The organism is Vulcanisaeta sp. EB80, from assembly GCF_002078205.2.
Genome location: NZ_LCWN02000002.1, coordinates 1 through 57,671, shown reverse-complemented (window position 1 = coordinate 57,671; position 57,671 = coordinate 1). Strand labels below are relative to the sequence as shown.

Annotated in this window: 55 protein-coding genes (1 of these 55 running past the window's edge); 21 read left to right on the top strand and 34 right to left on the bottom strand. The window is 46.1% G+C overall.

Annotated features, from left to right (window positions below; genetic code table 11):
- Positions 1–1,212, bottom strand: partial view of a threonine--tRNA ligase gene (locus B7L70_RS00810; protein WP_081226001.1) — the 5' portion only. The gene continues 651 nt to the left of window position 1, outside the view; only the first 1,212 of its 1,863 coding nucleotides appear in the window; the start codon lies at positions 1,210–1,212; the stop codon falls past the left edge of the window.
- Positions 1,213–1,253: 41 nt separating this feature from the next.
- Positions 1,254–2,420, bottom strand: a complete 1,167-nt coding sequence (agl3, locus tag B7L70_RS00805) for a UDP-sulfoquinovose synthase (protein ID WP_081226000.1) — start codon at positions 2,418–2,420, stop codon at positions 1,254–1,256.
- A gap of 112 nt (positions 2,421–2,532) precedes the next feature.
- Here agl3 and uppS point away from each other — a divergent pair, with 112 nt between their 5' ends.
- The gene (uppS, locus tag B7L70_RS00800) at positions 2,533–3,249 is read left to right on the top strand and encodes a polyprenyl diphosphate synthase (RefSeq protein WP_081225999.1); all 717 of its coding nucleotides are present in this window, start codon (positions 2,533–2,535) and stop codon (positions 3,247–3,249) included.
- A 3-nt stretch (positions 3,250–3,252) separates the two neighbouring features.
- Here uppS and map read toward each other — a convergent pair whose 3' ends face one another.
- Positions 3,253–4,164, bottom strand: coding sequence for a type II methionyl aminopeptidase (gene map, locus B7L70_RS00795; RefSeq protein ID WP_081225998.1), 912 nt, complete (start codon positions 4,162–4,164; stop codon positions 3,253–3,255).
- Between the two features lie 100 nt (positions 4,165–4,264).
- On the opposite strand from map, the gene dnaG reads away from it, so the two are divergent.
- Positions 4,265–5,602 carry a DNA primase DnaG gene (dnaG, locus tag B7L70_RS00790; protein ID WP_081225997.1) on the top strand — a complete coding sequence of 446 codons (1,338 nt, stop codon included), beginning with the start codon at positions 4,265–4,267 and terminating at the stop codon, positions 5,600–5,602.
- A 62-nt stretch (positions 5,603–5,664) separates the two neighbouring features.
- Here the strand turns inward: dnaG and B7L70_RS00785 are convergent, their stop codons facing one another.
- Both B7L70_RS00785 and B7L70_RS00780 read right to left on the bottom strand, forming a co-directional pair.
- A complete protein-coding gene (locus B7L70_RS00785; protein ID WP_081225996.1) occupies positions 5,665–8,019 on the bottom strand; it encodes a DNA-directed DNA polymerase in 2,355 nt (784 codons plus the stop codon).
- Positions 8,020–8,097: 78 nt separating this feature from the next.
- Positions 8,098–8,562 (bottom strand): Lrp/AsnC family transcriptional regulator, encoded by a 465-nt coding sequence (locus tag B7L70_RS00780; protein WP_081225995.1) that lies wholly within the window; start codon positions 8,560–8,562, stop codon positions 8,098–8,100.
- A gap of 275 nt (positions 8,563–8,837) precedes the next feature.
- Between B7L70_RS00780 and B7L70_RS00775 the strand changes: the two genes are divergently transcribed.
- The gene (locus B7L70_RS00775) at positions 8,838–9,134 is read left to right on the top strand and encodes a UPF0147 family protein (RefSeq protein WP_202908653.1); all 297 of its coding nucleotides are present in this window, start codon (positions 8,838–8,840) and stop codon (positions 9,132–9,134) included.
- Between the two features lie 2 nt (positions 9,135–9,136).
- On the opposite strand, the gene B7L70_RS00770 is transcribed toward B7L70_RS00775, so the two are convergent.
- From B7L70_RS00770 to B7L70_RS00750, 5 genes are all read right to left on the bottom strand, one after another.
- Positions 9,137–10,468 carry an NADP-dependent malic enzyme gene (locus tag B7L70_RS00770; protein ID WP_081225993.1) on the bottom strand — a complete coding sequence of 444 codons (1,332 nt, stop codon included), beginning with the start codon at positions 10,466–10,468 and terminating at the stop codon, positions 9,137–9,139.
- A gap of 107 nt (positions 10,469–10,575) precedes the next feature.
- A complete protein-coding gene (locus tag B7L70_RS00765) occupies positions 10,576–11,625 on the bottom strand; it encodes an ABC transporter ATP-binding protein (RefSeq protein WP_081225992.1) in 1,050 nt (349 codons plus the stop codon).
- Positions 11,612–12,442: an ABC transporter permease gene (locus B7L70_RS00760; RefSeq protein WP_238376016.1), complete on the bottom strand. Its 831-nt coding sequence runs from the start codon at positions 12,440–12,442 to the stop codon at positions 11,612–11,614. The genes B7L70_RS00765 and B7L70_RS00760 overlap by 14 nt, the downstream gene beginning before the upstream one ends.
- Positions 12,443–12,458: 16 nt before the next feature.
- Entirely contained in the window at positions 12,459–13,559 is a 1,101-nt protein-coding gene (locus B7L70_RS00755) for a substrate-binding domain-containing protein (protein ID WP_081225990.1), read from the bottom strand.
- 154 nt (positions 13,560–13,713) lie between these two features.
- A complete protein-coding gene (locus B7L70_RS00750) occupies positions 13,714–15,243 on the bottom strand; it encodes an APC family permease (protein ID WP_369907328.1) in 1,530 nt (509 codons plus the stop codon).
- A 120-nt stretch (positions 15,244–15,363) separates the two neighbouring features.
- On the opposite strand from B7L70_RS00750, the gene cyaB reads away from it, so the two are divergent.
- Together cyaB and B7L70_RS00740 are read left to right on the top strand one after the other, a co-directional pair.
- Complete coding sequence (gene cyaB, locus B7L70_RS00745; RefSeq protein WP_081225989.1) at positions 15,364–15,915, top strand: class IV adenylate cyclase; 552 nt, start codon at positions 15,364–15,366, stop codon at positions 15,913–15,915.
- Positions 15,916–15,939: 24 nt separating this feature from the next.
- Positions 15,940–17,106, top strand: coding sequence for a hypothetical protein (locus B7L70_RS00740; RefSeq protein WP_081225988.1), 1,167 nt, complete (start codon positions 15,940–15,942; stop codon positions 17,104–17,106).
- Here the strand turns inward: B7L70_RS00740 and B7L70_RS00735 are convergent.
- Complete coding sequence (locus B7L70_RS00735; RefSeq protein WP_081225987.1) at positions 17,083–20,010, bottom strand: DEAD/DEAH box helicase; 2,928 nt, start codon at positions 20,008–20,010, stop codon at positions 17,083–17,085. The genes B7L70_RS00740 and B7L70_RS00735 overlap by 24 nt on opposite strands.
- 174 nt (positions 20,011–20,184) lie before the next feature.
- On the opposite strand from B7L70_RS00735, the gene B7L70_RS00730 reads away from it, so the two are divergent.
- Entirely contained in the window at positions 20,185–20,364 is a 180-nt protein-coding gene (locus B7L70_RS00730) for a hypothetical protein (RefSeq protein WP_081225986.1), read from the top strand.
- Between the two features lie 42 nt (positions 20,365–20,406).
- Positions 20,407–21,150, top strand: a complete 744-nt coding sequence (locus B7L70_RS00725; RefSeq protein WP_081225985.1) for a hypothetical protein — start codon at positions 20,407–20,409, stop codon at positions 21,148–21,150.
- Here the strand turns inward: B7L70_RS00725 and B7L70_RS00720 are convergent.
- The 12 genes from B7L70_RS00720 to B7L70_RS00670 all read right to left on the bottom strand — a co-directional run bounded on the left by B7L70_RS00720 (position 21,136) and on the right by B7L70_RS00670 (position 30,043).
- Positions 21,136–21,699: an XTP/dITP diphosphatase gene (locus B7L70_RS00720; protein ID WP_081225984.1), complete on the bottom strand. Its 564-nt coding sequence runs from the start codon at positions 21,697–21,699 to the stop codon at positions 21,136–21,138. The two genes, B7L70_RS00725 and B7L70_RS00720, sit on opposite strands and share 15 nt — an antisense overlap.
- A 36-nt stretch (positions 21,700–21,735) precedes the next feature.
- On the bottom strand, positions 21,736–22,488 hold the full coding sequence (locus B7L70_RS00715) for a thioredoxin family protein (protein WP_081225983.1): 753 nt from the start codon (positions 22,486–22,488) through the stop codon (positions 21,736–21,738).
- An 89-nt stretch (positions 22,489–22,577) separates the two neighbouring features.
- Complete coding sequence (locus B7L70_RS00710) at positions 22,578–23,042, bottom strand: hypothetical protein (RefSeq protein ID WP_081225982.1); 465 nt, start codon at positions 23,040–23,042, stop codon at positions 22,578–22,580.
- A gap of 445 nt (positions 23,043–23,487) precedes the next feature.
- The gene (locus B7L70_RS00705) at positions 23,488–23,733 is read right to left on the bottom strand and encodes a 50S ribosomal protein L23 (protein WP_081226034.1); all 246 of its coding nucleotides are present in this window, start codon (positions 23,731–23,733) and stop codon (positions 23,488–23,490) included.
- A 5-nt stretch (positions 23,734–23,738) separates the two neighbouring features.
- A complete protein-coding gene (gene rpl4p / locus B7L70_RS00700) occupies positions 23,739–24,569 on the bottom strand; it encodes a 50S ribosomal protein L4 (RefSeq protein WP_202908652.1) in 831 nt (276 codons plus the stop codon).
- A gap of 2 nt (positions 24,570–24,571) precedes the next feature.
- The gene (locus tag B7L70_RS00695; protein ID WP_081225981.1) at positions 24,572–25,600 is read right to left on the bottom strand and encodes a 50S ribosomal protein L3; all 1,029 of its coding nucleotides are present in this window, start codon (positions 25,598–25,600) and stop codon (positions 24,572–24,574) included.
- A gap of 83 nt (positions 25,601–25,683) precedes the next feature.
- Complete coding sequence (locus B7L70_RS00690; RefSeq protein ID WP_081225980.1) at positions 25,684–26,541, bottom strand: putative RNA uridine N3 methyltransferase; 858 nt, start codon at positions 26,539–26,541, stop codon at positions 25,684–25,686.
- 29 nt (positions 26,542–26,570) lie between these two features.
- Positions 26,571–26,696, bottom strand: coding sequence for a hypothetical protein (locus tag B7L70_RS14055; RefSeq protein WP_255408817.1), 126 nt, complete (start codon positions 26,694–26,696; stop codon positions 26,571–26,573).
- A 44-nt stretch (positions 26,697–26,740) separates the two neighbouring features.
- The gene (gene secY / locus B7L70_RS00685; RefSeq protein WP_081225979.1) at positions 26,741–28,183 is read right to left on the bottom strand and encodes a preprotein translocase subunit SecY; all 1,443 of its coding nucleotides are present in this window, start codon (positions 28,181–28,183) and stop codon (positions 26,741–26,743) included.
- Positions 28,176–28,649: an uL15 family ribosomal protein gene (locus tag B7L70_RS00680; protein ID WP_081225978.1), complete on the bottom strand. Its 474-nt coding sequence runs from the start codon at positions 28,647–28,649 to the stop codon at positions 28,176–28,178. Before B7L70_RS00680 ends, secY begins: the two co-directional genes overlap by 8 nt.
- Positions 28,650–28,824: 175 nt before the next feature.
- Complete coding sequence (locus B7L70_RS00675; RefSeq protein ID WP_081225977.1) at positions 28,825–29,379, bottom strand: 50S ribosomal protein L30; 555 nt, start codon at positions 29,377–29,379, stop codon at positions 28,825–28,827.
- Between the two features lie 52 nt (positions 29,380–29,431).
- The gene (locus B7L70_RS00670) at positions 29,432–30,043 is read right to left on the bottom strand and encodes a 30S ribosomal protein S5 (protein ID WP_081225976.1); all 612 of its coding nucleotides are present in this window, start codon (positions 30,041–30,043) and stop codon (positions 29,432–29,434) included.
- 106 nt (positions 30,044–30,149) lie between these two features.
- On the opposite strand from B7L70_RS00670, the gene B7L70_RS00665 reads away from it, so the two are divergent.
- The 4 genes from B7L70_RS00665 (at position 30,150) to B7L70_RS00650 (ending at position 33,557) form a co-directional block, all read left to right on the top strand.
- Positions 30,150–30,590 carry a hypothetical protein gene (locus B7L70_RS00665; protein WP_081225975.1) on the top strand — a complete coding sequence of 147 codons (441 nt, stop codon included), beginning with the start codon at positions 30,150–30,152 and terminating at the stop codon, positions 30,588–30,590.
- Between the two features lie 44 nt (positions 30,591–30,634).
- A complete protein-coding gene (locus tag B7L70_RS00660; protein ID WP_081225974.1) occupies positions 30,635–31,084 on the top strand; it encodes a hypothetical protein in 450 nt (149 codons plus the stop codon).
- 75 nt (positions 31,085–31,159) lie between these two features.
- Complete coding sequence (locus tag B7L70_RS00655) at positions 31,160–32,479, top strand: type II/IV secretion system ATPase subunit (RefSeq protein ID WP_081226032.1); 1,320 nt, start codon at positions 31,160–31,162, stop codon at positions 32,477–32,479.
- A gap of 319 nt (positions 32,480–32,798) precedes the next feature.
- Positions 32,799–33,557: a hypothetical protein gene (locus tag B7L70_RS00650; RefSeq protein WP_081225973.1), complete on the top strand. Its 759-nt coding sequence runs from the start codon at positions 32,799–32,801 to the stop codon at positions 33,555–33,557.
- A gap of 447 nt (positions 33,558–34,004) precedes the next feature.
- Here B7L70_RS00650 and B7L70_RS00645 read toward each other — a convergent pair whose 3' ends face one another.
- The 4 genes from B7L70_RS00645 to B7L70_RS00640 form a co-directional block, all read right to left on the bottom strand.
- A complete protein-coding gene (locus B7L70_RS00645) occupies positions 34,005–34,907 on the bottom strand; it encodes an LAGLIDADG family homing endonuclease (protein ID WP_081225972.1) in 903 nt (300 codons plus the stop codon).
- A 621-nt stretch (positions 34,908–35,528) separates the two neighbouring features.
- A complete protein-coding gene (locus B7L70_RS13125; RefSeq protein ID WP_162009060.1) occupies positions 35,529–35,690 on the bottom strand; it encodes a hypothetical protein in 162 nt (53 codons plus the stop codon).
- A gap of 282 nt (positions 35,691–35,972) precedes the next feature.
- Positions 35,973–36,140 (bottom strand): hypothetical protein, encoded by a 168-nt coding sequence (locus tag B7L70_RS13120; RefSeq protein ID WP_162009059.1) that lies wholly within the window; start codon positions 36,138–36,140, stop codon positions 35,973–35,975.
- Positions 36,141–36,287: 147 nt separating this feature from the next.
- Positions 36,288–37,115: a hypothetical protein gene (locus B7L70_RS00640; protein ID WP_081225971.1), complete on the bottom strand. Its 828-nt coding sequence runs from the start codon at positions 37,113–37,115 to the stop codon at positions 36,288–36,290.
- A 102-nt stretch (positions 37,116–37,217) separates the two neighbouring features.
- Here B7L70_RS00640 and B7L70_RS00635 point away from each other — a divergent pair, with 102 nt between their 5' ends.
- Positions 37,218–38,909, top strand: a complete 1,692-nt coding sequence (locus B7L70_RS00635; protein ID WP_238376015.1) for a hypothetical protein — start codon at positions 37,218–37,220, stop codon at positions 38,907–38,909.
- A 56-nt stretch (positions 38,910–38,965) separates the two neighbouring features.
- On the opposite strand, the gene B7L70_RS00630 is transcribed toward B7L70_RS00635, so the two are convergent.
- The 3 genes from B7L70_RS00630 to B7L70_RS00620 form a co-directional block, all read right to left on the bottom strand.
- Complete coding sequence (locus B7L70_RS00630) at positions 38,966–40,705, bottom strand: hypothetical protein (protein WP_143701482.1); 1,740 nt, start codon at positions 40,703–40,705, stop codon at positions 38,966–38,968.
- A 335-nt stretch (positions 40,706–41,040) separates the two neighbouring features.
- Entirely contained in the window at positions 41,041–41,394 is a 354-nt protein-coding gene (locus B7L70_RS00625; protein ID WP_238376014.1) for a nucleotidyltransferase domain-containing protein, read from the bottom strand.
- Positions 41,357–41,776: a HEPN domain-containing protein gene (locus B7L70_RS00620; protein WP_162009058.1), complete on the bottom strand. Its 420-nt coding sequence runs from the start codon at positions 41,774–41,776 to the stop codon at positions 41,357–41,359. Before B7L70_RS00620 ends, B7L70_RS00625 begins: the two co-directional genes overlap by 38 nt.
- 48 nt (positions 41,777–41,824) lie before the next feature.
- Between B7L70_RS00620 and sixA the strand changes: the two genes are divergently transcribed.
- Complete coding sequence (gene sixA / locus B7L70_RS00615) at positions 41,825–42,289, top strand: phosphohistidine phosphatase SixA (protein WP_369907326.1); 465 nt, start codon at positions 41,825–41,827, stop codon at positions 42,287–42,289.
- On the opposite strand, the gene B7L70_RS00610 is transcribed toward sixA, so the two are convergent.
- The gene (locus B7L70_RS00610) at positions 42,276–42,473 is read right to left on the bottom strand and encodes a DUF1922 domain-containing protein (protein ID WP_081225967.1); all 198 of its coding nucleotides are present in this window, start codon (positions 42,471–42,473) and stop codon (positions 42,276–42,278) included. The two genes, sixA and B7L70_RS00610, sit on opposite strands and share 14 nt — an antisense overlap.
- Positions 42,474–42,647: 174 nt before the next feature.
- Here B7L70_RS00610 and B7L70_RS00605 point away from each other — a divergent pair, with 174 nt between their 5' ends.
- Positions 42,648–45,293, top strand: a complete 2,646-nt coding sequence (locus tag B7L70_RS00605) for an adenosylcobalamin-dependent ribonucleoside-diphosphate reductase (RefSeq protein WP_238376013.1) — start codon at positions 42,648–42,650, stop codon at positions 45,291–45,293.
- A 3-nt stretch (positions 45,294–45,296) separates the two neighbouring features.
- On the opposite strand, the gene rgy is transcribed toward B7L70_RS00605, so the two are convergent.
- Entirely contained in the window at positions 45,297–49,088 is a 3,792-nt protein-coding gene (gene rgy, locus B7L70_RS00600; RefSeq protein ID WP_081225965.1) for a reverse gyrase, read from the bottom strand.
- A gap of 108 nt (positions 49,089–49,196) precedes the next feature.
- On the opposite strand from rgy, the gene B7L70_RS00595 reads away from it, so the two are divergent.
- Positions 49,197–49,739 carry a hypothetical protein gene (locus B7L70_RS00595; protein ID WP_081225964.1) on the top strand — a complete coding sequence of 181 codons (543 nt, stop codon included), beginning with the start codon at positions 49,197–49,199 and terminating at the stop codon, positions 49,737–49,739.
- A gap of 50 nt (positions 49,740–49,789) precedes the next feature.
- Complete coding sequence (locus B7L70_RS00590; protein ID WP_081225963.1) at positions 49,790–50,131, top strand: hypothetical protein; 342 nt, start codon at positions 49,790–49,792, stop codon at positions 50,129–50,131.
- Here B7L70_RS00590 and B7L70_RS00585 read toward each other — a convergent pair.
- Entirely contained in the window at positions 50,119–50,460 is a 342-nt protein-coding gene (locus B7L70_RS00585) for a hypothetical protein (RefSeq protein ID WP_081225962.1), read from the bottom strand. The genes B7L70_RS00590 and B7L70_RS00585 overlap by 13 nt on opposite strands.
- Before the next feature lie 56 nt (positions 50,461–50,516).
- A complete protein-coding gene (locus B7L70_RS00580; protein WP_081226029.1) occupies positions 50,517–51,389 on the bottom strand; it encodes a serine protein kinase RIO in 873 nt (290 codons plus the stop codon).
- 194 nt (positions 51,390–51,583) lie between these two features.
- Here B7L70_RS00580 and B7L70_RS00575 point away from each other — a divergent pair, with 194 nt between their 5' ends.
- From B7L70_RS00575 to B7L70_RS00555, 5 genes are all read left to right on the top strand, one after another.
- The gene (locus tag B7L70_RS00575) at positions 51,584–51,922 is read left to right on the top strand and encodes a ferredoxin family protein (protein WP_081225961.1); all 339 of its coding nucleotides are present in this window, start codon (positions 51,584–51,586) and stop codon (positions 51,920–51,922) included.
- Complete coding sequence (locus tag B7L70_RS00570; protein ID WP_081225960.1) at positions 51,906–53,087, top strand: 2-oxoacid:acceptor oxidoreductase subunit alpha; 1,182 nt, start codon at positions 51,906–51,908, stop codon at positions 53,085–53,087. Before B7L70_RS00575 ends, B7L70_RS00570 begins: the two co-directional genes overlap by 17 nt.
- Complete coding sequence (locus B7L70_RS00565) at positions 53,084–53,920, top strand: thiamine pyrophosphate-dependent enzyme (protein ID WP_081225959.1); 837 nt, start codon at positions 53,084–53,086, stop codon at positions 53,918–53,920. The genes B7L70_RS00570 and B7L70_RS00565 overlap by 4 nt, the downstream gene beginning before the upstream one ends.
- 110 nt (positions 53,921–54,030) lie before the next feature.
- Positions 54,031–54,621: a 2-oxoacid:acceptor oxidoreductase family protein gene (locus tag B7L70_RS00560; protein WP_081225958.1), complete on the top strand. Its 591-nt coding sequence runs from the start codon at positions 54,031–54,033 to the stop codon at positions 54,619–54,621.
- Between the two features lie 4 nt (positions 54,622–54,625).
- On the top strand, positions 54,626–57,671 hold a 3,046-nt coding region (locus tag B7L70_RS00555), incomplete at its 3' end, for an FAD-dependent oxidoreductase (RefSeq protein WP_081225957.1).

Sequence of the window (57,671 nt, the reverse complement as noted above, 5' to 3'; positions counted from 1 at the left end):
CTTACCCTCGCGCCTAGCTAATTCGACTAGGTAGTCCCTGTGCTCATCGTAGAACTGCTTGGTCACGTTGTAGAGACTCACGTAATCCCTACCCAACCTCCTGATCTCCCTAAATATTATCTCATGAAGCTTCAGCGCAACTTCCATGGCATTATTTAGATCCTTTGTGAATATGTGTAGGTCTGGCATGTAGAACCTCCTCAACCTAAAGCACAGCACTGTCTCGCCTGGTTGCTCATACCTATAGCTATCAGCCACCTCAAGCATCCCCACGGGTATATCCTTATAGCTCAGGACCCAATCCCTTATCATGGCGAATTGTTGGAAGCAGGCTGCGTACCTCATGATTAACTCGTCCCTATCACCCTCGATTGTGTACATCCTCTCGTTAAACAACCTGGCATGCTCATCAATAGCCCTCTCGCCGCGCCTAAACATGTTGGTACCCCTAATCTTGAAGACAGGAATCCCCAACTCATTCGCTAGTTTCCATGCGTAATCCTCAACAAGCTCCATCATTAACGTTGCAGCCGGTCCATACCTCATATGGCCGGCATCACTCATCGGTTCCCACTCAAAACCGAACTTACGGCAGTAATCAATGTACCTAGGCTCCCCACCACCCTCAAGCTCCTTCCTCAATACCTCCTTCTCAACAAGCGCCATTAAGTCCTCTTCGCCGGGTTTGAACTGATACTTTGTTGCATCGTACTCCTCCCCATTGGGTGTCAGTACCACGTAGTAATCCTTACTAACCACCTGCTGCTTAGCTTGGGTGGTAACCATGGTTGGGCTCAGGGACTTGCTTAACTCCGATAGTGGGTGGCCATAGCACTTTATATCAAACGCCTTATAGTAACCAAAGGGTGCCCTTGAGACCGGCACTGGGGACTTCTCCCTGAGGTTGTTGTAAACCGCCAATAAAACGCCCAACGCCTTACTGGGGCTTGCCAGGTTTGGGCTTAGGTGCGCATACGGGTATAGGACTATCTGCGATGCCTTAACCCTATTCAACACATCGAGTATTTGGTCAGTAACATAGCTTATATAACTCGGATCCTCGCTATCACCCTCCTCAACACTCATGAAGACCACAAGCACGTTCTTCGCAGAGCCCCTCTCCAGGTCTGGCGTTAATGGTTCCGGGTTCTCGACAGCCTTATCCCTAACCTGGTATGAGAAGTCCTCTGCATGTATGAAGAGTAATCTCATCAATTACGGCAGTACTGACTAGTATTAATTTATTTTCAACACTAATCTCTCCACCTGACCCTGGGCTTGAACAACGCCTCTATCCTCCTAACCCTATCCACATAAGGCACCAGGTCCTTGAGCATTACGGCGACCTCCTCATCCATAACCCTCGTCAACCCATAAATACCTAAACGGGCTAACACCTTCCTCTCAGGCTCATAGGATAGATCCTCCTCAGGCTCAACCCTAGGATTCGGTAAATGCGCAATCTCTGGTTCATAACCAAGGATCTGTCTAGAGGCTCTCCTAACCAACTCCGCCATCTCATTCAAAGTCCTTATCTCCCTGTAGTGATGCACGGTTCTGAATTCACCATCCTCCGGCGGGTTCTCTATTAACGCAGCCAAAGCCCTAATCGTATCCTCAAGCGACGTGAAGCCCTTCTTCTGTAAACCACTGCCGTATATGGTGAGTGGGTGGTTGGTAACAGCCTCGGCGCAGAACCTATTTATCACCGTGCCCCACACGTCATCAACATCAAATCTCGTGAATAACTCCTCACTAACAATATCCTCAGTCCTCGTACCATAGACAGGCCCTTGGTGGAAGTCTGTTATTGTTAAGCCCCAAAGCTTGTTGGCGTAGAGTAGTATGTATGAATCGAAGACCTTACTCCAGTGATACCAAGAACCACCCCACCTGGGCACAACAATCCTATCCCTAACACCCTGAATCACAGCATCGACAAACGCGCTCTCTGGTATCCTGAAGGCTGGGTAACCATACTCACCGAGCGTACCCATCTTGAGCAAATGTATGTTCTTACCAAGCTCCTTAATTGCGTAGATTACGTTTAATGTCGATGTTAGGTTATTAATTATTGTATACTTGGCATGCTCCACGTCAATCATGGAGTACGGCGCAGACCTCTGCTCAGCGAAGTGAACTATGGCGTCAGGCTTGAACTCACTAATTACCTTCTTGATTAAGTCATAGTTAGTTACGTCACCCTCCACAAACCCGATCTTGGTTCCGAAAACCTCCTCAATAGCCTTAATCCTATCCTTCATGGACAGTATCGGAAGTGCCGAGTCAGAACCAACCTCGGCCACAGCCTTCCTTGTGTAGAAATTATCAATTCCAAAAACCTCATGCCCTCTCCTAATCAACCTAAGTGTTAAGGCCCAACCTAGGTAACCATCAATTCCTAGCACCAAGACCCTCATTAGTTCCCATAGAGCCGAGGTTGTGCAAGTATTAATTTATTACGTACCAAGCACCGAGGCTTGGTAACGCATAACTTTAAAAGAAGTCATTCCACAACAATGCATAAGGCTAATGATGAATTCACTGCCGATGCACATAGGCGTTATACCAGATGGGAATAGGAGGTGGGCTAAGAAAATGGGATTATCAATAGTGGAGGCCTATAGGGTTGGTTCTAACAAGGTTGAGGAGTTTCTAGAGTGGTCATTGGATTTCGGCATAAGGGTTGTGACGGTCTATGTACTATCCACGGAGAATTTCCTGGGTAGGTCGAAGTTTGAGCTAGAGCTCTTGTATAGATTACTCAAGGAGAAATTGATTAAAGTAAGGATGGATGAGAGGATACATAGGAATAGGGTTAGGGTGAGGGTAATAGGTAGGACCTGGTTATTGCCTGAGGATATCCGTAGAGAAATAGAACTCACCGAGAGAGCAACCGAGGACTACTCAGACCACTACCTAAACCTGGCAGTGGTTTATGGAGGCAGACAGGAACTTATTGATGCCGTTAGGAAGTTAATCGTTGATTTCAATAGTGGGAAATTGGGTATGAACGATATCAACGAAGACACACTATTTAATTACCTATACTTGAACGATGAACCACATCCCGAACCAGACCTGGTGATAAGGACGGGGGGAGAATATAGGTTAAGCAACTTCCTACTTTACGAAACAGCCTACTCCGAGATATACGTATTGAATAAGTATTGGCCTGAGATAACGAAGGAGGACCTAAAGCAAGCACTTGATGAGTACGCCAGGAGGGAGAGGAGGTTTGGGAGGTAACGCTCACTTTAGTAGTGAGAGTACGTTAACCACGGGTATTGCTCCATCCCTCGTTATTATGAACGTATCCTCCACCTGAGCCACCAAGCCTTTACCATGCTCAACAAGCACTGGATAACCATAGACGTAGCCCTTATTGTATAGTTTATCCACCACACTAACGACCGCATCACCGAACCTAGGCACCAACCACCTTGGTGTGAACGGCAGTGGTCCTATTTCACTGGCTACATACGCGAGAACGTCGTAATGGGGATCCTTGGGTTTGGGATTCTTCATTAGTCTATATATCGTGACTTGCGGTGAATCATCCACGTAACCAGCCCCGTTTGTCGAGAACGGCTCCACCGCGTACACCTCACCCTCTAGTATCCTCTGCCTATCACCATTGTCGTAGTTAGGTATTGACTTCCCAGCGTGTAACTCATACCTCCTTATCAAATGTCCACTCAAATTCTCAATGGGCTTAAACCCAAAGGATCTTATCGCCCTCTCGATCTGTGCCCCAACCATGGACATTGTTACTCCCGGCTTCATACTCAACTGCGCAGCCTCGAGAGCCTTCGCGGCGGCCTTGATCAATTGATTATACATTGGGTTGAACGATACCGTGATTGCCGTATCCACTATGTAACCATCTATGTGGGCTCCAATGTCTATCTTAACGATTGAACCCTTGGGTATTACCGAGCTATCCCCAACCGTGGCCGTGTAATGGGCCGCAACATTATTAATCCCAATGTTTGCTGGAAACGCTGGTTTTGCACCGCCTTGCCTTATCCTATCCTCTATCTTCCCGCAAAGCTCGAGTATTGGTACCCCGGGCTCAACTATCGACAATGCGTAGTTAAGAGCATCCCTGGCGATACTACCAAGTTTTTCATAAATTTTTATTAGGTCTGTGGACACGTGCATTGGGTAACTACCCGTTTAAATAACCTTGTCCTTTGGTGCCTGTATCTTACTAAAGAGAAACTATTTTAATCCGGTTAGTCATGAGTTAGTTGGTGTCGTAATGGGAGCCTTAACCATAGTAGCTAAGTACTTGATAGTTGCGAATGTGGAGGTTCAAGGTACTGTGGAGAAGTACGACATAATAGGTGCCTTGTTTAGCCAAACCGAGGGGTTGCTCGGTAATGAGCTAGATCTAAGGGAGTTACAGATGAGTGGAAGGATTGGGAGGATTGAGGTTGAGGCTGAGTATAAGGGTGATAAGACCGTTGGTAAGGTCTACATACCATCGAACCTGGATAGGTACGAAACAGCCCTTGTGGCAGCCATGATAGAGACCGTGGATAAGGTTGGCCCATACAACGCAAAGATCCAGGTCACAGAGATTAAGGATCTAAGGGAGGAAAAGAGGAAGAAAGTATTCGATAGAGCCAGGGAGTTGCTGAAGTTCGTTGAGCATGAGACATTACCAGACACTAAGGAGTTAATTACGAAGTTCATGGAGAGCATTAGGGAGACCGAGGTTGTCGAGTACGGCCCAGAGAAATTACCAGCAGGCCCTGAGGTTGATACTGCTGACACCATAATCATTGTGGAGGGCAGGGCTGATGTACTTAACCTGGTTAAGCACGGCTTTAGGAACGTAATTGGGCTTGGCGGTTCAAGTGGTGGTATTCCAAAGACCGTTATTGAGTTGAGTAAGAAGAAGACTACGATAGCCTTTGTCGATGGCGACAGGGGAGGGGAGATGCTGCTCAGGGAGTTGCTTAAGTATGCGGATATTGATTACATAGCCAGGGCACCACCAGGTAAGGAGGTTGAGCAATTGACGGCAAAGGAAATAACAAAGGCACTTAGGAATAAGGTACCTGCTGAGGAGTACCTGGCTAGTCTCGAAAAGAGGGAGAGGAAGTTGATAGAGGAGGCAAGGCAGGCCCAGGAGGTACCGCAGGCCCAGGCTGTTGAGGTGCCTGTTCAGGAACAACAACCACAGACCCCGCAACCAATACAGGTAACACCACAACCAGCGCAACCTGTGCAAGTACAAACAACGCAGGTAACAACCCAACCACAACAACCAAGTATTGAACTACCACAGCTGCCTCAAAACGTAATTGAGGAGATGAAGAAGCTAAGTGGTACGTTAGAGGCCGTAATATATGATGATCACTGGAATGAGATCAAGAGGATACCGGTTAGGGATCTAGTGGATACATTACAGCAGTTACCTAATGCGTATGCCGTGATCTTCGATGGCGTATGCACACAGAGGCTTGTTGATGTGGCGTCTAACAAGGGCGTTAAGTTACTATTAATGTCGAGGGTAGGTAACATAGCGAAGGTCCCCACCGACATGTTAATACTAACTATAGATGAGTACCTAAGCAAGGCTAGTAAGTAATCATAGTTTGACGTAAAACCATTGTTTGGTTTCGTTTTACGTCAACGCCAGGGTATCAACGATTACTGGAAGAAATCGAGTATTGACTTGCCAGCCTTGCCCTCCATTAACTGTGACTCCTTAACGCCTAGGACTTCGAGTATCCTCATGGCGGCTGGTATTACCTGCTTCTCAATATAGTAATCAACATCTATCTCCCTAATGTCCTTAATGAGTATGTAGGGCTTGACCTTATACGCAAGCTTTGCACCACCTCCCTTAACTATTACGTAACCAACCATATCACCCTTACCAACCTTATAACCCGCCTCAATCAATTGCTTAGCTGCCGCAACATGAGGCGTTAGTACCTTATACTCATTCAACGATTTATCCAGGGTTTTCCATATTATGACGTCATCAATATCGAATTGGAACGCCTTTAACTTATCGATGATTGACTTCACATATGCAACAGCCTTACCCACATCACCTGTCTTAAGTACGATCTCAGCAACATTCTCCTGGACATCCTTAGCCACCTCAGCCCAATCACCCCTAACAGCCTCGAAACCGACGATATCCACCTCACAATCTATTGTCAACCCAACATACCTCTTCTTGGCCTCCGTAAATAGAACCCTTCTGTAGACCTTATCAACCTTAACGTCGAAACCCAACTCATTATTTATGTAATTTATTAATGCATCAACCTTATCGCCTATGTTCTTAACGAACAGACTGTCCGTATCACCGTAAATTATCGGCAAACCTAAGGACCTCGCCTTCTCAATCACGGTCTTAAGTAGGTTCCTACCCCACGCTGTCACGGCCTCGGCGACCTCACGCCTATACCACCTGGCTCCCAACCAACCGCAGTAGCCATACATTGCGTTGGCCATTACCTTAAGCGCCCTCTGTCTCTCATTGAGTAGAACCCAATCAGGGCTGTTTTCTGGGTAATTCTTCATTAACTCCCTAACCTTACGCCTACTCTCAACCAGAACCCTAAGCAGGCCTGGGTATAGTCCCTCTGGCGTTTTCCTAAACCTGTAGTTATTCTCGGGAGCCACATAGCAATCATTGCAATCACCAATCACCAATGTGTCCGGCGAGACATTATACTTCATCATTATGCTCGGATACATACTGGAGAAGTCTATTACAGCAATGTCCTCATGAAGACCCGGCCTTGGCTCTAGTACAACAGCACCCTTATATGTCTCGTACGGCCTCTCCTCACGATTAGGTGCCAACTCACCCCTCTTGACTGCCTCGTAGAATATCATCCACTCAACCCTGGCGCCAACGCTTGATGCACCAACCTGATCAAGCGGTAGACCTGAGATTGAGGATAACTGTATTGCGAAGGGTAATAACTTCTCGGCAAGGCCGTAAGTACTAACCACGTCATCCCTGGCGTACCTAAGGAGGAGGTCGCGCTTTGATTTGTCGTCCCAATACTCATAGATCCTATGCCCAGGTATTAAGACCCTCTCATCCCTCCTCATGACACCAAGGAACTCCGCAGCCCTATCAAGGCTCTTAACCTTAATTTCACCCATTTCCTCAATGAAGTTGTAAAGGTCCACATTAGCCCTACCAATAACTGACCAGTGACCATAGACACTGGGTTCGGGTGGGTTTCCCATCCTCGATATCGTGAGTTTAACACCAACCCTAGATGACCTATTTACCAGGTATGGCCAATCGAAGCCGTTATTATTGTAACCAACGATGATGTCTGGGTCGTACTTCCTCAGGTAATCCACGAACTCCCTAATTATCTTAGCGTCGTTCTTACTATCGTCAGCAACGAACATCTTGATGCCGTCCTCCTTAGTCATTGTAGATATTATTATTATGGGATCCCTATCAGGGTTCGGCATACCCCTTGGATTATAAACCTCAATATCCAACGCAATGATTCTGAAGTTTGGTAATTTGTGCTCCTCAATCATCCTAGGTCTCGTCTTAGCCAGACAGACCAGGTCGACTTGGTAATTACCCTTAACCTCCTCACACTGATCAACAACAACCCAATTGCTGGGCTTAACACCCATGTCGAGTAAGTACCTCTGCGAGAACCTGATGTCTGCCTCAAGCACATCCTTGACGCCGGGTATCTCCGCAGCGATCTCCCTGAGCTCCCTAACCTTCTCGGGTATTGTTGCCGTAACCTTGATGGCATCAACCTCACCACCAAACAACCTACGCTTAACAAGCTCGACACCCAACACCCTACCCTCAAGCTTACGCTTAATATTTGCCAAAACGGTGCTTGGATCCCCTGAGGGTAATACGTAGAAGTAGGGTCTGAATGACCTATCCAGGACCAGCACCCTCTTATCATTGTTGGTAATGCCGAATAACCTCAATTCGGGTGTGTTGCCCACAACCCCGTAGGTTACGTCTAATAACCAAAATGTTAATTCCATTAAGAACTAACACTAAAGTGCTTATCTTAAACTTACCTCATCGTGGATTTTAATGGCACTTTAATTCCTGCCTCAATCCTAAATGGGTAGTCTGGGATCCTCCTTAATGACCTTGGCCACGATCAACGTTGACGTCCTCTCGACCTCCTCCATATTCATTATTTGCTCAAGTATCCTAAGAATCTCATCCTTACCGCTAGCCCTAACCTGTAACACAAAGTCCCACTCACCAAATATGTAGTAAACAACGGTGACTCCCGTGATCTCAGCCAATTTTTGACCAACCTTCTCATGATAACCAGGTCCGTACTTCGCCTTAACCAGTATAATGGCTACGTAATCCTTACCCATCTTCTCAGGACTTAGCTTTGCATGGCACCCAAGTATTATACCGAGTCTCTCGAGCTTCTTTATCCTATAGTACACAGTGGATTTAGAGATCTTTAACTTATTCGCCATCTCATCAAGCGTTACCCTACAGTCGTCCTGCAACATTTTCAAAATCTCAATATCCGTCTGATCCACCTCCTCCGTTATTGACATCAACTAAGTATTTCATGTCTCATTTAAAAATCATTCGCTTGTTATAAAAATGTTTACTTTATTGCCGATAACTTCACATAATTATCGTAGGAACGGACAAAAACAAAAACCACTTAATCATTAATATGCCCAAGGGAAAGCAAATAATTCATACATAACTAAACCATGAAAAAATATGAATAAGTCCATACCACGTGATGAGATAAATCGGGAAAAATGTTTTTATATTGGTTATTAACGATTTCCAATAACATAACCCTTCTTGGTGATTGAAAATGTCGAGTAAGCAAACACCCGGGTTAAGTAAGGATGAGACGGATGAGAGAATAAAGCAGGCCCTTTATTACCTAACCAGGGTCGTGCAGGACATGGGAATACCCAGGAATATTAGGAGGTCAGCTAGCGAGGCTGTTAGAATATTGATGGATCCGAACATGAGCCCGGGCTTAAAGGCATCAACCGTAATAAGTATTTTGGACGAGGCCTTGGCAGACCCCAACATGCCACTTTTTAGTAGGGTTGTGTTTTTACAGGTAATAGCAATACTTGAGCAGATAAAGGATGTCGTATAGCCTTAAGCCAAATCGCCAAGTAAATTCCTGATTAAGCCCTTGCCAAAGAGTGTCTCGATCATAAGCTTAGCCGTTGCTATTATCTCCCTCGCCCTCTCATACTCCTCCTTCCAACCCGTTGATTTCCTAGCAACACCCTGCTCCACAGCCTTCACAGCAACCGCAGCAGCAACCCTTGGATAGAAGTCCCACTCCTCCATTGTTGGTAATATCTTGTCCTCGCTCAATTTATCACCAACGAAGTTGGCAATCTCCTGGGCAGCGGCAATTATCATCTCATCAGTTATGGTCTTGACCCTAACATCCAACGCGCCCCTAAACACGCCTGGAAAAACAAGTGAGTTATTCACCTGGTTTGGAAAGTCACTCCTACCTGTGGCGACTACCTTGGCACCAGCCTCCTTAGCCTCCCAAGGCCATATCTCCGGGATTGGGTTAGCCAGCGCGAACACAATTGGGTCCTTATTCATGGACCTAACCCACTCCTTCTTTATCACACCAGGGCCCTGCACCGAAGCTGCAACAACGGCGTCAGCACCAACCAGGGCCTCCTTAATACCACCCCTCCTCCTCTCCGCATTAGTCTTCAACGCCAACTCGTACTTCCACGGGTTGGTTAGCATTAGCTTATCCATATCCTCCCTCTCAGGGTGCAGTATCCCCTTGCTATCAACGAGTACTATGTTGCCGGGTTTAACGCCAGCCTTAATTAATATCCTCGCCGCCGCTATATTCGAAGCGCCAGCCCCAATAAACACTATTGTGGAGTCCTCCATCCTCTTACCGACGATCTTAAATGCATTGATTAAGCCAGCGAGTATTGCGCCCGCTGTACCCTGTTGGTCATCGTGCCAAACTGCTATTTTCAACTCCTCCCTCAACTTATCGAGTACGTAGAAGCACTTTGGCGACTCAATATCCTCGAGATTTATACCTCCGAAGGCTGGTTCTATAGCCTTACCAATGTTAACCAAATCATCAGCCGTACTGACTCTCACAGGCAATGGCACGGCATCAACACCACCTAAGTACTTATAGAGCAATGATTTACCCTCCATAACGGGCATCGCAGCCTCCGGGCCCACATCGCCTAAACCAAGAACTCTAGTGCCGTCTGTGAGCACGGCTATAGCGTTCCACCTCCATGTATATTCGAATGACTTATCAACATCCCTACTTATCTCCCTAGAAACCGCAGCAACGCCCGGTGTGTACCATATTGAGAAGTCCTGAAGGCTCCTGACGGGTACCTTTGGCAAAACCATTACCTTACCGCCATATCTCCTAGACGCTTCTACGGCGATCTTAAACCACTTTTCTGATTCCTCACTCATCGCGGTATCATTAATGTTAGGATTTATATTGATTTCTTAATATTATTTCGACGTTTGCTCAATATAGTAAATTTATCATAAATATTTAGTTAAATATAGATGAATAATTATTCCACGATAACATGAACACTGCCCTTAGGAACTCTAATGATCACCTCATCACCTGGGCTCAATGGGATCCTCGATAGAACAGTGAGTGTGAGGTTGTTCTCTAAGGAGACCAGGGCTTGATAACCAACCCTCGTCCTAATGACCTCATTAACCGCACCCCTAAATACATTATCACCAATAGGGGCATGTACATCATCGTCTTTGAAAACCTCGATCCACTCAGGTCTAATGCACACATAGACGCCGCCTGACGCTGCCTCATTACTATGGAACTCAATATTACCAACCCTAATGATACTGCCATCACCAGTCATCTCGGCAACACCCCTAATTACGTTTTGAAACCCTAGGAATTGAGCCGTGAATACACTCCTAGGTCTCTCAAAGATCTGCGCGGGATCCCCCTCCTCTATCACTCTGCCCATGTTCATTATGAACACCTTATCAGCTAGCGAGTAAGCCTCATCCCAATCATGAGTTACGTGAATCACCGTAGTCTCATACCTCCTAGGCAACTCCTTCAATAGCGGTATTATCCTTTCCCTAGTCACCCTATCAAGCATTGAGAGAGGTTCATCCAACAGCAAAACCTTAGGTCTAACAACCAAAGCCCTGGCTAACACAACCCTCTGCTGCTCACCACCACTTAGATTAACAGCCTTCCTGCCCAATAAATGCTTAATACCAAGATCTTCAGCGATCTCCTCAACCAACCTACGCCTCTCACCACTGGGCACGCCCCTAAACCTAAGGCCATACTCTATATTCTCGTAAACACTCATATGATCAAAGACCGCATAACCCTGAGGCACATAGGAAATATCGCGCGCCTCAGGTGGTATCTCCGTCACATCCTCACCATCAATGAAAACCCTACCACTACTCACATTATATAAACCGGCTATAACCTTTAACAAGGTGCTCTTACCCGAGCCCGTGGGTCCCAAAACAACATTGTAACTCCTGCTGTTGAACACCGTGGTTATCGGCCCAAGCCTGAAGAACCTTAGGTTAACAGTAACATCCCTGAGCTCAACCGTACCCATGCCCACCACCTACGCTCAGGAGTAACCTGTATATCACGAATATCACGAGCATAACAGCCACAAGCGCTGCCGAAAACTCCACGGCATTTACTAGGCCTATGCCTACGTAACTCTCGTATATGTATACCGAGGCTGGGTAGACCAGGTTTTTACCGAACAATACGTAGTAGGCGACTATGAAGAGGGCACCTGCCTCCGACACGGACCTAGCCCACGAGAGTATAGCCCCTGTTGCCATGGATCTCCAAATCCTAGGCAATATTATTGTTGCGAAGACCCTAGCTGGACCAGCACCCAATGTCCTAGCCACAGCCTCCATCTCAGGATTAATCATCCTTATGGAGGTCTCCACAACCCTTATGTAATAGGTTGAGGAGAGGAAGGCCACAGCTGTCGTCGCACCCCATAGCGTATTTATGAAGTTTATACCGTGAGCCTTAAGTATGGGGCCCAGCCCGTACTGCGATGCGAAGGCTAGTACCACCATTATGCCGACTATTATGTGCGGTATCATTATAGGCACATCTATCACAGCATCAACAACACTCTTCGCCCTAAACTCATACCTAGCCATAACATAGGCCAGGGGAGTGCCCATGATTATCGCTATCACAGCCGAGAGGGTTGACATAACTACCGTAACCTCTATGGCCTGTACGAAGCTTACCACGGATAATGCCTTGGGTATCATTGGGAAGCCTAATACTATGAGGAGGGCCAGTGGGTATATTACTAGGATTGAGAAGATGAGTATGGAGAAGAGTAAAACCAGGATTAATAATATGTTTGATTTTATTTTTAATTTTAATGAGGTCATGCTAGGGCGCCATTCCCTAACCCTGGCTTGGGAATATTGAGGCATACTGTGGGTATTGACTCAATGGTGCAACAAAGGGTTTAATTACATTTGGCACCGCGCTGTAGTTTCCGTAAACAATGCCCGGCACTATTGGCTTAATGCCATTCTCCTCCATTATCTCCTGACCTATTGAGCTGAAGAGTAAGACTAGGAAGAATTCCGCAGCCTGCTTATTGGGTGCCTGGAATGGTATTGTTATTGTGTAAACCACGGGGTTGCAGGTGAACGTCTTTGTGACACCATTCTCAGTCCAGGTTACGCTAACCTGGTGGTAGTAATTAACGTAGCTTAAATTGCCGAGGTTTATGAAAGGTGGTAGCGTTATAAAGACCATGTTGTGATACTCCCTAGTCTGCGGTATTGCATTACTCTCGTACGCGGATAATACGAAGTCAACCTGCCCTGCCGCCATTAACGTTAATAGGTCAATCTCCGTATTCCTCAGCATGTACTTACTCGGGTTCGTGTATATGGCATCGTATAGGTAGGATGCATTATTGAAGAATGCAAGACCAGCCAGCTTAACCATGCACTGTGCCTGGTAGCCCGATGGATCTGTGAATGGGTTGGAGACGCCAACAACCGTGCTGCTGTTTAGTGCTATTATACTCCATATCTTACGCCAAGTCTCATTGTATTGCGCAGATAGGGGTGTGTATGATTGGGCTTGCCGCCAGAGCTCATAAACCTCCCGACCAGCCGTTGTATTTAAATTCACTATTATGACCATCTGCGTAACTCCAAAGGCTATCTCGTAATTTGTGTAATTAGGGAATAATACTGAGGGAATTGTCGTGGTATCCGCAGACGCCACAACACTAAATTGCCGTGTGACGACCTCTGTATGGGCAACCTCACCACTACCCTTAAACAATGGTGGCGCTATGGTTATGCCTGGGTACATGCTCTGCATGACTTTTAATATGTCGCCGAAGGCGAATTTCAACGTACCAGCCGCACCCACAGCAAAGGGCGCCATAGATACGGTAGGTTTGGTAACATAACCTATTGCAAAACCAACCACCAAACCCACTATTAAGCCCACGATTAACCAAACAGCGTTCCTACTTGCCACACGGACTGTTGTTTTTATTCAATATTTAAGTATTATCTATTATCTAATAATTGATAATTTAACGAATCCACTATCCCAATGAGACGTAGAAATAGATCGAATAGATAAAATGTAATTTAAGCAAAATAGAAGAAAGATGGTAATCAACGCGTAATTATTCAGGGGGTATCTCCGTATATGCTGCCGATATATCTATGCCATACCTCCTTAGGTTTATGTAACGAGACACTAGGTACGTTAATACCCCAAGTATGACTGCGCCTAACTCCACACCGTAGGCTAGCCAATTGCCTCCCCATATCTGTGGGTAGGCTAGAAACTCGTAGGTCAGGTAGGCCATGACACTCGCCATTAAGGCGCCAAATGATGCTAGCAATGCCCTGACCCTATTACCCATGTTAAATGATGAGTACCTCAGTGTGGCTATTATGATTGCGGCGATACCAACCACCATGTAGTATATTATTGCCTCAACAACGGCGCCGTATAATGCCGTGAACGTTTGGTATAGCATACCAGCCGCTGCTATTAGTGCTGCCGTTATGGCTAGGTCCGTTAAGTGTGCGTATATTGGTGTTCCAAACCTAGGGCTTAGGTACGCGAAGAGACTGGGCCAAACCCTGTCGAAGGCCAGGGCGAACCAATACCTAACAACAACAATAGCGCCATAGGCTAGAATGGCCAGGTACCAAGTAATTGATGATATACCAATGAACCAGCTCAATACAGCATTGCGTTGGGCGACCATGGCTACGGTCCAGAAGTTGATAATGCCATTCAAATCCGGATTCGATAGTGCAGCCATTGTGAATCTGAAGCCCATTGAGTAATACATGGCCTCAAAGCCTAGGGTTAAGAATACCAGTGTGAATAGGAATGCCAGTGGGACGTTCCAATTAATTGCGTTCCTACCCCTTATCTCCGCGGCTATGGCTGGTCCCGCGTTGAGCCATGGGTAAACGTAGATTGCAAAGAAAGGCAGCAACATGAGGATTGTCCCCATAGAGAAATAAGGTCCTGTGTAACTGAGGGCTACCTTGGAGTATGTATAGCCGGTTGGTAGTAACGAGGACACGGCGTTGATTATCTGGGCCTTGGGTGTAATGAATAATACTATTATTGCTGTCAGGAGGCCGAGGATCGATAATGTAGTTAATGCAGTCATAAGCTTAATGCCATACCTCGTTCCCAATATATTCGTTAACACAATAATAGCAAAGAACGCAATGGCTATACCCACCTCCTCAGGCACTGTCATTGGCACATTTATACCGAGGATTGGAAGCACGGACTCCAATTGCATCGCTGCTGCGAATGCTATTAGGGCGTAGTAGGTAAGGCTTTCTATTACAAAACCAAGCACGAGGCCATTAGTTAACCAAGCAAGCCTTGAACCCAAAGCCCTGCCCAGCCACACATAATCACCACCAACCCTTGGTATATACCTAATCAAGATCGAGTAAACAACGACCTGGGGTATTGCGAGGAGCGCTGCGATTAGGGATGCGTAGACTAGGTTAGCCCCCGCCACCGTGGGTAGTGAGGCTAGGGTAAAGCCTATTGTTGCCAGTGCAGCACCTACCGACATGTTGGCGATGTTTATTGAGACCGCATCCCAAAAACCAGCCTCCTTAACCAAACCCGTGGACTCCCTTACGAATACCCCATACTCCTTACTCATCATTACAACAATTATTTTAACTGATTAATAAATACTGCGCTTGTTTTATCGATCATTATTTAATCAAATAATTAAACAATAGAGAAAAGATTACTTAAAAACTAGGCATCGTCCATCTTCACCGTGTTTGAGGTTGAGGTTAAATACAGGGTTACGGACCACACCAATGTTAGGGATAAACTGAGGGAGCTTAACGCCAAGTTCCTCGAGCATACAGAGGAGACCGATGTATACTTCAATAGCCCGGTGAGGGATTTTGCAAAGACCGATGAGGCCCTTAGGGTTAGGGTTTATGGTGATGGTACCGTAGTGGTTACGTACAAGGGTCCCCGAATTGGTGATGTTGGCAAGACCAGGGAGGAAATAAACGTAGCAACCAATGACCTAGACAATACATTGGAGATGCTGAAGAGACTTGGCTTTAGGGAGGTGGCTAGGATAGTCAAGAGGAGGGATATTTACAACTATGAGAATTTCACGGTGTACCTAGACACCGTAGAGGGCCTGGGGAACTTTGTTGAGGTTGAGACTATGGTTAATGATAAGGGATTAATCGATAAGGCCACTGAGGAGGTGCTTAGGTTTGGTGATAAATTGGGCTTGAGTAGGGATTGGATTGAGAGGAGGACGTACCTCGAGTTAATGCTTGAGAAACTTGGCGTAAACAAACCTTAAAATTCTCGGCTAAGCCGTTAATTAGTGCATTTCGATAATGTGGTGATTGTGGAGGATAATTACAGGAATTTCTACCCAACATCACTTAGCACACCAATTAGTGACTTAATAATTGGTGGGCTTAGGTACTATGAACACATTGCCCTTTGGCTCATGAACATGGGCTTTGACGCGAAGATCTACGTGGTCACACGTGATTACCTATCACGTCTTTGGAGCGGTATTGCCGAATCATTACTATCCAAGGTTGGTCTGAGGTATTTCATCAAGTACGTACAAAATACCAGCGACATAAGCGGCCCCTCATTGATAATACATACCTCATTATTACCACGGATAGACACACTAAATAACCTAATCAATGGCATTGGCGGTGAGGTTAGGTGCGGCAATAGGGTGTTGCTGAGTTTTACTGATGATGGTGATGTGAATAATGTAATCGATAATTGCGACTTGCCAATACTCGATGGAATATGGTCCGTGATTAGATGGAATACCTACCTACTCCGTGAGAACTTAAAGTACCTCGTTAAATTAGTTGGCGATAAGGTTGTCGACTCCGATGTGTCGAGTAATGCCGTGATTGATGAAAAAGGTGGTAATGCCATCATGATTGGAGCAACAGTTGAATCCCTAGCGTACGTGAGGGGGCCTGTGTTATTGGGACCGGGCTCCAGGATCCTGCCCCATGCATATGTTAGGGAGGGTAGCGTCTTATACGCGCACAACGTTGTTGGTGGTGAAATCAAGAATTCGATCATGGACATGCACAGCCTTAAGGAGCACTTCAGCTACCTGGGTGACTCATACGTTGGCAGGTGGGTGAACATTGGGGCTGGCTCCGTGACCTCCAACCTAAAGAATACAATGGGTGTTATCAGGTATGGAGGAATTAACACTGGTTTGACTAAGCTTGGTTCTGTAATTGGTGATTGGGCTAAGATTGGTATTAACACCTCAATAATGAGCGGTAGGTACATAGGCCAGGGAAGTAACGTGCTTGGTCTTATTAGAGCTAATGTACCGCCGTTTAAATTGTGCATAAATGATGACTGTAAGGAGTACCTATTGGATAAGGTTGTTGAGGTTTACAAGAGATTTACGAGGTTGAGAGGGGTTAACGCTAATGAAAACGAGATATTATTAATACGCGCGGTCTATGACGCATCACTCCATGAAGCGCCTCTTTAACTCCCTCCTCTCTAACTCGTGGATTACGAGGACCAGCTTATCCATACTGCTTATTCTCGGTAGAAACTCCTCAATTTCGTCAATCCTAACCCTACTTGACAACGCCAACACCGCAAGCTTTCCATACCTGCTAACGAGTTCTGCAGTCCTGTTTATATGCTGAATCACCTCCTCATCCTCAGACCTAGCCCTCCCACTTCTCCACCTCTCCACGATTTGCTTAACCCTCTCCTCATCCATCCTCAATACGCCAAGTCTTTCTGAACCACAAACGGGGCATTTGGGTTTGTCTGGTAAGTCCTTGTTTCTTACGGAACTAACCCAACCACAGTTTAGACATACTAGCGTTACTGACTCGTTTAGAAGCCTTGCCTTAACACTCTCCCTAACCAACTTATCAAGTCTCTCTGGTGCCATGATTTCAAGCCTATGACTTATTTTATCCACAATCTCCCTACTCAACGGACTAAACTCACTCCTCTCAACAACCACAATCTCCCTATTCCTATTAAGGAGCGACTTTAGGAATAGGTATGTATTATCCAGATCAAAGTCCCTAGTTAATACCTCCTTAAGTGTTTCCGTAAACACTGGGGAGCCTCTATAGAGCTCGATTAGGCTCGTAATGGCTAAATCACTCAATTCCCTATCCTTCCTAATCACATTGAATCTCCTGGCAACGTGAACAAACTTCCTCTTAAAAATCCCGGTCTTCGTTATAGCCCTAATGGCATACTCAATGAATGTCTTATCGTCCATCTCCGCCACATCCATGATTGTTTGCGTGATGAGGCTTGTATCAATGCCAGGTCTGGGTAGTTGGAGTATTATGGCGTAGGCATCCTGCTGAACACCCACTGGGTAACCAAGCCTCTCCGTGAGAATCTCACCAAGCAATCTAGCCAACGTCCTGTTGACCAGGGTTCCACCATGCGTGTAGATGACTATTAAATCCCCAACGCGCTCAAGTAATATTGTTTTGTCTGATGGTATTGGTACATTACTCTCCAGGTGCTCCATCACCCTATTAACGATATACCTAACAGTATCCCTGGAGACCCCAAGCTTTGTTGTGAATAACTCCGTGGTGGTTTCGGGACTAACCTTAACCAGGTAATCACCGATCTCCCTCTTGATACTACCAACATCCTGAGCCACCTCAAAGGGTACGGGCACCTCCTCACCGACCCACGATGGTATTGCACCAACGGTGTCCTTGGCCTGCACCACATATATCGTATCACCAACGATCTTCTGCAGAACCCAGACACCTCCCCTAAACACGAACTTAATACCTGGCTCGCCATACTCAGCCACAAAGGCCTCGTCAAGCACGCCTATTGGCTCCTCATTTGCCTGGTTAATCACCAGGTAATGCTTTTCATCGGGTATCATCGACATTTGGTCAAAGAAGTACCTATACATCTCCCTACGAGCCCTAACACCGCCTGGCCTGAGTACGACACCCTCATCCTCTATGAAGTAGGCTAGCCTTGGATTTAACACATCGCTCATGAATCTGAGGACGCCCTTAAGCTCCTCAATGGTTAAATTCCTGTATGGGTAAGCCCTCCTCACTATGTCGTAGAGCTCATCCACACTCCACCTATTCTTAATCATCAATAGACTAACTATTTGGTGAACAAGCACATCATAGGGCTTCTCCGGAATTTGGGTAAACTCGAGGAGTCCCGCCTTGGCCCTATTTATTATCGCCACCGCCTCCAACGTATCATTCAAATCCTCCGTTATTACGACACCCCTGGGCACCCTATCAAGCCTATGCCCACTCCTACCAATCCTCTGCACAAGCCTGACAATCTGGTGCGGTGATACGTATTGTATCACGAAATCAACACGACCAATGTCTATACCCAACTCAAGGCTTGACGTCGCTATGACAGCCCTCAACTTACCATCCTTAAATGCCCTCTCCGTAGTCGCCCTGGAAACCCTCGAGAGGGAGCTGTGGTGTATCCCAACTGAGTCGTAACCGAGCATTGCAAGCCTATACATCAGTAATTCAGCCATTGACCTGGTGTTTACGAATATTATTGTGGCGCCATTCTTACTAATTAAGTCCTTAATGACCTTAAGCCTAGCCACAGCCTCTGGGTATAGGTACATGTTGTCGGCGATCTCCTCATCTTCCTTAGAAGGCGTTGGGTGTATAACGTCTATCTTCATTTCCCTAACTATACTCGATTGAACTATATCGCACTCTCCATCATCACCAACAAGGAACTTTGCAACCTCCTCCGGACTACCGACCGTCGCTGATAAACCGATTATTTGTGGTTTTTTACCAATTAACCACTTAATCCTCTCAAGGGTCAACGCGAGCTGTGTCCCCCTCTTGTCCTCAGCAAGTTCTTGGATTTCATCAACTATGATCCACCTAAGCTTCATCAAATGCTCCCTAAGCCTCTTACCGGAGAGCATTGCCTGTAGGGTTTCTGGCGTGGTTATGAGCATTTGTGGAGGGTTCTTACTTTGCCTAACCCTATCGCTTTGGTCCGTATCTCCATGCCTAACATCAACCTTAATACCAACCCTCTCACCCCACCAAATGAGCCTATCGAGCAAATCCCTATTCAACGCCCTCAGGGGCGTTATGTAGAGTATGTAGATACCCTTATCAGTAAACTCACCCCTATCTAACCCCCACCTAAGCATTGAGAGCACAGGCAATACGGCAGCCTCCGTCTTTCCACTACCCGTTGGTGCTATCACCAACACATTACGGCCATTGAGTATCTTAGGTATAGCCATCCTTTGAGGCTCGGTTGCCTTCAAAAACCCCCTCTCAATTAATGCGGATTGGATTATGGGGTGAAGTAGCCTATAAACATCATCCAACTCCCCATTACTTAGAGAAGCCTTAGCGCCATCATTGCTGCTCATTCGTCAACACTATACAAATAACACCACGAACCCCACCCATTTTAAACCATTTGCTTCAGTTAAAGTGAAAGACATAACCACAAAACCTATAAATAATTTATCATCAATAATATTGAAAACACGAAAACCTTCACAACAATATCCTTAATAAGCCCAAGCCAACAATTAGGTTTAATGCTTAAATGCAGTGCCTGCGGCTCGAGCAGGGCTACGGTACTCATAAATGGAAGACCATACTGCACGTACTGCGGTGCGAAGATACTGAGGAATCACTTGGTAAGGACGTTGATTAATATGAAGAGGGAGGGATTAATAACATCGATAATAAGGGTCGAGGATTACGCCGACGCCTAGGTGAGGAAACTATAATAAACCTAAACTGTAAAGCGAGGGATAATGGTAAGTAAGTTAGTAATCACTTCGTTATTGATAGGGATAATCCTCATTTTATCGATTACGCAAGCAACGGCATACGCACAACAACCAAGCGTTGTTGTGAAGCAATTAAATAGCGCCATCAACAAAGCCCTAAGCAAGTGCGGCATAACGGTCAATAAATTCGTTGTGACAGAAACCGTGGAGATGTCAAATAATACATTAATTATTAATCTTGGTTTAAGTAATAATTACAATGTTGAATTAACAATGGACTTAATAGGTAACGCGATGCCCATAGGTGGCGTAAATATAACGGTGTTTACAAACAATGGTGCGGTTTGCTACCAGGAATATGCACCCATAGAAACCATGTCAGGTAACTATAATTATACGGTATTGAGAGCAAGGTACTTCGTAGAGGTGATCTCGTTTGTAGGCGCCACACCAATAATCACAAATAGCTCAAACTCGCTGATAACCTATGGCACAACAATGAGATCCGCGGTTGTTATACCCACGGCAGTGGGCCATGTTGTGTGTAATACGGGTGAATTAACGCCAGTATACATGGTAACTGTACTTAATAAGCCAATAATGTACTTAATCCAACCAGGAACTCCCATAAGAAACCTGCTCTGTAGGTATAGTCAAAACGTGAGCGTTAGCTACCTATTGATGTATATCCTAATTGGGGTTGCGTCGGCCCTCATTTATATGGCCGTGTTGCTGATCGTAAAAGTTTTGCGTTCACCTATTACTTAATAGCCACTCACCCAAGGCTCTGAACGCCTTTGCCCTATGGGATAGCTTGTTCTTAACCTCAATACCTAACTCAGCGAATGTCCTATCATAGCCTGACGGTATGAATATTGGGTCGAAACCAAAGCCTCCGGACCCCCTTGGTTCCCGTGATATTGAACCACGCACAACGCCCGTGAATAACCTGGTAATGCCACTAGGCCCACATACACCGACTACGGATTTGAAGTACGCGGATCTATCGTCAACATCACTCATGAGCTTTAAAACACCCGTAATCCCTATTGTCTTGTAGACGTAGGATGAGTAAGGACCTGGAAAACCATTTAATGCATTTATGAATAGACCGTCATCCTCGACAACGAAGTAGTCATGTATCGAACCTTCACACACATGCTTAAGGGCATGGCTAACTATATCCTCTAGGTTTTCGCTTTGGATCTCGAGCTTCTCATGTATGGTGTCTAGTTGTAGTTCTATGCCGTACTCTCTAAGTATTGATGATGCCTCCAGGAACTTACCCTTATTACCCGTTACGAAGAAGACCCTCATTTTAACCTGGGTTTGTTTTTGGGAATAAAAAATATTTTACTGCGATGCCACACCACTATAGTCGAGAACCTTCTTTAACAAATCACTCTCTGGTGGGACACCTATGAACTCCACATTACCAACATCTTGATCCTCCCTTCTAAGTATCACGGTTGGTACAGCGGACACCTGGTACATATCAGCAATGTCTCCCTCCTCGTAAGCCTCTACTGTTGTTGAGATTACCTTACCCTTACTGTCATAGGCAAACATGTTTGCCATGAGCACCGCATATGGGCAATATGGGCATGATGGAGTAACCACCGTCATGACCTCAACCCTCTTATCAGTACCCGAATTAATTAAAGCCTCAAGCCCCTTCTTGGTCTTAGGCCTGAGCTTCGTTTCACCCAGTGAAATTCTCACTATGGTCTCTATGAATGCCCTAACCTCCTCACCAAGTGGTGCACCGAGGTACCTAATTGCACCATCCAGCAAGTAAATGATTGGTACCCTCTGTGGCTCAACCCTGTACTTTGTGAATGCATCACTGTTCTCCTCATACCTCATTTTCTTAACAATAAGCTTTCCAGGTGGTGCCAGGTCGGCGAGTAGGTCAAGTAGCTCCTCCGTTGGTACGCACCAGTTGGTGTCCCTGTTACCGCAGGTATTGCTTGTGAAGAATAATACCTCCACCGTATCCTTCATTTGCGATAGTATCTCCCTTATTATCTCCTTGGTCTCCTCATCAACCTCTATATGAGGCACCTCTACGGTACCCTGTGGCTTCTCAAAGGGTGTTGCGGACATTCTATCTCCGTAAGACCCCAACCCCTATAAAAAGCCTTTTTGCCCATTATTTTCCAATGACCGAACCCATACACCATAAAGTAGGCTTATCATTCACTCCTCTTTTTACTCTTCCTCCTTCCCCTAGCCCTCTTAGCCCTGGTTCCGCTTTTTGCTGCCTTAGCCTTCCTTTTCCTCTTCCTCCTTGCCTTACGCCTCTTAGCCTTTTTTGCCTCCTTGACCTCACTCAAGACCTTATTAACCAACTCACTAAGTATTCCATCCTCGATCCACCTACCTGTCTTATCAATCTCAAGCTCTATAACATCACTCACTAGGAGGTTATTGACAAGGTCTGCACTGATTAACAATACCCTACTCAATGCCTTACCCGTATCCATGTTCAGTATTCCCGTGAATTCTTCACCCAATCTCTCCTTGATATACCTCCTCAATTTTCTATATCTATCCTCACTGAATCCCTTAACGTAGAGCGCCTCCAATACAGCATTTTGATCATCCTTAACGAACATAACCTTAATGTCATCACCACCAACCTCCTTAATTACCTCCACGGTAGTGCCAATGCAGTAATGACTAAATAAGCTTTTCAGCACTTAAAGGATTCGTCACCACTCGGGGAGGTGAAGCATCATCACATTATGTTATGGCGTTAACCTCCTATAAATACTTTTATATACCAACATGGTTTACATAGGTTTGGTGATGCAAGGACTTAAGTGCTGATTTTGGTGAGGATGAACCCACGAACTGACCCTTACCATCTCATCCCTATTACAGGAAGAACCAAACCCTATTCCTGGAAACAAAACAGGGATTTAAGAGCCAACGCATTATAAAAACAAACGGAAAGTCTCGCCTTCCAGGGGACGGGGTAAAATAAAGGACCATCCCAGCAATCAAGAAACTACTCTCGCACATAGTTGGGCCGCAACCAAGTAGCCCGAAAAAGCGGTGCAACTCAAGATCCAGGAAAACTACCGTCTCTGGAAAAGACGGTTAGACGAGACCTAACCTACTGAGTAAATCGTACGCGTTGTACTCAGGTGATAATTTAACGTAAGCCTTCTTCTCGCCGGTCATTGTTATTATTGTGTTTACTCTCTCAACCTTAACATTGTACGTTTTCTCCACATAATCCCTAATCTCCTTCTTGGTGGCGTTCCTTGGGACTATTATGGTTATCTTATTCTCCCTCTCGGCAAGCCTAAGGCTTTTCTCTGTTAGTACGAACCTGGTTATCATGGTGATCACCCCATGAACAAGCCCCTACGTAACTCCTCAATTGCACCCAGAGTCCACAGCGTCAACCTACCAGGTACACCACCCGGCGCTAGGTGTAGCACGCTTAGGTTTCTCACGTAGATCGCGTCAACCCCTGGTAAGTTCTTGGCAACCTTTATTACTGGGGCATCGATTGTTGAAGTCACAATCAAGACACTCCTGCCCTCCTTATACCTCCTACCCCTCATCTTACCCTTGCCAGACCTAATCCTAACGCCCTCGGCGACTCTCTCCACATCATCCCAAAGACCTAGTGTAATGAGTATCTTCCTGAGATCTGACGTAATGCCCACCCTCTCTACATCGTTACTGACAACAAGCGGTATCTGCGGAACCCTATCCACAATGTGTCCCCTGGCGATGACCAAGTCCTTAATGGCCGTCGCAGCTATGGCAGACCTAATGGCCTTCCTACGCTCCTTCTTATTGATCCTCTCATGAAGAATCTTCTCAACCTTAGGTGGATGGGCCCTCCTGCCCTTAACCACATTCGGTGCAAACCTCGCCGTCGGCCACAGGCTACCCTTAACCCTAGGCACCCTAGCTAACCCGAGCCCAATACCAAAGCTTATCGCAGTAGTCCTCTTACCAGCCATTGGATCGGTACCCTTAGGCTGTAACCTAGCCGTTATTGCGCTCAGGTATGCCCTAAGCACGAGGTCGGGTCTCACGGGCTCAAGGAACTGTGGAGGCAACGTCACCTCACTAATCGCATTACCATCAATCCCGAATACCTTAACTACGGTGGGCACCGTGTATAGGGGCTTGATGAATGGTGATAGGTCCTGACTCACCATGCTTATGCACCCTGTAGTGGTTGTGTTGATAACCACACTATTTGAACCTTACCGGTTGGGTATGTGGATGGCCTAGGCCTTACAGGAAACCTCAGCGTCACAAGCCTCTTTATAACACCAGGTATTGAACCGTCCAGGACTATGTATGGGCCCTTAATGACACCATAGTGCGGAAAGCCTGACTTTGGCGTTATCTCCGTCCCGTTAAGCCCTATTCTTAGTATCCTCTTGTTGTATTCAACCCTCTTGTGAAGACCCATTTGGCCAGGTCTTGGTGTTGTGAAAGTTAATGCTGGGTTTTGTGGACCGATCGCCCCAATCCTCCTATGCCCCTTCCTATGCTTATGCCACTTCGGCAGTATCTTAACATTAAACCTCTTAACAACACCCTGTAAGCCCTTGCCCTTGGTTATTGCCGCAACATCTACATACTGACCCTCGCTGAAAACATCATTCACGTTAACCTCCTTACCCAGCAGCGAGTCTGCGTACTTAACTATTTGGTTCATATCATCCACACCACCAATGGGTATCTCGAGTATCTCTGGGGTTTTCTTACCAATACCGCTGAGCCTTGGTTGTGTCGACACGATGGCTCTAACCTCCGTAATGATGTCTATGTTATCAAGTACTTTCTTCATCATCTCCTCCTTATTGAACTTATCAGGCAAGGTAACGACCCTCCTAAGGATGTCCTTAGGAATCTCGGGAGACCAAACCTCGCCGAGGCTGAGCTTCAGGTTCCTCCAGGGGTCATAGTAATAAGCCCTAAAGGCCAGTACCTTGATTGGTGGCGCATCAAGCATTGTCACAGGCCTTATGATCTCCTTACCGTAGAAGGGGCTTGTTGGTCTATCATCGATAATTACGGCATGTGCCATACCAGCCTTATAGGCTACGAAACCGAGAAGCATGGGCTTACCCGCGTGTGGATCCGGCCATACGCGGAACTTAGCCACCAACGACTCTGCACGCTTCCTTGGGTAGTAAGCCATGGATCCGCGTTTAGGTCTATGAATCTTTAAACCCATATCTCGAACCTACGTAGTTGTAACCCCCTTTTTTAAAGATTATTAGTTACCCTGTACGTTGCAGAGGTACCGCGCATGCGCCATTATGGTGAATCACGTAAATATCGAAATATATTAAGTATGGAGAGTACGGCTATCACAGCCTCCTCAGTCCTCACGGTCTCAACACCCTGCCCAGGTATGAAGTTTATGAAGGGGTACTTCGTCAACATGCTATCCAAACCCTCCGCCCTAAGTATCTCATCAACCCCATGGTATGGAGAACCAAAGATAACGAGCAACCTATCCCTACCCATGTATTCCCTTAGATCCTTAATAACCCTCTTAATATCTGCACCCTCCTTACCCGTTAGGATCACATTACCGTATCCACGTAAAACCTCACCCAAACTTCCAACCTCCACGTCAAAGCCCCAATAAATATTAAGCCTATCCCTAGGAACCACATGGGCTCTGTACGTATCGTCCCTAGTCGTTGGTGCATCGATTTGAACAACAACCCTACTGCCTATAGGCATTGGTTTGGGAACCTTCGCGTAAACTCCATCCCCAATCTTAACTATTGAGAAGTAACCATCCCACCTAACGACAATCCCCTCCCTAAACTCACCCCTCTCTGGTTTACCCTCGGGCGCGTGATTCGGGGTCTTCAACGGTGGTAGTAGTCCTGCGTACCTGAGATCCCTATTTAATTTGAATAAATCCTTCCTCAGGTATGGCGGTGTTGATAGGTACTGCAGATTCCTTAATATGAAGTCAGCCCTATCCCTCTCACCAGCAAGTTTATGCTTGTAAATGAGGACCTTATTGACTTGGAATATCGCGGCACCCCTACCAACATACCCAATCTTCCTCACGGCCTCCCTATCGTCAGGAACCTCGGCAAGGAAATCGCTGGGTATTGCAATGTCTATAATGGGTTTAAGCCTTGTAACCCTCATTTTAACACCAAATTTGTGTGACAAACTAATTATTTCTTGCCTCCCTTAGCCTGCTTACTCTGCTGTTGCCCAGTGGTTTCAGTAACGGCCTTACCCAACTTCCTCTCCTCCTCCTCACTCGTCATGAATAAACTAGTCCTTTGTCTGCCGCCCACGGATTACGAAATCGCGTAATAATTTATAAGCTTTATTTAATGCCTCACTCCTTCCCAATCAACCTCTTAAGTCCTGGGTAAATCTCGAACAATTGCTCCTGCAGCGCCAGCGAGTAGTACTGTATTATTATCTCAACAACCAGTATCAAACCAATCCCACCACCAAAGACACCAGCTATGTCGCCAAGGGCTGCGATTATACCAACAATTAAGCCACTAACTATTGTGAGTATTCTAATGTACCTATCGAGGAACCTAGCAATGACCTTGGGGCTGGCCCTGAAGCCCGGTATTTGCATACCACCCTGGATTATGTACCTAGCCTGATCCTCAGCACTAAGTCCAGCAAGGCTGACCCAGACCATGGCGAAGACCATGGATAAGACTGCGTACATCACTATGTGAACCGCGATGTATGCCGCATTTATGTTCGGGGGAACAACCGTGAAGTAGTAGAGTAGGGAGTTGGGGCAGGGTATTAATTGCCCGGTGGGTCCCACATGGGCACACGCAATTAGGTTAAGTAATGGGCTGGCATTGGCCCTATTATACGCACTCCACACTAGGGTTAATCCCTCACCTATTAGGTAGACTGTGTATGCCGTAAAGATTATGGGTAGGACTGAGACGTACATGAGCTTTAACGGCACAGAGAACCTATACCCCCTATACTGAACGAGGGCCACGGGTATTGAAACCTCCATCAACTCCAGATAAAGCACGATCAGGGCCAGGGCTATGGTTGCTATCAACCCCGTCAAACTCGGCAGGTTTGTTTGGTATAGGATGCTCACCAAGTAACTAAGCTTACCACCCAACGCGTAGTAAATAGCCGTCGCAAGGGCCGGTATTACGCCTAGGGGCATAGTCGCCCCTGTGGGTATGAACGGTGTAAAGGCCTCTGCGAACATTTGCCTAATTATGGTGACCAATATGAACAGCGATATACCACTACCGAGACCCCACCCCTTGGATATCATATCATCCATCAACACTATTATTACCGTGGCCAGGAACAACTGAAGCACGATTAATGAACCATACAGGAAACCTGGACTGAATGGAACCAACTGTCCACTCACCACGAGGGCTACAGCCTCGAGAAGACCGAGTGCTAGGGATAATAGTTTCAGTAGTGCATTGAATTTCGCCTGATCCTCTGGATCCTCCATGTCTATGTTTATCATGTCCGAGAAGACCAGGATTTCCAGGATTATACCAGCCACAACAATTGGCGTTATACCCAACTGGGCCAAGGTGCCGAAACTAATACCAAGTATTGCCGCTATCGCTGGTGATGCAAAGAACGAGGTTTTAAAGAGTCCGTAGAGGGGGGTTATCGACATCAGTAGGTAAACCGTTATGGCAAGGAAGGTCCAGAGAAGCCTAGACCCCATCCCGAGGGCTTCCCTTGGTTTAGGTACCGTGGGCATGTAACGTAGTATCGGCTCCACAGCGTCGATGAACCTGCGCCCACCATCAGGCATGCACCACACCCTTAATTAACTCTACAGAACCTCCCGCAGCCCTAATCTTCTCCTCAGCCTTCCTAGAAACCCAAACGGCCTTAACAATAATGGGCTTCGTAACCCTACCCCTACCCAACAACTTGTTGAAGCCTAACTTCGTTAGGTCAACCACGTACTTACCATCAACGACCTGTACTAAACCCTTACTCACAAGCTCATCTAGTAACGACTCTAGCTCGCCAACATTGATACCGAGCCTAGCGGCAACTAGTGCGTTGGGTTGTTCAAAACCGTGCTTACCATAGAACGGATAACCGCTGGAGTCCTCAGCATACTTCATAACAAGCGACCACTTGTGCTTATGAAGGCCAGACCTACCCCTACCACCGCTAGAGCCGCTCTTCCTATGCTGGCCAACCCTACCCCAACCATGCGTCCTATAGCCCCTATACTTCCTAACCTTCCTCTCGAATCTCCTAACCATGATCGCGATCGAATACCCAAAGCCCTTAATAAGTTTTTACACCCCACACCGCAGTATTTAATGCGGAGGAGCCCACGGCATTAATGAGGTAGTGCGGTTGCAGGGCCATCACCGCGTTAATAGTTATATTATGGAGGTTAGAGTGAGTATTGGGTAGTAATCCTATAATAATTAATTATAGCATCTTGAGTATTAATTCATTGATGGCAATGCCCCTATAACCCAAGTCGCCACCCTCGTTGAACCCCTTCTTAATATTCCTAAGTCCACCCGATGGCGGATGCAATCTGAAGAAGGGCTTTAGCTTTGGTATACATAGCACCTTATTACCAGACCTTGGCCATTGCTCAGTCTCAGGGCAGGAGAGCCTCTCGACTTCGCCAAGTACGTATGCTAATGCAAACTCCTCAATGCTTGACCAACCATACTTCCTAACCCACTCATCCGTCAAGGGCTTGTCACCAACGAGCCTACCCCTCTTCCTCAACAACTCAGCCAGTGTGTCTGCGTCTATCTCGCCCCATGTGACCCAATCCTTAACCATACGTAACATGCCTAGGTAAGCCGGTCTCTCATCAATCACAACACACGTATACCTCCTCCTCAACCTTAAGAGATCGAGCGTCCTCTCAACATCTGGTGATGTATCAGCAAGGCCCCTAAGCCTTATGACCGCTATCCTTGAATACGGTGAACTCCTAATGGTCTGGGCACCCTCTTGAACCTGCATGATTGAGCACGTACTGACCCACGCATTATTAAATTTTAGCCCTCATGAATGCTTATATTGAGAACGCGTATGTACTCCTCAATGCATTGTATGTTGCCTTGACTAGGTTATGCGTGGTCCTGGTCTCGCCCCACGTATACGACCAAACATCCTTAATACCAGCCAACCTAAGAACGACCTTAGCAGCATCAGCCGCAACTAAACCAACACCCTTAGGTGCTGGTATTAGCATTACCGTGACACTGCCACTCTTGCCCACCACCTTGAACGGAACACTATGAGGTTCATCACAGGAACAATGCCACGACCCACAACCCCTCCTCACCGGCGTTATGTTCAACTTAGCCTCCCTAATAGCCTTCTCTATCGCCTGATTAACCTGCCTACCCTTACCCATGCCCACTCCCACGTAACCATCCTCGTTACCAATAACCACGGCCACCTGGAACTGACTAACCTCACCAGCGTCAGTCTGCCTCTGGACAATATTTATACTAACAACCTCATGCTTGAGGTTTGGCAGGAAGAAGTCAATTATCTCGGGTTCCTTAATGGGTAGGTTGAGCCTGAAGATGTCGTCAATCGACTTAACCTTACCCTCCTTAACCATCTTACCAATCCACGTCTTAGGTTGCCAGGCCTCAATAGTCGATTCAGCACTCATTGACCAAGCCGTAACTGGGAAATTTAAAAATATTAGCTTACATGCACGGCAACACCTTGGCGGTTGTAAGTGGCTTATTAATTGAGGTGAGGATTATTAGATCAGTATGGCACTTGATAGGTTGATTGCGGAGGTGATACTACTCGTGGGCTCCCTATACCTAGGTTACACATTATTCACAGTGGTCAACCACATGGGCATCGCCATTACATTCATGAGGAATATAAATGAAATAGGCAGTACAAGCATATACGTGCCTGATGCCGTGATCGTAAACAACGGTTCCGTAAACCAACTATACCTAGTGATCTATAATAATGGTCGCATGCCAATAAGCATAGAGAGAATATACCTAGTGGGTGTTAATGGGACGATTCCCATTACAATGAATAACACGGCATACCTAACGCCAGGCAACTACGTAATCCTGCACCAACAGGTGCCCTATACGCAATGTAGGGTGTACATAACGTTTTGTATAGCGAACACCACCATCTGCATGGTTTATAGCACCAACACAACGAATTACGTACTGTCCCAGCCTTAATTAACCATTACTGCCTTAAATACTAACCTGAGAACAAAATATTGATGTATTACCAGAGTAATACGGATAAAAGGGATAGACGAAGAAGGGGCGACCTAAGTGGTCCAATCTACACGATATTGATGATAGTTTTCGTGGTTGTGGCGGCAATAATGCTTTATAACTACTTCCAATCAAGAACCTCGGTACTCACGACACAGGCACAACTCAGCATTGTGAATCCGCAATTGGCAGGTAATGTGTACTCAATCACCGTGGAGAACATAGGGACAACACCAATAACAATAACATCAATAGAGATATATCCACAAAACTCACAGACGCCAGTCGTATCACAAACACTGAACACGCAATTAAACCCGGGGGAGTCGACCAGTATTGTTGGGACGTCACCAACACAATTCGTAACAGGAAGTAACTACATAGTGGTTGTTAAGGGACAAACACCAAATGGTCAGGAGGTTGCGGTTGAGTCAATAGCCCTCTCACAGTGATGAGTTAACTCCCATTTCAGTCGTGCTTAAAATTTCATCAGTGGCTTATATCTCTTCCTGAGGATTATGATTATGATGAGCAATTACACCGTGCCAGTGCGACTAGAGGGTTTCGTATTTAGGGTTCCTGTTTCCATAGTCAATAAGGAGGACGCTTATTACTACCTGGTCAAGGAGCCAAGGTGTGACAACCAATGCACTAACCTGAAGGCTAAGATCATAGATTCAATGAGGCAGAGAAACCAATCATTACAGGACGCAATAAACGAGGTGCTCAGTAATGTGGGTGATAAACAAGTCGTTGAGGCTGTGTTATACCACATAATGCGTGACCTAAGGGGTTACGGCCCAATAACAGTGCCGCTTTTCGATCCAGACATTGAGGAGGTGGAGTTGAACAATTGGTCCCACCCAATAACCGTAGTTCACAGGGATCTTCCAGGAATTAGGTTAATCACAAACATCAGGTTTAACTCCGAGGTGGAGGCTAAGGACTTCATAATGAGCATGAGCAAGAGGGGATTACCAAGATCCGTCTCCCTGCTAAAGCCATATATCGAGACAATACTGCCCGAGGGACATAGGTTCACGGGAACCATTGGTGAAATAACCATAGGCCCAACATTCAGCATAAGGAAATTCCCACCAAAGCCAATGGCACTCGAGGAGTTGGTAAGCAGGGAGATGCTAAGCCCAAGCGCTGCCGCCTACCTATGGTTGATGGCTGAGTTCAGGGGCTTTATAATGATCAGCGGGCCCATGAGCAGCGGAAAAACCACATTACTAGGCGCAATCGTCAGCAAACTACCGATGTACGCGAAGATAATCACGATAGAGGACACACCGGAAATACGCATACCACACCCGCACTGGGTCAGGATGTTCACGAGGGATGGTGATGATGACAAGTCTAGAATCGAGATGTTCGACCTAATAAAACTAGCCGTTAGGTATAGGCCAGACTACATAATTGTCGGGGAGGTCAGGGGCGAGGAGGTACACGCCATGCTCCAAGCCTCCGCACTAGGTCACGGTATGCTAACCACATTCCACGCATCAACACCAGAGGAACTAATGGTCAGACTCACAAGCCCACCGCTAAACGTAAACGCTGGCAACCTACAATTAATATCAACCGTAGTATTCACAACAATAAGGAATGGAAAAAGACTCGTAACAGACATAGTGGAACCAGCAATGAACAACGGAAACCTCGAATTCAAAAGCATACTAACAAGCACAGGCGAGGTAGACATAGGGAAAAGCCAAAGACTAAAAATCCTCAGCAAAACATACGGAATAAACATCATGGATGAAATTAAAAAACGAGAGAAACTACTGAAGAATCACGCCAATACTGAATACGAAGTTGAAGAAATTACAACAGAAGAATAATTATCTTTACAAGGAATAATTGTAGCATATACCTCCACCATTAATGGCCATTAAATAAATACACAATTCCAGGTAACCACTCACCGAAAGCGCTGACTCACCGCAGTGCGGATCATAATCAGCGCCCAAGAATAAAAGAAGAAAAACAGAATTAAAAAGTATATAGTGACATGGAACTATTAAAGAAACAGCTAAGCGCTCTGCCATTCCTTCTCTACATAAATAATAAGTAATATAAGCCAATGAATTCATACTTTACTACGTGTTTTCAAACATAGTAACGAGTAAATGTAGAAATGTTAAAGAGCATGTGGGGTTTATGAATTTATATGGCACTGAGTTAGAGGTTGTCGAGCGCCGAAGCGGTACCAGGGGTTCAGATTATTACTACGTCCATGACGGGTCCTTCTTTATACCCATTAGCGCTGTACCCGGTGCTAGGTTAGTCAGCAAGGAGCCAGGTAGGAGGATTGAGCTTACCTATAAGGTACCAACATCATCTATCAAGGGTCCTATACTACACGTATCCTTCAGTAACAGCGGTTATCCACTTTTTGAAATATGCACATTAAGTAATAACTCCATGCAGTGCTGCATATGTGATTGTGATGAGGATTCGGCTAAGGTGCTCCTAAACATGTTCAAGTTATCTAAGGATGAAGTCTACCTAGTTAGGTTTTATATGGATACTGTAAGTCCCTTAATTAATGATATTAAGTCAGTAATGGTAAGGTCAAAAACCAGCGATATTAGGTTCGGCGGATATGCGGAGCGACTTAGAGAGACTTTTAAAACGCCTTATTTCTCATTGCTCACATTGATGGCATTACCTGATGAAAAGGGTAGAATTCAGTCAATTGAGGTTAGACTTAGTCACATTGCTGAACTTTGGGTTTTTACGAAACTTATTGAGGTTATTGATGGGGAAACACTGGATAGATGGGTTATTGAGGGATTGACGATTAATTCCCCTGGCAATAATTGGTGGATTGAATTTATGAGAAATGAACCCATTGCATTCATTAAATCAAGGAGAAACAACGAGGAATACACTATTTACTACCAACCAAGCATATAGCCACATGTACTCCAGTCAAGTGAGGAATACGATGAATTACGCAGAAGAGGCATTAGGAGCGCCGTGCCCGATTTCGTGGTTTCCAGGGGCATTATCAGAGAAGGGGTTGGTTAGGGAACTATAGTCTAAATCAGCCACCTCAATTAATCATCGAGGTTAAGGCTGGATTAGAAAGAACCCAATAGGCTGGGCCCTGAGTATATAATTAACCAATTAAATCAATAGGTACTTACTAAAACCAAAACACCTAATGCTCACCGTACTTCGAAGATGAACGATGAACTGGCAAGAAGGCTTAAATTATTAACGATGCATTAAACAAGCGAAAGGAACTCGAAGAACTTATCAGCGACTTACTATTAAGACAATAGAAATGTAATGATAACGACAACAAACTAAGATTAGGAATTACGATGAACAAGTGAGTTTAATGAATCAGTATTACTGTTAGGAGCAATGATTTTGTGATTTAGGCTTGCCCCCGTGGGTGTAGGTTTGTGGGGCCGCTTGGGTGAGCATATCTGCGGCATGATATCTTTTCGGGTCACTGTCACCATGATGGTATTTAAACAATTCAACAAATCGTAAAAAATCGACTTGCGGCATATCTTTATTGTAATATCGCATGAACACTTCTGAACGCACTCTCTTCATTGGATGCGCCAGATATTGTCGCAACTCCTCATACAGCTGAATCGCTTGGTAACCTCGGAATCGCAACACACTACTTCTTACTCCTTTTTTCCCCAACGCAATTGAGCCCGTAATACCTAGTCTTTCATGAATTATGTCTCTTAAAAACTCTAAAAACTTTGTATCGGCGGAAGCTATATCTATTTCGAACTTATATTTACGTTCCTGCTTATCTACTGTTACCGATCCATCTGTATCGATTAGGCCACTTACATACTTTCGTAACTCATCCATATTAAAGCTACTTATTATTTCATAACCCTCGTACCATGGCCACGCCTTTTTCGATAATTCGACATAAAATCTTACGTAGATTACAGTAGGCGTCCTTCTCCTCGTCGAAAATTCAACAGTCGGCATTCTTATTCTTCGCATTAGCTCTTCGAAATACAGAACCCCCATTGTACTTGTTGTACTTGCTGATATCTCATAACAGCATGGCATTGTTGGCTTTACATATACGTCACCATGCGCTGCGCCTAACATGTACGTGTCGTTTACGGTGAGGCGGTGCAAAACCTTTATCCACGCATGTGGGTCTATGCCATACGTGATAAGTTCATCCACGTTGATGCCGATGTATCTCCACATGATGTTGCTCATCATGATTTCGTTCCAACCGAGCCGCCTCCTCAGCATTTCCTCGATTTCCTCCACGAGCCTACTCCTCCCCGCCCCACCGGCCGTGGGTTTGCGGGGTGTTCATGGTGGCTCACCCATTGAAGCATTAGATGCATTAGGCCCCAGCGGGCTTGAACGCCCGCCCCAGGACGGCGTTGTTTTAAAGTCGGCCCCCACACCCACCAACGGGGCCTGGGTTGGTGAGCGTAGGAGCCCCACACTTTCGTCTTTAGTTTTGACGCCCATACTGGGCCACCAGACCCAGCGGGCCCCGGCAGGTTTCATGCGTGGTAGCCCGGTAGCCGCCCTTACGGGCGACACCCGGGACACACGCACTACTCCCCACCGGAGCCCCAAACCACCACCCAACCCAAAACTAAAATCAAGGATGAGGATTGGATTAGGATGGTTGGCGGGCCCCGGTGAGGAGACCCACCGAAGCCCGCTGGGTCTGGTGGCCCAGCCCCGCCCGGCCCCAAAGGCGGGGCAATATCTCTTCCTTGCCTCAACCTTATAACGCTTTCGTCAATACCACTCCTAGCCAATTGTTCCAGCGCGCCTAGGGATAACTTACTCTTATCCCACTTATTGGGTCAATTACCCAATAATTGTTTTATTCCTCGAATTGTGAAACAGTCATTTGTTCTTCGTGGTGTTTCAATCACTTGTTGGCTTTTGTTTCCTCAAGCCTAGGGTTTGCTTTCTCTTATTCATTTCCTCGCTTGTGGCTTTGAGTTTTTGTTTGCTTCCTCGGCTCGTTTTGCTGCCTAGTTGTTTTGGCGGCTTGGTGTTGCCCGTGCCTTTCCCTCCAGAGCCCATCCCCTGTGCCGACTCCTAGGGTTGCCCTTGGAGTTCCGGAGCCCATCGGGTCCCTGGGAGCCGGCACTCCCACCAACCAGCCCTTTGGATTTCTTGGTGTACCCATCGGGCTTTGTCGGTGGGACTCCCCCTACGAGGGGGAGCACCACCGTTGCTTCACCCACTCACATTAGCGTGTGAAGGGGGGTGTTTAGGGGTGGGAGGTTGGGCCTTGGAGGGAAAAAGGCACGGGCAAACGCGGCTTGGTTTTGAAGGGCTTGGGCTTTGGGTCAGCTAGGTGGTTTAGGTTGTTTGGAAGCATTTGTGTCTCTCGAGGCTGTAGTCTATGGTGGGTAGTAGTGACACTGCCTCTCGGCACAGCTCTGCTTCCGTGCATTTTCGATGCACGTACCTCCATAGTTTGCAGTCTGAGCCGCTGTAGGTGGCTAACCACCCAAGCGGCCAGTCCACTACCCACACTCACGGGTTGGATCATCCCCAAGCCTCCGCCCCGGCTTTACCGGGGTGGTTTGCTCGGGGACTCATTATTTTCGCTTCCACTTTATTTTACCCAACAGCCTTAATAAGCCTCCAACGCGGCTCCACCGAAGCCTCCCTCTATGGTGCCCTCCATTTCCTGAATAATTGATTGTTCACTGCCTCATTCATTGAGGCTACATCCCTTGGTGCATCTATCAAGACCTCCTCATTCACGCATTTCGTGAACCTCCTCCCATAAATCAACTTCGCCAGTTTGCAATCACTGACTCTAATCATTGTCTTGTTCCTCCAAGCCCTGTAGGCATTAGCAATGAATGACCTTATTGTGTCCGTTACTCGAATACAGAGTGGGAAGACCTCGGCATCGAGTGCCTTGTCTCTTTGTTTTGTGTAGTGTATTATTGCTATGTAGGCTGGTTGCCAATCACCGTCTCCGGCGTAGTAGTTGTTGAGTAGCCATGAGTGTATGGCTAGCTTGATGGCTGCCATTTTGATGAACGGCGTGTAGTCGCCAAATGTTGGTGCCAACCTCAACTCGACAAGGCATGCCGATCTACCCCTCAAGTCGTGGATTAATAGATCTGGTGAACCACATATCACTGCCTTAGTCTCATCGATGTATGCGCAGAGCTCCGTGAGTGATGGGATAAACCTACTCGATCTCACGCCCAACGCGGTCTCCTTAAAGAGTGCGTGGGCTGTCCTCGATAGTATGGACTCGATCGTCGACGGCCACCTATGGCCTTTCACATGAACAACACCCATTATTTTAGTCACGGTATTACTAACCCTCTTGTTAATGCCATCCCTAAGCACGCGACTAGGCAAATCACCATTGACTAGGTAATCAATCACCTCATCAACGACCCTCGACAGGAAGCCAACACCACCCGCAATGCAAGGTGAGTTCTCAACCACCACAAGAACAACAACCACACCAGGCATAAAAGGCTACCCACGCACCAACCATTTCAACCTGGCTCGGTTCACTTTTTATGAATAGCCAAGGTTAAAAACCCTAAAGTAGGCAATCCTTGTATGTGGTTTGTGCCTAGATCTAGGGCCTTGCTTGTAATGGTTGTCCTCGCCCTGGCGATAGCCTCAGTGGTTGTTTTGGTTGCCGGTGGTGTTGGTGCCTCGCCATCGCTTATTGCCTATTCTCGCATTGGTTCTCTTGGTGGGGTTGGTTATTACGCATCGCAGCCTGTGCCTGGTGTTCCTCCTGGTTTGTTGGTTAGGGTTTTCCTCATCAATGGTTCGGTTGTTGAGCCCGTGGATGCATTCATTGATGTATACGCCAATGCACCGAACGGCATTGTCCATGTTGCCATGGGTTACTCATCAATCCTGATTGTGCCGTTCAATGACTCGAACTGGCAGTATGTACTTGGCAAGTGGGCTTCGTTGGGCATACCATTCAGTGATTATGAAACATCAATGCTCATATTCATAACCTACGTAAAGGGTAATGAGTCATGGATTGTGCCCTTACTAGTCCCATACAACGTTGGTTGGGCTATTGGTGGAACAACACAACCAACAAGCCCGAGGTACATACTCGTCAACGCCTTCATAAACGTCAACGAGCTAAGACCAAACAAGGTAGTTCCAGTAAAGCTAAACAGCACGGTCACGGACCCACAGGTCTTCGGGACATACAACGGTTACACGATCTACAACTGCAGCCTAAGCGGACCACAACCACCAACATACTCCAGTGATTCGACCATGTACCAACCAACGAGCGACTGCATCGGGATCAACGGATCACTACCAATCGCATGGGCTACGTGGAGCAACGGCGTAATACAAAACGACCAAGGGCTACAGTTCCAGCTTGCCATAGACTTCTCGGGAACGATGAACTGGGACGCAATGGCGACAAACTACGGCAATATAGGTACATCATACAGTGCGCCAGAGAACTGGGCTCTTGCTTTTGAGAATGCAGTACAACTTGGTTCTCGGGTGACGCAGCCCGGTTCTGTGTATTGGTACTATGGGGGTGCCACATGGGGCATTGTTAATTATGAGGTATATTATGTGGATACTTATTCGGGTAATTATTATCAAGTGGGTACTACGACTGTTTCTGAGGTGCTCTACGTACCACCATACGATACTAACGTCAACCCAGCATTTGACTATGGCAATGGGACGATAAGCATGCTCTACAACGGCGCAACAGCACTAAGCCAGCAGTACTTCGGATACCCGGCGTTGAATACCTCAACAGTCGTTGACTACGCAGCATTCATATACACATCAACGGGTCAGGAGTACCTCTACCAATGCAAAGGGCCAGTTAATGCAAATACAGGGGTGTCAGGAACGTATTATACCATAACGCTTGGCGGTGTTGAAACAGCCTATAGCTTGAGTACGGCTGAGATTGGCACTGAGTTGGGTGGTTTGGCGTTCGATATCTTGGTAGATGCGGCGGCGGAGGCGATGACGGAGGGAGGGGCGACGCCGCTTATCGAGTTCCTGAACCAGGTTGGTTCGGCAATATTCGACATCGCCGGCCTACTCATACCGCCACAAACCTCATCATCAGTAACGCAGACCACGCTTGAAATTAGCGGCGTCACAACCGGCACAAACCTCTACATCTCCGTAATCGACGCCACGGCAGTCTACGGCTTGCCCACGTTCGGCTTCATACTGAACGCCACGAACTACTACGGAAACCCAACAACATACACATGCAAGTACGGCAAAGTCACATGGATTGGTTAAATTAGCTCCTACGCCTATTCAGCATCCCATATAGTCCTCAAGTTAATATTGACCGCCTAGGGGCTGCATGATTGGTATTCTGCATATATTGTGAACTTCGTTGTTGATGTTCCATAACTTATTGAGCCGTACTTCGTTGTGTAGCCGTTGTACGTGATCACCATGGTGTAAGTGTTGTATGGTACTCCGTAGTTAAACACAGTCCATGGGACACTGACCACCGCTGGCCCGTGCGGTGGTGAGCCATCGAAGCTCGTTGGCACACTAAACGTCCCACTCCAGACCAGTTTACCACTCGGGTCGTAGAGCATTGCCGTGACGGAACCACCAGGCACAAGCAATGGGCTATTCCCAATATAGACGTAGACAGTCCAGTTATAGGAGTTAAAAACGTACACACATGGGTTATAGACAACGCCAGGCCCATCAACATACATAGAAGTACCACTCGAATAACGACCGAGGCTCGTCACGTTGAAGCCAAGTATGTATGGGTAGTAATAGTAATTCTTCGCGGATTGGGAATACGTCACGGGCAAGGCGACGACCAACAAATCGCCATAAGCAGGATACGAAGAAGCAAAATTAACAATTACCTCGATTATGCTTACCTGCGTTGTGGATACCTGGAGGCCGGCGACCAAGTTGGCTAGTATAAACCCAGATACGCTGAGCGCCTTACTAGCGGCCTTGGCTGCGTAGGCGATGATCGACCCTATGGGTATCGCCCCAACCATGCCGAAGGGACTACTGTAGGTCCGTATAGAACTAAACCAGTAGCTATATGCGCTGCCACCACCTACGTATATCTCGTCGAATGGTACGTATTGCAGGTTGGTTCCAGTGTACTTACTATAGAGGGTCGTTAGGTTGCCTATGTAGGACATGTTGGTTGAGTAGTATAGTTGCCCATTGTTCGCTATTGAAGCTACGTACGCCTCATACACATATTGATTAGTGGACCCTGTGATACAGACCAGTTGTAGTTCGGCTATCCCAAGCGTGCCTAGGTGGTAGATGAAGCCACCACTGGGCTGCTTAAGCCCGAAACCAAGTCCCGTCCAGTAGGTTGTGCTTACCTGAGCCGAGGTCCCTATGAACCTGTACGTTATTCCTGCCGAGCCACCCTGGGTTATGCCTGCTGATGCGTAGAAGTACACCGTTGCCGATGTCTGCTGTGAAGAGTAGGCGCCGAGATAGCCGCCTAGGTAGTTCGGCGCTTTATCGAAGACCCAAGCCACTGGTATCATTTCTTGCGGTGTCGGCCATGACCAGAGGACGTTCCACCAGCAACCCGGTGGGGCTGGTGGTGTTGGTATCTGCGGTGTGCCTGCACCAAGCCCGGTGCCTAGCTCTGTCTTTAGGTCTAGGTTCAATTGTATTGTCTTGTAGTTCAGCCTTGCGGCGCTGATTAGTGGGTTGTTTATTGTGTTTAGTAGTTGGTCTGGTTGGTATGTTGTGAACCACATGTTGTAGTAAACCGTGGACTTATTCACGTACGTGGCCACCACCTCAACACCAACACCCTCACCACCATAACCCTCAATAACCCACTCCTTGGCTATCTTGGCGAGTGCTGTTATTGGAACCCTAGCCACACCGTTAAATGCTGTGCCATTCCAAACCTCAACAAGCGAGGCATTACCGCCAGGTGGTAACACGGCGAAGACCTGGATAAAGGCATTGACTGGCTTACCATTCACGTAGGTCTCAATAACAAAGCCCGGGGTCAATAGGTTGAGGGGGTATGCCGTGATAGACACTAGGACTAGGACAACCACAACAGCGATGAGCAAAAGCAGTTTCGCACCACCAATATGGAATCCACCCCCCCATTGAGGTTTTGGGAACCATCAAAACTACTTCCCTATGGGGCTTTTTTTTACTTCGCCTATTCACTAGAGTTGAACCGAGTGGGGTTGAATTCCGGTTTGTTTTAGGCTTTTATTTTTCCCCGTCTCTTTTTCCCTGTGTCTTGGTCCTGGGCTAAGCATAGGGTTCATTGGGATAATACAACACCACCTAAAACAGGAAACCATCGAGAAACTACCGAAAATAGTATTAACATGAGGACCAACAAGGAACACAACCACCGCAAGAAAATCTAAGCCCAAATCTCAGCCGCACCATATCACGTCAGGGCCTCTTCCGTTAATTCTACCCAATAACTCTCGGCATCCATTATAATCACACTCCTCCTTCTTACCTCCTCGAACTCCTCGGGCGTGTACGCCAGTATATCCGTGGGTATGTCCGGCGAGATCATCCTCCTAAGCAGTGGATAGCGTTCGTGCCAGGGCATGTCCTTAAACCTGGATGACACGACTATTAAATCCAGGTCACTATCCAACAACCAATCACCCCTAGCGAAGCTACCGAACAAGTAAACCCTCGTCCCAGGTCCCAACTCCTTCCTAACGCTATTTAGGAATTGCTTAAGCGCATCCCTAATTTGACTGGGTAACTCCAAGTGTCTTGTTCGCAATTGCGATCACCACCTCCGCAGCCTCAAGTGCCCTAACAGCCTGAGCCTTATTAATCCTTTCAGATGGCACCTCCAACCCGGCGTTGGGATACCTAGCGGATACATAGTACTGAGAGATCTCGGGCAGCCTGTCGATTACCTCCGTAGGCAGTGTTATTAGCTCATGAATCTCCTGGAATAGGGTTACGAGGTCGTGGGTCCTAGGGGGACTCCTTCTTTTTAACGCTATAACTAATGCCTTAAATGCCTTCTCGATGGCTTGCTGCGACATGAAGACGCTCAATGCGTAATCGCCCTCCGATAGGCTTCGCCTAGCCCTCACCAGATCGTAATTGGCCTCCTTAATCCAGTTCAGGACTTCACGCCTGATGGCGTCCTGCACGGGTAGTAAAATAATAAAGTAGTTAATAAGTAAGTGGTTGTGGTTTCAGTGTACCTTGTTCAACATGGTAAGGCGTTCGATGAGAGCGTAGATCCTGAGAGGAGGTTGACGCCTGATGGTATTAGGGAGAGTGAGTTGGTTGCTAATTACCTGGCGGGTCTCGGGATTTCAGTACCTAAAATAGTGCATAGCGGGAAGACCAGGGCTAGGCAAACCGCTGAAATATTCGCAAAATACCTTGGTGTCGCTAATGTTGAGGTCGCCGATGGTCTTAATCCCAATGATGATCCCACCATTTGGGCCCAGAGGATAAATGAGTTAACGAGCGACTTAATGATTGTTGGTCACCTACCGCACCTCAGCCGTTTAACCTCATTATTAGTTATGGGTAATCCGAACATTAGGATTGTCGAGTTTAGGTACTCGAGCGTTCTCAAACTCACGCGCACTAACGAGGGTTGGGTCATTTCATGGTTCATAACACCAGGTCTAGTGCAATTTAGACCCTCCTGAGTTCCCTGGATGTCTTTAGCTTCAAAATTATCTCCCTAGCCTCCCTACCATTCTTTGCCCTGGCGATTATTATTGCCTCCTCAATACGCATTACGTAGCCGCAGTATGGACACTGGTGCGTTTTCACATTATCCCTAACCACAGAGTAGTTCCCGCATTTTGGGCATGAAACCACCAGGTACATGGTTATGTTTTACTAACGCTGAGCCATATTTAATCATTATAATGCCGTGCCCTGAACGGCGGCAATATATATTCCCTTCGCATCTGATCGTTTTAACTTATTTTGTCCGCTGCTCCCTAATAAAAGTAATTTATATTTCCAGGTGTGCAATTAGGTACTGAAGAAGTTGAGAGGGTGGTTGGGATAGGCGTTTTAAAGAGGAATGGTACGGTTGAGGACTTCATAGTAAATAAGTTACTTGAATCACTAAAGCGTGCAGGTGCACCAGATCCTGACCTAATAGTGAGGAGTCTTGATATTAAGGGTACCGTGACGAGTAGCGAGTTGTCGGATAAGGTTCAATTACTAATGCTAAACCTGGTTACCGAGGATTTGAAGTGGCATGACGCAGCCAGGAACTACCTAATATGGAGCGTGTATAAGCAGGTTTGGGGTAAGGATGTTGTTAGGGCAATCAACGAGGGCAGGGTTAGGTTTGAGGATGCCTATAGAGATGGCTTCGTCAGGTGGTTCAAGACGGGGCTCGAGTTGAGGATTTGGGATTCGGAGATGGCTAGTTGGTTTAGTCAGCACATTGATGAGTTGGCTAAATACCTCGATCCAAATAGGGACCTCCTACTAACATACAACGGCGTTAGGACGCTAATGAGCAGGTACTTGCTTAAGAGGCTTGATGGTTCATTTTTCGAAGCACCGCAGTACCTATGGATGAGGACTGCCATGGGTGTGGCATATGCGGAGCTTAGGTATGGTGGTGACCCAATAACGTGGGCTAGGAGATACTACGACTTAATGAGCCAGCTCAAGTTCATGCCCAACTCACCAACACTCTATAATGCAATGACAAGGCTTGGCCAACTTTCCGCATGCTTTGTTGTACCTGTCGATGATTGCCTATCTAGGGAGAGTGATACGAATAGGGATGACACTGAGTGTAACTTCGGCATAATGGACGCACTAAGGCTTGCAGCCCTCATTTTCCAGAGCGGTGGTGGTGTTGGTTATAACTTCGGTAAGTTGAGACCAGAGGGTGATATTGTTAGGTCAACCACGGGCATAGCCTCGGGTCCGTTGAGTTTCATGAAGTTATTCGATACGTTGGTTGATACAATAAAGCAGGGTGGTAAGAGGCGCGGCGCTCAAATGGGTATGCTGTTTTGGTGGCATCCAGACATTGAGAAGTTCATCACGTCGAAGAGCGGTGAGCAGAAAGACATGCAATTACAGAACTTCAACATAAGTGTCACCATAGATGATTACTTCATGCAGAAGGCACTTAAGGGTGAGGACATTTATTTAATAAACCCGAGGGAGTGCCCATGCCTATACAAGACGTGGGGTGAGGAATTCGCTAAATGCTATGAATCATGCGTCGAGCAAATTAAGGCAGGTAGGATAAGGATTTGGAGGAGGATCAATGCTAAGGAGTTGTGGGACAAGATCGTTAAGTCGGCTTGGGACAGCGGCGATCCAGGGCTTTGGAATAGGGACTTGGCAAACTTCATTAATAATGAGAAGCTACCTGGTGAGGTAATAAACGCGACGAATCCATGTTCAGAGGAGTCGTTGTACGACTTCGAGAGTTGCAACTTAGGTAGTATAAACCTGGTTAAGTATGTTAAGGATGGCAAGATTGAGTGGGAGGAATTGGCTAGGGATACGCAATTAGCCGTTAGGTTCCTCGACGACGTTATAGACGTCAATAAGCTACCACACGAGAGATTGAGAAAGAGGGTTCTCGAAACAAGGAGGATTGGTCTCGGTGCTAATGGATTAGCAGACACATTAATAGCCCTAGGCCTCAGGTATGACTCGCCACAGGCCCTAGCTGTTTCTGATACGTTGGCAAGTTTTATAGCTAGAATTGCGGTTAGGTCAAGTATCGACTTAGCCAGGGAGAAGGGTACTTACCCCGCCTATAAGCACAGTGATTGGGCTGAGGGTGTGCTACCCTGGACGAAACATCGTGAGAGGCTTGATAAGTTCTCGAGTGCATTTGATAAGGAAGCCGTTGACGAATACCTGGAGATTCTCAAGGTTGGTTATGATGATGCCAGGGTTAAATCCATAATTGATGGCGCTACGGCAGTCCTCAAGGGTTATAGGGCCTTGGATGAGGAGTTGTCTATTGATGCTAGTACCATAGGTATAAGGAACGGATCAATAATGAGTATAGCCCCTGAAGGTTCAAGGAGCTTAATTGCTGGTGTTAATTCGAGTATTGAGCCTCTATTTGCCATAGCCTACATTAGGAATTTAACGATAGGTAAGCTCATCGAGTACAATTACACCGCATTGAAGCTTTTAATGGGTACAAAAACGCTTGATGAGAGTACAAGGAAGTTCGTTGAGGAGTATGGAATATTACCTAGGAATCATCCACTTGCTGAATTGTTACGTACTGCCCATGAGATTCATTGGAAGTGGCATGTGTATATGCAGGTAACCTGGGCTAGGTGGAATGACTCGGGTGTTAGTAAGACGATCAACATGCCCAGCGAGACACCTATTGATGACGTGGAGCAAGCCTATAGACTTGCCTGGTTGTTGGGCGCCTTTGGCATAACGGTGTATAGGGACAGGAGTAAGTCTGTCCAGGTAATATACACTGGCGTTAAGGGGAGCGAGGCAAAACCCGCTGTTGAGGTTAGGGAGGTTAAGCCCAAGGTTGAGGCTAAGGTTAGCTATACATCATTATCATCACTTAAGGACAAGCTTGTCAGGATTAAGGGCGACGGTGGTAAATCAATAGAGGAGGAGATGGTAGAGGAGCTTGGTGAGACTGACGATCCGTATTGCAAGACGGGCTCCTGTGGCTAATTTTTACTCAACAACATTCTCCCTCAATATTCCCTTTCCCGCGGCTTCATTAAATAGCTCAATAAGAACATCTGTGTAATCCCTTTCGCCAACTTCCACATCATCCATATGCTTCTCAACGATCCTAGTTCTCTCCTCACTAACCAAATCCTTAAACTCCTCATTTTCTTCGGTTAAGTACTTATAGACTTGGCGTCCAAGGTTTGTGGGAACCACAAACCTCGACCTCCTACCAACAACTAGGGCATAACGCCTCTTGAGTATCACATCAACGATCTTGGCATAAGTGCTTGGTCTACCTATACCCCTATCCCTCATCATAGCTATTATATCACCCTCCCTAAGCGGTTGTATCCTACTTACCTTCTTTATATAATCCACACTGGCTACATCATACTCACCAGGAGCAAGCTCCTGGTACTCCCTACCCTCTAGGTAACTCCATACCTTGGTGAACCCAGGCTCCAGGATCTTAGCCACCCTCTCTACCTCCTCAGCATGCACTTCCTCACCATTTAGGTAAACACCTATTCTCATTTTCTCCTTCATAACCTTAGCACTCTTCATCTGGCTTGCCATGAATCTCCTAAATACTAAGTCATAAACTCTTAAGTGGTTTGATGTAATCCTAATTGCAAGCTGGAGAAGCCCTGTGTTTAGTAGGTTCCTTAAGTCATCAGAATCTATGGGCCTTGTTGGCCTTATGCACTCATGGGCACCAAGTTCCTTACCACCCCATGATCTACCAACGAAGTACTTATCACCAATCTTCTCACTAATGTACTCCTTAGCTACGCCTATTCCTGTTGTGGAAACCCTAGTACTATCGGTTCTATGGTATGTGATTAGGCCGGACTCAAAGAGCTCCTGTGCTATAGCCATGGTTTGCTCCACGCTCAAGCCAAGTATATTGGCTGAATCTCTCAATAAGGCATCCGTAGTGTATGGAGGTAATGGATTCAATTCCTCCTCTCTTTCCTCAATCTTACTCACCCGTACCTTAATCACGGCATCCGTGGATTTATTATTATGAAGCGCCCTCAGAGCCTTTACCAAACCTTCCTTATCGGGTGGTATGCTTAACCTAATCCTTACACTATTCTTCAGCGATAACGTTACTGCGTACACCTTATCCCTCCTACTTTCATCATACCTCTCTATGATCCAACCAAGGACTGGCGTTTGAACCCTACCGGCAGATAGCACCTTTCTATTGAACTTCTCCTGAACCTTCTGGCTAAGGCCAAAGCCTATCCACCTATCTTCAATTCTCCTAACTAATTGTGCACCAACCATGCTCAGGCTTATGACCCTGGGATTTGCTACGGCATCCATGATTGCCTTCTTAGTAACCTCGTGAAACTCGATCCTGGAGATACTACTCACGTAGGGTCTGAGCATCATGTACACATCCCAAGCGATCTTCTCACCCTCCGAGTCAGGGTCTGTGCCGATCATTACTTGATCAACCTCCGTGGCTATGTCCCTTATTGCACTCACTATGTCCATCGCATCAATCAACTTTGCATTATGTATTCTACAGTAATCAACATCTTCTGTATACGTCTCACCACCGACAGGACACCTCTTTATTGTTCCATAAATTGGAATGAAGCTATTACCAGCCTTCAACACCCCATAGTAATCAAGAACCTTACCTAACTTCAGAGCTGATAGGTAATCCTTGATATCCATTGGTGCAGCCGGCACCAGATCCCACATATGGCCTTTCGTTGCTGTTATCAATATGTAGAGGTTGCCTAATGTGGCTTCGTAAATAATCAATGGCCCTACCTCCCTTCTTGTTGGTATGCCGAAGAAGCTTGCTATAGTTCTCGCTTTAGTTGGTGATTCAACAATGACCAAGGCTGTTCTCAATGGGTCTCTTTCTAGGAACTGGTTGGGAATCTTACCCAACATTATATTCCTTATCAACTCCCTCTCGCTTCTGATCTTACTCATTACATTGTCTAAATTCACCTCATTAATGTTCTGTAGCCTTACATCCTCAAGTCTATACCTAAGGTTCCTAATCAAGCCATTAAACACCTTATCATTATCAACGAGAAGTATCGACAATCCCAACGATACGCCACCAACGTACAGCCTAGACGTCCTACCACTGCCCTGTATGTACGTGGTTACGTCAGGAACTACGACGTACAAATCACCATTAATGTACTCAAGACCAACTTCGCCCGACTCCTCAATTGCCTTTCTAATGTTTGAATCTTTCAATAATTTGTTAACTAAATCAACAGCATCTTTTATTACGTCAGCGGCATATTTATCGAAACCACTCAACTCCCTTCCCTCCTCGATTGCCCTCAGGATGTTGTTCACTTGCCCCTGGTTGAGCGCTGTTAAGTTTCTTAATCTGACGATTACCCTATCGATATCATTCCTGAGGTATTGCGGTACGATATTTCTGATGTTAAAGAGGAACACTAAGTACCTAGTGGGTGTGAACTCCTCTAACTTAACCTTAAACCGCATGCGTGGTACACCAACGAAGACCACGTAGGCTATCCTTTGGGGCAAATCAATGCCTCTAACTAGGGATGATCTTGAAGTTGCAAGTCCTATCAATACGTCTAGCTTACCCTCAACGAAATCATTTAGCACGGATTTGCTTGGTTTTAAGTACGTTGCAGATTTTACACCGATTTCGGTCAATTTATCATTTAACTCATTAACAAGATCCTTTAGATCAGGTGGTACATATACGATACCTCCACCACCAAGTCTCTTCACTATTTGAACCGCATAGTCAATAAGGGATCCCTCAGGCTTCGCATACACATCAACCACATTCCTAAGCCCCTCTGCCCTACCGCCGGTCTCGAACCCAAGGAACTCCCTGAACAGGAATAACCTAGCGGTTCTCCTCATTCTTGTTAATGCGCCCGAGGCTATTAGAATGCCTATATTATTATTTTTCACGTAATTACTCAATTCATTACTCAGCTTCTTAATCTCCTCCCTGAGCTTATCGATCTCCTCCTCACTGGCTCTAAACCTAATCGCCTTCCTCAATCTTTTCATTAGATCAACAACAGTCAATGCCTTACGTATTGTATCCTCATCAATGCCAAGCAGTATTAATAACCTATCGATGTTCTTACTCGATGCCTTCAACACACTATCAACATCATCAACGAAAATCAACGAGAACTTGTACCTCCTAAGAAGGTCCATGTGCCTTGACAGGAAGGCGTTGGTTACTATTAATACGTCGAAATCACCATCCTCAATAGCCTTCATCGCGTCTACCAACTCCTGCTTATTCAGTATTGAGGATGCGTGGACGACCCTAACGCCGACATGGATTTTGCCCACGTACTCGGTTAATCTCCTGGAAACATCGTATGCTAATGTTGATGTTGGTACAACAATTAGAACTTTCCCTTTTCTCCTCGTTGCAACGTATATTGAGGCAACAATGCCGAATGTGGTTTTACCACTGCCGGTCGGTGCAACTATTGCGAAGCTCTTGCCCTTAATAATCCTCCTAGCCCACAGTCTCTGGGCGCCCCACATGTTTGTACCAACAATGTCCTTAAACATCTTTGCGAAATCCTCATACTCATTAAGTAAATTCGATAACGCCTTAAGCCTATTAAGTGTACCCAGCTTTTCGAGGGTGTTTAGGACCTCGAGAACGCCCGAGACCTTCCTTGGGGTTTCAGGTAAGCATTTATGGCATGGTAACCCAGAACCCAACCTATCCGAGGTTATGTCTCCCCCGCAGTTTGGGCAGGCTCTCCTATATACTACTAATGGTTGTTTCTCCATTTATCGAATCATATTGTGGAAAGCCCCTTAATAAATATTCATTGCCTCTCGGGGTTTCCTGATTGTTAGGGTTAAATATTGATAATACAGAGGTATTGCTTGAGTAGTATGTCGGTAAATACGGGTGGTATACAGGATTATGTTAAATATGTATACGTAATGTCCTTGATCTCAGCCCTAGCTATGGCTGTATCTGTTGATTATGTATTAACTGAGTTATGGCTATATGGTGTTGCTGATCTGACGGTATTGATAGTAACACCGGTATTCATGTTCATGCTCTCCATGCTCGTCATATCGTCAATAACAATGATTAAGCAAATAAGGGGTGGTTTTGGGAATATGTCGTCTAAGGCCAGGGCTTTGATGATCACATACATCGTATTCTTCATGATGGCTCTTGTGTACTTCACGTACATATCCGTGGTGCATTACGCGGGATTGGGGTTGGTCCTCACGGACTATCAACTCGTTGGTGATCACTACCTCGGTTTTGGCCTTGCTCTTTATGATGCTGGTTTACTAACCATGTCCTGGCAGTTAACCGAGGATTTACTCAATAATAAATTGTCGTCACTATATAGGTTCTTCATGATGGCGTTTATGCGTGATCATCATGAGGATGATGATAGCACCATAATAGTTAGGTAATGATTGCAAAACGCATGGCTTTAAAAGCCAATCATTGAGTAATTAAACCAATGGGTGCACGAATTGCTGGTTTGGTTGCTGATTTATTGCTTAGGACCTGTAATGCAACCTCTGTGGAGAGGCAATCATTTATCGATGGATCCAGGTACATGATTAGGTTTGGCGATAACAACAACATGGAGGTACACCTTGTGGATAAAGGTGGTGGACTTTTCGCAGAGTTTTGGGTTAGCACCCACGCAACCCCAATAATGATTATTGAATACCTATACCCAAACATGGAACCATCCAGCGTCTGCAGGGAGATATGCGCATTAATAGAAATAATAAGTGGTTCATTAATGATGCAAAGACCGCGCACACAGGGGGTGCAAATGAATCAACCCAAGTAATTGAGAATACCGCCACCCCTCCTCTCCGTTGAAGTTGCACCAATTGACGTGTCACCGAGTATTATCTTAAGTAATTCATCCCAGCTAAGGGTCCCTCTTATTGCCCAGTCAATTAACTCCTGTGTGTGATTACCGAGTATTGCCAAGAACTTTTGCCAATTAATTCCAGACCTACTTAACTCCCTACCCCAGTGGTTCCATAGGTACTTTGCCACCTCATTGCCAAACCATACAGCAAACGCGTCACAACCGGAACCGCTACACGCACTTTTTCGTTTTAGTATCCTCTCTTTAATGTCCCTAGGCTCGGGCGGTGTTGATAACGGCATTCTAATGAATTACTGATTCGCAGTTATATTAATTTACTGCCTAAATATTACCATGCTCAGCCAATTTCGTCAATGATTCTCTTACCATTTATGATTAACCAACCATCACTATCAACGTTGGCACCGCCACTATTTAGGTACCTGCGCATTAACGCATTCAGTAATGCCTTACTATCAAGTACCTCAATGCCGAATTCCTTGCTGAAGTATCTGTTAATATTCCCTATATCCCTAAGTAGGAACTCCATGGCGTTTGGATGGTTTGACTTAACCGCACTGCCCCAATCGATTATAACCAACTCATTGCCGGTATTAACAATGTTGAATTCGCTCAGGTCTGCATGTATTATCTTACCAACTATGAATGCCCGCTCTATATATTTAATTATTGTTAGATACGTCTCCTCCGGATCCTCTGGCGGTGAATCCTTAATCAACGGCGCCGGTATACCGCTATACCCCATGTAGCTTATGAACTCCATAACGAGTATATTCTTGTTGAAGGTTATGGGCTTAGGAACCCTAACGCCTGCATCATAGGCATCCTTTAAGTTGCTGTACTCCTTCCTGCACCAATACTCGATTAACTTCCTCGTATTTGTTATCTTAACTCCGGTGAACCTAGGATCACCAAGTAAGTACTTATACCTACTCCTTATGAATTGGGCTGTGGTTGTGTAGAATATCTTTAGGGCGATATCCCAACCATCCTTCGACTTAGCCCATATGACCTTTGCCTCCTTACCCTGCGCCACAGGCCCGTAAACCTCATCAACGAAACCCTCATTCATAAGCTCCCTCAATGCATCTATTGTGTATTGGTTGAAGACATCATCAACAGTCTTTAATTGATCAATATCCTTAATCCTAAACCGCCTACTCTCGACTCTCCTCCTCAGTATCTCGTCAATATCTCTAGAGAAACCCACCATCCTCAATAAACATAGCTTGCATTTTAAACCCTAAGTCTTCTCATTTTACTAATACTCATGGTAAATATTCTAATGAATATTTATATAACAATGAATAAAAATGCATATAAGAAAATAAAGCCAATAGGAATTATACGACCGAAGAAGAAAAAAGATTTAAAAACATTTCTAATGAAAAATAATCAACCAATATGGCTCTAATTCAGCAAGACGAGACCTGGTCCATGCGTAGGCTCGTTAATTTACACAAGATGAAGCGACCAGTTGGTAAAATTCTCGTTAACCCAGACCTATGTAAGGACTGCAAATTCTGTATCGAGTTCTGTCCAAACAACGTCCTCGAGGAGTCGAAGGATGTGAACTTCAAGGGATACCATTACCCAGTGGTTAAGCCTGGTAAGGAGCTTGATTGTGTTGCGTGCAGGATGTGCGAGAAAATATGCCCCGAGTTCGCAATCACGATTATTTCGGAGGAGTACATAACATACGATAAGTATTACGGGGTGAGTAGGCATGCCCACGGTGGCTGAGCTCTACAAAAAAGACCTGGATAAGCTTCTAAAGCCTGGGATTCATTTCCTGGATGGCAATACAGCTACTGCGGAGGGTGCTGTAACAGCAGGTTGTAGATTCTATGCTGGCTACCCAATAACACCATCTAACGAAATTGCTGAGTACATGTCATATAGATTACCTCAGGTTGGTGGTAAATTCATACAGATGGAGGATGAGATAGCAAGCATAGCCGCCGTGCTAGGTGCATCAGCGGCAGGCGTTAAGTCCATGACAGCAACCAGTGGCCCAGGCTTCTCCCTAATGCAGGAGAACATTGGATTGGGCTCGATGCTCGAGATACCGGCCGTTATAGTTGACGTAATGAGAGCCGGCCCATCTACGGGAATCCCAACGTTATTAGGACAGGGAGATATCTTACAGGCTAAGTACGGATCTCATGGCGATTACGAAATAGTTGCCTATCTACCGGCGAATCCCCAGGAGGCGTTTGATTTCACAATAAAGGCCTTCAACACCGCTGAAAAATATAGGGTTGTGGCTGTGGTACTGTCTGATCAATTAGTTGGTCACATGTACGGTAAGGTTAGAGTTCCTGAATTCGACGAGATTGAGATAGTAGAAAGGCCCAAACCCACGGTACCACCAGATCAATACCTACCTTATGATAGTAAATATCTAGTTCCTCCAATGGCGATTGCTGGCACAGGTTATAGGGTCAATAATGAATCCTTAACTCATACTGATAAGGGTTATCCAACGACTGATAAAGATGCCTCATTTAAGCTCGTCATGAGGCTCGTCAGGAAGATTAGGGAGAATGAGAAGAAGATTGCTGAGTGGGAGGAGTACTTGCTTGATGATGCCGAATACGTGATTGTGTCGTATGGATCAACATCAGGTTCTGTCAGGAGGGCAATTAAGGTTTTGAGGACCCAGGGATATAGGGTTGGACTACTTAGGCCAAAGACTGCGTGGCCATTCCCTGGCTGGGTTGTGGAAAACTTGGCGTCTAGAGGTGTTCAGAAGTTCATAACTGTTGAGGTTAATATGGGCAAGATGTATCACGTAGTTAGGGAGTTTTCAAGGGGCGTCCCCGTGGAGCATATTCCATATGCTCCCGGTTATATTCCTGACCCGGATTATGTAATAAGTAATGTGAAGAAGGTGATCGAAGGATGAGCACGGAGGTGGAGGTAGCAACCACGGGAATTAAGGTTGAGCTTCCCAAGGCTTATGAGGACATTAAGGACCTAATAAGGATTGATAGGCTACCCCACATTTGGTGTCCTGGGTGTGGGTTAGGCATACTCCTGAAGTTATTGGCTAGAGCCATTAAGAATTCCGGAATACCCATCGAGAAGCACGTGATCGTAACAGGCATAGGATGCACGGGTAGGATAGGAGGATACCTAAGACTTGATGCTTACCACGTAACTCACGGCAGGGCAATACCATTCGCGGTGGGGCTTAAAATGGCCAATCCGGAGTTGGAGGTTACGGTCGTTGGTGGTGATGGTGACATACTAGCAATTGGCGGTAATCACTTCATACACGCAGCCAGGAGGAATGATGACATCAACGTAATAATAGTCAACAACTTCATATACGGAATGACCGGTGGGCAGTACAGCCCAACAACACCAAAGGGTGCGAAGACGACAACATCACCCTATGGGCATTTCGAAAATCCATTCAACGTACCACTCCTGGCGTATGCGGCTGGTGCCTCGTACGTGGCCAGGTGGAGTGTTCTTCACCAAAACGAACTTTATCAATCATTACTTGAGATGTTTAGGGTTAAGGGGTTTGCGGTAATTGAGGTACTATCACCGTGCATAATATATACCGACAGAAATGCAATGGGTGATGCTGTTGATTTAATGAAGGTAATTAAGGAGAGGTCAACTATCGATCATAACGCCAATCTTGCTGATATAGACATTGATTTTAGCATGAAGAAGATAGTCCTAGGAAATTTTGCTAAAAGAGAGAGACCAGTATCGTATGGATAATTATCGTAAGATTTGAATATTTTTCTTAATTATTCGTATAATTTAAAATAATTTTTGTCAAATTAGAATAAAATTTATAAGATTCCTTAATTATTTATCAATAGAATAATATGCAACAGTCGCTAGATCAGGTACGGATTAGATTGATGGGTCTCGGCGGTCACGGCATCGTTTTTGCCGGTAGACTTCTTGGCATGGCGGCCGCCATGCAAGGTCTTGATTCGATTCTAACGATTACATATAGCCCAGAGCAGAGGGGTGGTTGGTCTAGGGCTGATGTTATTATTGCTAAGGAGATGGTTGATTATCCATTAATTGATGAGGCCGACGTATTTTTAGCAACGACACAACAAGCCTTTAGTTTAGAGTTCAAGAGCCTTCGTAAGGGTGGTATCTTCGTTTACGAGAGTACGATATACAAGCCAGTGATACCTAATGCTAATGATTACGTAGTAATACCTGTACCTGCCACCGAGATTGCCGAAAACGTTACCGGTAGAAGGTTGATGATGAACGTGGTTCTAGTTGGTGTAATAACGTCTGCTCTTGAGCCTTTGATAAAGGAGGAATCTGTAATAAACGCAATAAGGGGCATGACTAGGAGGGCCGGTAAATTAGATACAACAGTTCAAGAAATGAACATCAAAGCATTCCAGGCAGGGCTCGACTATGGTAGGAAGTACCTGAAAGGTATGGGGTGAGTGCATGCCAACAAATAGGATCCTGGTTCTTGGTGGTGGTATTGCTGGTATTGAGGCTGCCCTGGCCCTAGCAAACATGGGTTATAAGGTGACCCTTGTTGAGAAGTCGCCAGCGATTGGCGGCAAGATGGCGATGCTAGACAAGACATTCCCAACACTGGACTGCAGCATATGCATCGAGGGACCGTTAATAAGTGATGTGGCTAGGCATCCAAACATCGAGCTTCTGGCACCCGCTGAACTCATGGATCTAACGGGATCACCAGGCGATTATAGGGCTAGAATATTGGTTAAGCCTAGGTACGTGACCGATGATTGCACAAAGTGCGGTCAATGCGAGGATGTGTGCCCTGTGGTTGTCCCCAGCGAGTTTGAGGCAGGCATCGGTGCTAGAAAGGCGATTTATCTACCATTCCCACAGGCTGAGCCTGGTATTTACGTGATTGACATAGACCACTGCCTTAATAAACCACCTAACTACTTCCCGTGCGATCGCTGTCTTAAGGCGTGTGATAGAAATGCCATTATATACAACATGATGCCTAAGGTTATAGAGCGTGATGTTGCCGCTGTGATAGTATCAACAGGTTTTGAGCTTGAGAAGGGGGATATATTGGGTGAGTACGGTTATGGTAGGCACATGGATATTGTCACATCACTTGAGTTTGAGAGACTCGTGAACGCATCGGGCCCATCAAGTGGCGTCATTGTTAAGCCAAGCACAGGTGAGGAGCCTGAGAATATATTATTAATATCCTGCATCGGCTCTAGGAATAATAAGTATAATGATTATTGCTCTGGATTCTGCTGCACCTACCTGCTTAAGCAGGGTATATACGCTAAGGTCTTACATGGGATTAAGAACGTAACAATAATGTACATGAACGACGTTAGAACATATGGTAAGGGCTTCGAGAGCTTTTATGACAGGGCGCTCAAGGAGGGCATAAACATTGTATGGGGCAGACCAGAGGTTCTTGGTGAAAAGAATGGAAAAATAGTAGTTAAGTTTGAGGATACTAGGGGTAAGAAGGTTACGATTAATGAATATGACATGGTGGTGCTAGCACCGTCAGTAAAGCCCGTAGGTGATATGGGCAAACTTAGTAAGATACTAAACATATCTCTAAATAGGGTAGGTTTCGTAAGGACTGATCCTGCAAACCCAACATTAACCACGAGGCCTGGTATATTCGTGGCAGGTTCAGTAAGTGGCCCTAGGGATATATCCGAGTCCGTGGTTACAGGTCTTGCCGCCGCCATTCAATCTATTAGGTACGCAGCGCCCGGTGTTATTGAGGAGGAGAAGTACGAGGAAACCATAGAACCATACCCAATAAGGGTTGGCGTATTTGTATGCCATTGTGGTACAAACATAGCTGGTGTGGCTGATGTACCTGCGCTTGTCGAGGCTGCTAAGCAAATGCCAGATGTTGTGCATGCCGAGGATCTACAATTCGCCTGTGCTAAATCATCACTGGATAGGATAACGCAAGTCATTAAGGAAAAGAAGCTAAACAGGGTCGTTGTGGCATCGTGCTCGCCAGTCACTCATCTAAGGTTCTTCCAGGATTCAGCAAAGAGGGCTGGGCTTAACCCATACCTCGTTGAAATGACTAACATTAGGAACCTGGACACCTGGGTTCACTCAGATAGGAAGATCGCCACGGAGAAGGCAAAGGACATGATAAGGATGGCAGTGGCCAAGGTACACCACATGGTGCCATTAAGTACGATAAAGCTCCCAGTCATCAAGAGAGCTTTGGTGGTTGGCTGTGGTCCAGCAGGTCTCGCTGCAGCTACGGGGCTTGCTGGCGCTGGTATAGAGACGATACTTGTTGAGAAGGCTGATGAGTGTGGTGGCATGCTTAGGCGTCTAAATAGGCTTGAGCCTGAGGGTATTGAGGCTAGAAAGTTGCTCGATAGAATAGTTGAGGAGGCTAGGGAGGTCGGTGTTAAGTTCATGCTTGGTACAACAATAAAGGATGTTAGTGGTTTCACTGGGAACTTCCATGTGGTGCTTAGTAATGGAACGGAACTTGATGTTGGAGCGATAATAGTCGCTACAGGAGCTAAGCCTTACATACCGACGGAGTTCAATTACGGCAAGGACCCAAGGGTCTTGACAACACTTGATCTTGAGAATGGCAAGGCAATCGATGGTAAGAACGTAGCCATAATTAACTGTGTAGGCTCTAGGACGGGCGGTAGGGGATGCTCGAAGTACTGCTGCGCTGTCGGTCTCAGTAAGGCATTGGAGTTAAGGGAGCAGGGCAAGAATGTGGTTTTGATATATAGGGATATAATGGGTGTTGATCCTGAAGTTGAGGACTTATACAAGAAGGCTAGGGACGCCGGTGTTCTCTTCATAAGGATACCCAGGAAGGCTGAATTGACGGAGGCTATAAAGATGGACTCGGGTAAGTTGATAGTTAAGGATGTCGAGTTGGGTGATGATGTTGAGATTCCCTTTGACAATATCGTACTTAACATAGGCTTAACACCCAGTGAGGATACCGATGAGGTAGCTAAGATACTCAGACTGTCTAAAGATCAAGAGGGGTTTCTTATGGAGTCACATCCGAAGCTCGGCCCAGTCGATACAATGACCCCTGGCATATTCATTGCCGGTGCTGCTAGAGGTCCCAAGAATGTTGGTGAAGCCATTGCCGAAGGGTACGCAGCAGCGGCTAGGGCACTTATGATGCTTGCTCAGGGATATGTTACAAAGGAGCCATTCATACCGAAGTTTGATTGGTCTAAGTGCACGAAGTGTGGTTTGTGCATAAAGGCTTGTCCATACAATGCAATTAGGGGTGTTCCTGGTAAATGGATAGAGCACATACCAGCCGCCTGCCAAGGATGTGGTGCTTGTGTTGCTGAGTGTCCTCAAGATGCCATAACACTGGATGCCTTAAGTGACGACGCTATTTTGGCTCAGGTTGAGGCTGCTTTGGCTGAGGGGGCTGAGGGGAAGGTTGTTATGTTCACTTGTGCCTACTGCTCCTACTGGGCTGCTGATAATGCTGGCATCTTTAAGTTGCAGTACC

Bases quoted from the DNA above. Each gene is read 5' to 3' on its own strand.
- B7L70_RS00785 (WP_081225996.1), bottom strand. From the start codon at position 8,019: ATGGAATTAACATTTTGGTTATTAGACGTAACCTACGGGGTTGTGGGC.
- B7L70_RS00655 (WP_081226032.1), top strand. From the start codon at position 31,160: ATGAGCAATTACACCGTGCCAGTGCGACTAGAGGGTTTCGTATTTAGG.
- map (WP_081225998.1), bottom strand. From the start codon at position 4,164: ATGCACGTGTCCACAGACCTAATAAAAATTTATGAAAAACTTGGTAGT.
- B7L70_RS00670 (WP_081225976.1), bottom strand. From the start codon at position 30,043: ATGAGTGCTGAATCGACTATTGAGGCCTGGCAACCTAAGACGTGGATT.
- B7L70_RS00660 (WP_081225974.1), top strand. From the start codon at position 30,635: ATGTATTACCAGAGTAATACGGATAAAAGGGATAGACGAAGAAGGGGC.
- B7L70_RS13125 (WP_162009060.1), bottom strand. From the start codon at position 35,690: ATGGGCTCTGGAGGGAAAGGCACGGGCAACACCAAGCCGCCAAAACAA.
- B7L70_RS00675 (WP_081225977.1), bottom strand. From the start codon at position 29,379: ATGCAGGTTCAAGAGGGTGCCCAGACCATTAGGAGTTCACCGTATTCA.
- B7L70_RS00585 (WP_081225962.1), bottom strand. From the start codon at position 50,460: ATGCCGTTATCAACACCGCCCGAGCCTAGGGACATTAAAGAGAGGATA.
- B7L70_RS00610 (WP_081225967.1), bottom strand. From the start codon at position 42,473: ATGTACCTGGTGGTTTCATGCCCAAAATGCGGGAACTACTCTGTGGTT.
- B7L70_RS00760 (WP_238376016.1), bottom strand. From the start codon at position 12,442: ATGACCTCATTAAAATTAAAAATAAAATCAAACATATTATTAATCCTG.
- B7L70_RS00750 (WP_369907328.1), bottom strand. From the start codon at position 15,243: ATGATGAGTAAGGAGTATGGGGTATTCGTAAGGGAGTCCACGGGTTTG.
- B7L70_RS00715 (WP_081225983.1), bottom strand. From the start codon at position 22,488: ATGTCCGCAACACCCTTTGAGAAGCCACAGGGTACCGTAGAGGTGCCT.
- B7L70_RS00695 (WP_081225981.1), bottom strand. From the start codon at position 25,600: ATGGGTTTAAAGATTCATAGACCTAAACGCGGATCCATGGCTTACTAC.
- B7L70_RS00735 (WP_081225987.1), bottom strand. From the start codon at position 20,010: ATGAGCAGCAATGATGGCGCTAAGGCTTCTCTAAGTAATGGGGAGTTG.
- B7L70_RS00730 (WP_081225986.1), top strand. From the start codon at position 20,185: ATGCTTAAATGCAGTGCCTGCGGCTCGAGCAGGGCTACGGTACTCATA.
- B7L70_RS00560 (WP_081225958.1), top strand. From the start codon at position 54,031: ATGCAACAGTCGCTAGATCAGGTACGGATTAGATTGATGGGTCTCGGC.
- B7L70_RS00705 (WP_081226034.1), bottom strand. From the start codon at position 23,733: ATGATAACCAGGTTCGTACTAACAGAGAAAAGCCTTAGGCTTGCCGAG.
- B7L70_RS00690 (WP_081225980.1), bottom strand. From the start codon at position 26,541: ATGAGGGTTACAAGGCTTAAACCCATTATAGACATTGCAATACCCAGC.
- B7L70_RS00650 (WP_081225973.1), top strand. From the start codon at position 32,799: ATGAATTTATATGGCACTGAGTTAGAGGTTGTCGAGCGCCGAAGCGGT.
- B7L70_RS00780 (WP_081225995.1), bottom strand. From the start codon at position 8,562: ATGTCAATAACGGAGGAGGTGGATCAGACGGATATTGAGATTTTGAAA.
- rpl4p (WP_202908652.1), bottom strand. From the start codon at position 24,569: ATGGTGAGTCAGGACCTATCACCATTCATCAAGCCCCTATACACGGTG.
- B7L70_RS00720 (WP_081225984.1), bottom strand. From the start codon at position 21,699: ATGAGGGTCTTCTTCGTAACGGGTAATAAGGGTAAGTTCCTGGAGGCA.
- B7L70_RS00765 (WP_081225992.1), bottom strand. From the start codon at position 11,625: ATGGGTACGGTTGAGCTCAGGGATGTTACTGTTAACCTAAGGTTCTTC.
- rgy (WP_081225965.1), bottom strand. From the start codon at position 49,088: ATGGAGAAACAACCATTAGTAGTATATAGGAGAGCCTGCCCAAACTGC.
- B7L70_RS00565 (WP_081225959.1), top strand. From the start codon at position 53,084: ATGAGCACGGAGGTGGAGGTAGCAACCACGGGAATTAAGGTTGAGCTT.
- B7L70_RS00595 (WP_081225964.1), top strand. From the start codon at position 49,197: ATGTCGGTAAATACGGGTGGTATACAGGATTATGTTAAATATGTATAC.
- secY (WP_081225979.1), bottom strand. From the start codon at position 28,183: ATGCCTGATGGTGGGCGCAGGTTCATCGACGCTGTGGAGCCGATACTA.
- uppS (WP_081225999.1), top strand. From the start codon at position 2,533: ATGATGAATTCACTGCCGATGCACATAGGCGTTATACCAGATGGGAAT.
- dnaG (WP_081225997.1), top strand. From the start codon at position 4,265: ATGGGAGCCTTAACCATAGTAGCTAAGTACTTGATAGTTGCGAATGTG.
- B7L70_RS00725 (WP_081225985.1), top strand. From the start codon at position 20,407: ATGGTAAGTAAGTTAGTAATCACTTCGTTATTGATAGGGATAATCCTC.
- B7L70_RS00770 (WP_081225993.1), bottom strand. From the start codon at position 10,468: ATGAGTGAGGAATCAGAAAAGTGGTTTAAGATCGCCGTAGAAGCGTCT.
- B7L70_RS00680 (WP_081225978.1), bottom strand. From the start codon at position 28,649: ATGGTTAGGAGATTCGAGAGGAAGGTTAGGAAGTATAGGGGCTATAGG.
- B7L70_RS00575 (WP_081225961.1), top strand. From the start codon at position 51,584: ATGGCTCTAATTCAGCAAGACGAGACCTGGTCCATGCGTAGGCTCGTT.
- B7L70_RS00590 (WP_081225963.1), top strand. From the start codon at position 49,790: ATGGGTGCACGAATTGCTGGTTTGGTTGCTGATTTATTGCTTAGGACC.
- B7L70_RS00570 (WP_081225960.1), top strand. From the start codon at position 51,906: ATGCCCACGGTGGCTGAGCTCTACAAAAAAGACCTGGATAAGCTTCTA.
- B7L70_RS00775 (WP_202908653.1), top strand. From the start codon at position 8,838: ATGTCGAGTAAGCAAACACCCGGGTTAAGTAAGGATGAGACGGATGAG.
- B7L70_RS00665 (WP_081225975.1), top strand. From the start codon at position 30,150: ATGGCACTTGATAGGTTGATTGCGGAGGTGATACTACTCGTGGGCTCC.
- B7L70_RS00640 (WP_081225971.1), bottom strand. From the start codon at position 37,115: ATGCCTGGTGTGGTTGTTGTTCTTGTGGTGGTTGAGAACTCACCTTGC.
- agl3 (WP_081226000.1), bottom strand. From the start codon at position 2,420: ATGAGGGTCTTGGTGCTAGGAATTGATGGTTACCTAGGTTGGGCCTTA.